This is a genomic window from Nitrosomonas europaea (assembly GCF_900167395.1).
Classification (GTDB): Bacteria; Pseudomonadota; Gammaproteobacteria; order Burkholderiales; family Nitrosomonadaceae; genus Nitrosomonas; species Nitrosomonas europaea.
In genome coordinates this window covers 1-43881 of the sequence record NZ_FUWK01000025.1, presented here as the reverse complement: position 1 = coordinate 43881, position 43881 = coordinate 1, and the positions used below count along the sequence as shown (strand labels likewise).

The window sequence follows — 43881 nt, the reverse complement described above, 5'->3', positions numbered from 1 at the left end:
GTTCTTGATATTGGGCTTACGTCGGTTTGCATCTATCAGAGCTTCAACACCTCCTGTTTCCACAGCTGCCTGATAGCGATAGAAAGTATCGCGAGAAAAACCCATCACCTTACAGGCACGGGATACATTGCCAAGCTCAGCTGCCAGATTAAGCAAGCCAATCTTGTGTTTAATGATTTTATGATGAACACTGCTCATGGGATTACTCCTTTACGCTTTCGCGTTTGGTTGATAAAGATTCGCACCTCTATCAAACCGGGTAATCCCACCTCTTGGCAAGACCTGCTGTCAGATCAAATCTGAACTACTACAACTTAACCTTACACGTGCCGTACAACTGTGCATTGATATTGGCAGCCATATTCTCAGCCATACCAATTGCCCGGCACCACAAACTATGGGTAGTGTATTTACCCTGCTTCAAGAAGCAAGCGTTATTTCATCAACCACCAGCCAACAGCTAAAAAAGGCAGTCGGCTTCAGAAATATTGCAGTACACCAGTACGAAGCAATCAACTGGGAAATTGTTTACACAATCAGCCAACACTCACCCCAGGATTTTTGTCGGTTCGCACAAGAAATCAGCCGCTATGCCGGGTTGTAATACTCACTGGAAACTACACCAGCCCAAATATCCCATATCGCGTTATTGCGACTGCAGACACAGTGAAGCAGGAAGCAATCCAGTCGCTATATCAGCAAACTATACAACGCGCCCTCCTTCCAATTGCAACTACTCTGGATCGCCACGGCCTGACGGCCTCGCGAAGATAAGCTTATTTGGACAACATACGAAAAAAACCATCTCGCGATGACGCCGTTTAGCAACGACGGCCATGACTGCTTCCCAGCAACAAAAGCACAAAAAGCTCTTATGACAAACTCGTAAAAACACCTTTATTCTTAATTTATTCGCAGTTATGCCGCTGCATAAGCAGGGAAAACACTCCCCTTTCTTATCCAAACTTGCGAATTAAACGAGGTGTTTTATGAATCAACCGCACACTCTTTCACCAGCGTTGGCTGGCGATAAAAGTCGTTTATCCAAACAGGCACGCAATGAAATTCAGGCACTCAGCGGCGCCCGGCCAAAAGAATTCCTGATACAGGCCGGTGGTGCCTGGGGAATCATCATTGCAGTCATTGCGCTAGCTATCCATATCGACAATATCTGGATGACTGCACTTGCCATACCGATCATTGCCACACGTTTCAATATTCTGGGGTTACTGGTGCATGAACAGGTACACCAGCTCGGTTTACGAGGGAGATACGGTGATACGCTGGCCAATATCCTGACTGCTTATCCGATAGGCATTACCGTGGAGGACTATGCCAAAGTCCATTTATCTCATCACAAGTATTATTTCACCGAAGATGATCCGGATTTTTTGCGCAAGGCCGGCCCGGACTGGACATTTCCAATGTCCACTAGACATCTGATCAAGTTGCTATTGAGCGATCTGAGTGGGCTGAGTTTTTACAGGATTCTGAAAGGAAAACGCCTGGAGAATAAGAATGTTTACAATCGCCCACACCCCATTCCGAAGTGGCTGCGGCCCGGATTCTACATCATCGTTGCAGTATTATTGACTTACTTAGAATTGTGGCCAGTATTTCTGGTTTACTGGCTATTGCCATTAATGACATTTACACCCTTAATCGTGCGCCTAGGTGCTGTTTGCGAACATGTCTATAACTTACCCAAAGCAAACATCATTGAATCTTCCTCATTAATTATATTAAGCTGGTGGGAAAAACTGATATTACCCAACCTCAATTTTACATTGCATGCGTATCACCATTTCTTTCCTGGAGTGGCTTGGTGCAATCTGCCAAAAATACATGAAATATTTAAGCGGGAAAATCTGGTCAATGAAACAGCAGTATTTTATGGCTATTGGGATTATCTAAAATATTTACAGACAACCCAGATAGAAAATGTAAATGAAATGAAATACCATCAATCCTGAGCCATCTTGGATAGCGAGTAATAGAAGGAGTTTACGTCAAATAAGCTTGTGAAAGATAGTAGTCAATTACTGGCCCAAGAAATTCATCTGAGCGGGGCATTTGAAGCCCCGCACTACTAAGAATTATATTTGTTTCGGTATTATCAAAGATTTGGTTTTTTGTATAGTTTAGAAAGATGGGTAATGCACTGACTGATCGCCTGATTTTTCTGGGAAGGAATGGAGTAACGCTGTTCACCAAAAACCTGAACTGGGCAACAGGTAAAACTCGTTTGTGTGGTACGGGCAAATTCATTTTCATAAACTTGGAGCGCGCAAGCTTTTCAGCATTTTCTAATGATGTGATATTTTCCAGCCCGGCACACAAGTGCAATATTTTGCCAATTGTCTCAGGATTTTTACTTGACCAGGAAATTGCTCGCGCAACATAGTCCACAGGAATCGCGTCCACATGCCGATCAGAAATATCAGGCATTACGCCCCAAGTGCGACGGCCCGTAATAAATTCAAGCAAATAGTAAAAAATCTGAAAGTTTAATATGCGTCCTGTTTGGCTATCTCCAACAATCATACTGGGACGATGAACAGTAATTGGCATTCCCTGATCAACTTCAGTTTTGAGTATGATTTCAGCTTCGGCTTTCGATTGCTCATAGGTATTGTGAAAATTTCTTGGTGTATTCAACCATTGTTCTGGTAAAGCGCCATAATATCTACCTCCTACACCGACCGTACTTACTGCCTCCATTTTCTGGAGTAATCCATTTTTACGACTTAATCGTGCCAGCTGCAATACATGCTCAGTTGCAGTCACTGCAGCAAGGCGCGCCCGCTCAAGTGAGTAGTTCATACGAACACTGGCTGCGCTATGAATGATATGTGTGACCTGATCTCCCAATTTTATAAAATTACCTGGATGCAAGCCAAATCGCTCAAGCTCTACATCACCCCGTATGAAATCCATTCTGTCACGAGTTTTCTCACCAACCCCAAGAAACGATAACAACTCTGTAATACGCTTTTGTAGCACCAATTCATTCTCGGCACGCACCAGAAGCACCAGGCGGTTCTCGGGGTTCGAAAGCAGTTCCTTAACAATCGCACTACCAAGAACCCCAGTAGCGCCTGTAATAAAATAGGTATTCATATAAAAAAAATGGTTGGCCCACTCATAACTACATGACCGTTTTCAGCCCGACCCTGATCAGATTTACATACAGTATTTTCGAAGTACGCTGAAAACCGCTGTGCAACAATACTGCGACGCACCTTCATATTGACAGTTAGCTCCCCTCCGCTTACCGTAAAAAACTTATCAGTCACAGCAACATAAACCGGTCGCTGATAAAGAGGCAGATCTTCCAATTCTGCATTGATATCTGTCTCCAGAATTTGATGAAGCTTATTCTTAGCCATATTTTCCATATGTAATGAAACTTCAGAATAGCGCACTGCACTGGTTTTCTGTGCACATTTCTCCAAATCAACGACAATGACAGCAACAATTTTGCCTGATTCATATTGAAATACGACACTTTGCTCAACATAAGCAATACGTCCCAGTCGTTCTTCAATTCTCACAGGAGCAATCCATTTTCCTGCAGATGTTTTGAAAACATCGCTCTTTCTCCCGACAATAGAAAGAAATCCTGCTGTATCTAGCTCTCCCAGATCACCAGTGTGCCAATAACCATCTGGTGAAAAACGCAAATTACTCTCTTCCTTTCTATCCTGATAACCCTTGAACACTCCTGGGCCTCGAACAAGGATCTCACCATCCATAGTGAGCTTTATCTCATTTGGCAATAATGGTTTACCCACAGCCCCCAATTTACGGCTGCCAGATGAATTTACCGCGACAGGGATAACATTCTCACTAATACCATAAACTTCATATACCGGTAATCCAATTGCGTCAAACCATCTCAATAGCCAAACCGGCATCGCAGCAGATCCACTGACGAGATAACGAACCCGCGAACCGAAAACCATTCGCAGGCGGCGTAAAAACATATTCTCGGCCTGTTTCCATAGCAGTTTATTCATCAGACCAAAAGAATCACCTCGATCACTCCTTGCCGCAGCCCGCTTGTAACCTATCCTAATTGCCCATCGCGCCAGCATACGCAATGGCCAAACCCGACCTTCAATATGGTCGACAACCCCCGAATGCACTCGCTCAAGTACCTTTGGCACACCGATCAGAACATCTGGATTCACCTGTTTGACGTACCGCATCAAATCACGCGGATCACTCAATATGTAACTCGATGCACCAATTTTTATTGCACAAAAATTGACAATACGCTGAAAAAGGTTCGATAACGGCAACCAGCACAAAAGTATCGTCTGGCTACTCAAATCATTAAATACCCGCATAATGGCCTCAACCGCCATAATAACCTGTTCATGGGTAAAGATAATTGCTTTGGGCATCCCGGTTGTACCAGAAGAAAATACGATCACTGCCTCATCCTGTGGCAACACATCCGGCAAACAAATAGAAGTATCAGTTTCTTGCTCTACCAGTAAATTGATCATGCTGAATTCATTTTTCTGCTGAGATTCACCCTCAAAGAAAATAAATACACTGATCTGCTGACGAAGTTCTAATGGAATTTTTGCGAAGACTGAACGATTCTGAACAAACAGGACTGACAACCCAAGATTCTCGATCACATGATTTAACTGGTCCGCCGGATACTCAGGGTCAATTCCAGCAACAACGGCTCCTGCAAACAATGCCCCCATTTGGGCATATTCCCAGTCAAGTGATGTTGCAGCCATGATACCAACATGATCACCTTTCCTGACCCCAAAATCTGTTAACCTTGCACCAACCCGCCCTGCGGCCTGTACAAACTGCTCCCAATTGGTCGGCTGCCAACTTTTATTCTGAACCAAAACCTGAAATGCAGTTGCAGCAGGTGTAGCTGCACTACGTACTCTCAGCAGATCAAGTATCGTCCCGATTCCAGCCTTACCTATCATTTCGTATCCCAGCGACTATCTCATGACTCAATATAATTTCCCTCTTCCCCCTCAACACACCCTGCCAAATTAATCAATTTCCGGATCGTAAGCACCACGCGGTCGAGTAATTTTCAAATCATCCTCTTGAAGACCAAGCTGCTGTAACTGGTCAACGGTATTACGGCCTATCAATAGCTTATTACGGATGATGAAATTGACAATCGGGGTCATAAACCACCAATAAGCACGACTTGCTTTACCCGCACGGATCAAAGCAGAAAACTCAGGTGCATAAGGGTTATAGCCAAAATGCTTCAGATCTGAATACATCAGCAGCCAATTGATCGGATAATTGCTGTAAATTGGGTTTCCGTGTGCTCGCCGTTTAACCAGCTCCAAATCATGCACTTTGCGGATCATCGCTTCCTGATCATAATCCCATGCATGGAAAGGAGCGAGATAACGTGGGAAACGGGTATCTGCCGGAAATCGTTTCGGATTCCAGAAACGCGCCAGTTCTTCTTCAGTAAATTCACCCGACTGACGTAACCCGGGAGGTGTCCAGTCTGTTTCAGTAATCAGCTTGCGCGAAAATTCAAACTCCATCCGCTCCGGCTCTGGCTGTCCTGGTGAATAACCCGCGAGCACCAGAGGAATGCCTTTTTCCATCGCTACTTGCAGTGCATCCCCTTCAAACAGCGGAGCATATACATAGGAAACTGTATAAACAGCACCGCGCTCTTCCTGATTCATGAGTAAATATCGAAAAAGTTTGCGGTAAAACTGAGCAGAAGGCCGATATACCAGATGATCAATATCCAGTTTCTGAATGGTTCGATGAATGTTATTCCAAGCGATATCGGGAATATTGACATCGGTAGTAAATGCCAATACATTCAGCTTATACTCAACCTTTAGCCGGTAAAGCAAATAAAGACTATCTTTCCCTCCGCTCAAACAAACCAGAACATCATAGGGCCCCTTGCCACGGCAATCCGCCAGCGCTTTTTCGAGATCAAGCTGACGCTGCTGATGTAACTGATCAGACAAGTTTTTATCATTAGGTACATAAGATCTGCAAAAGGCACATATTCCGCTTGAATCAACTGCAGCGCCGGGCGCACTATGGGGAAGTAGACAACGTTTACAACGAGACATAGATCAAAGAATGAAAAATACTTTAAAGTTACTTAATACGGATCATTATCTGCCTGCTTGAGAGCAACCAAAGAAGAATCAGCCCCAGATAATCCTGAAACGCCATACCGCCCTGGTGCTATCAGATCTTGCGGGTCAATAACACCTTTGATCATCTTCAGAAAATCTCTTGCTATCGGATTCTGATCCAGTGATCCAGACATACTCATCGTAGTAGTTCGATATGGAGGGTAACCATTTTGCAAGAATAGCTCACGTACATCCTTATACCAGGCTTGGGCACGCGCTATTTCATTAGCATTATTCCGTTCATAAAATACTCCCACCAGCAAGATAATCGTCCGTGGACTTTCAATAATCAGCTCTACAAAAAAATCAAACTCATGTCGGGTATATACTTCCTTAACCAGAGTCAGAGCATGCAAAATATGCTTGGCAGTAAACGGTACTATTGGCCCTATCCATAACAGGCCACACTGGTCGCGTGCCGGATCGACATCATCTGCAGGTTTCTGTGGATGTGATTTGAAATAAACCTGACGAACAAAATAATCTGTAGGAATACCTCGGAACAAATTAATTCCGGGAATCAATGCTTCCATAAAAGCATCGGACTTACCCATCAACCGGTTTACTACTGGCGCAACTTGACGCAGTAAACGCCCATACCAATTATCTTCAACAGCCGCACCCAAAAACTGGACCCGACCATAACGGCCAAGTACGCGCTTAATTGCCTGTTTCTGAAACCGTACTTCCGCCTGGCTACCATACAAACCACAACCAAATGTCCAACGTGCAACACCATGCTGACGGCGCCAGCTTTCCAGTGCAGCCTCACTCAAATATTTCTTACCATCAAGCAATTCATACGGATACTGTGAAATGATACACATCATGGCAAAATCATTGGCAAGATGTGGGCGTGAGCGCAAAACGCCCTGCGAAACAAGCTGCCTCAACTCATCAATAAAATCACCGAATTTTTCATCAGAAGCGGTATATTCAAAAGCGGCCCAGTCAAAACACTCAGGCTTGGGCATCAACCAGATACCCGCCTTGACAACAATGCCAAAATTGGACTGAGTAAACAAACCATCGAGATAAGGCCCCACCCCCCATTTGTATACATATTTTGCATGATTATTACCTTGCGGTCCGCCACCGGTCTCAAGCAGCCTGCCATCAGGCAAAACAACATCCATACCACATAAGCTCCCAAAATGATCCGCATAAGGGGTTAACCCACGGCCTTTATCCAGCGCATTACCCAAAACGCTGGCAAATTGTGTAGTCCCCGCCGAATCTGACCAGAGATCAGGATAATTAGCCTTTAAAAATTCGTTAAGCTGCTTATAGGTCACACCAGGTTCAATTACCGCATAGCCTAGAGCCTCATCAACCTCATGAATCCGATTCATGCGTTCCAGCACCACTGTAATGCCACCGGGATAACATGCTGTTTTTTCGCCGTACCCCCAGTTCTTCCCAGTACTGACCGGCCATACCGGTACGTTAAACTTTGCTGCGAGTCGAACGATAGCCTGCACCTCCTCTACACTCTCCGGATAAACAATAGCTCCCGGTAATTCCCGGTAAGGAATACAAGTTCGTGTGGTAACTTCCAGCGCATCCTGCTCCAGAACGACCTTGTCTTTTCCAAGCTGAGCTTGGAGCTCTGCAATTAGCGCGGCGGGTAATGGTAATGATTGATATTCCATTCGCTTCAAAAATTAAATATGACTAAAGTCAAATACCACCGGCAAAGCCGGTGATTTGGGTGGTGAGCGCCTCAAAGGCGCCCATGAAACCGTGAGCCGCCCCTGGCGGCTACCCTATATTTCCAGCTTCATCTGGTCGTAGCGCTCGTCCTCATCTTCCTGGTTGCGGATGTACGTTCGAACAATGTTATCGTCCAATCCAACCGTCGAAACAAAATAGCCTCTCGCCCAAAAATGCTCGCCGGTAAAGTTCTTCTGTCGCCCGCCAAACTTGCGCGCAATCTGGATCGCGCTCTTCCCCTTCAAGTACCCAACCACGTTCGACACCGCGTACTTCGGGGGAATGCTGATGCACATATGAACGTGATCGTCCATCAGGTGACCTTCGACAATTTTCGATTCCTTGTGGGAGGCCAGTTCGTGGAATAGCTCGCCCAAGTGCCAACGCAGCATACCGAATATTCGCTTCTTGCGCCTCTTCGGTATGAACACCACATGATACTTGCAGTCCCATCTCGTGTGACTCAGACTCTGATACTCTTTCGTCGTAAAGGTCAAACCTTGGTGAGCCCCCCCGGCAAAACCGGGAGCTTACCTCTATGAGTTAGCCAAGTTTACGATGGATTGACTCAATTTCCCTACTTTATTTCCGTAGCATACGGTTCCATTAGTCCAGCTATACTGTTTAATTACCTGAGAATATCCTTGTTCTTTCTGCCAAGAAAATAGACGAAACACTCCAAATAAGAAGGTGCGGATCAAACATATATAAAAAAAGCCCCCTGAAACAGGGGGCTTTTTTCTGACTACCTAAAAACAATAAAAACTATGCATTTTTACTCGCAACAAGTGCTCGTCTTGCACCAAAGCCAAGCAACCCAATACCCAAAAGCGCTAACGTAGCTGGTTCAGGAACTTCAGTTGGCGTGCTATTAAAATCGATAACACCAGTAGCACTCCCAACAGCTAACATATTATTAGTGAATGCCCAATTTCCACCCGTACTGTTAAAACCAGCCTTCAAGATGTTATAAAAAGGATCGGGGTCAAAGAAATATTCTCCTCCTCCAGGCTGTAAATTAAAAGTAGTTTCCACATTAATCGCTGCTCCACTAGCAGCTTGTATGTTAGCACTACCAACTATTAACTCACCAGACGCTATATAGTCATCTACACCTACTGCAGTGACAGAAGCGTGAGTGGAACTACTTGCATCTGCTACAGTAAAAGTATTGTCGTTACCCAAATCTTTGTAAAGATCAAATGTAAAACTAGTAACCTTGTACTCACTACCACTAGCACCTATAGTCCCATCCACCAATTCTGTAGTTATTTTGAAAGTAGCATAAAGTAGTACCTCAGAATACTTGTAGTCTTGATCAACTGTACTAAGAAGAAACGTATTGAACTTAACCCACCCCTGTCCATCAAGAGTTTTGCCGTCCGCCAGCAAGCTGAGAGATTCATTGGCAACCCCCTGTATAGCGTCCGCTATAACAGTTTCTCCACTTCCTCCTTGTCCATCCAAGTCATACTGAAATATTCCAGCCGCTGTCGCTTGAGCTGTTACTCCTAATGCAAAGACACCTCCAATAGCAACAGCCACTAACTGCTTTTTCAAGTTTGTTTGTTTCATCACGATCTCCTTAAAGATAAACCTGAGAATTTTTTCCTGCTAAAAATTATGCTAGATAAACTACGATTACCTAAACATTCTTTTGCTTATAAACGAGCACGATATGTGCCAGAATATTTATCACTTAATAATCAACACTTTATTAAATTTTATTTTTATATTTCACCAAGAGTGTAAAGAAAGTCGACGGAATAATGGTATGTTAACAACTCATCATCTGACAAAAATAAGCCATAAAACAATTGATATAAACTAAAGCTAACTTACAGCATGTGGAAAATAATTTCTTTTAATTGCTATTTAATTTGGCGCAATATGCTGCGCCAGAAACGCCGAAGCACCATTTCTATCGGCTCCATAACATTGGGAATGGTTGCACTGATTCTGGCCAGCGGCTTCATCGAATGGATTTATCAGGATATGCGTGAATCCACTATCCATTCCCAGTTAGGCCATTTACAGATCATTAAACCGGGTTATTTTGAAGCCGGCAAGGCTGATCCCTACCGTTTTCTATTCTCAGATGATCTGGAACAGGATTTATTGGAAAATCCTACGCTTCAAAACAGCAATCATCTGATCAAAACGATTGTGCCGCGTTTGAGCTTCAGCGGGTTGATTAGTCACGGTGATGCCACGCTTTCATTCATTGGCGAAGGAGTGGATCCGCAAGAGCAAGTTTACTTCGGTAACGCGCTCAAGATCTCGACTGGAAGCAATTTATCGGCCGACCACCCTGATCATCTCATCATGGGAGAAGGGTTAGCTCGTAATCTGGGCGTTACGGTAGGCGACCAGGTGGTGTTACTGGTGAACACGGCAACAGGTGGAATCAATGCCGTTGAAATGACTATCGACGGCCTGTTTTCTACCGTTACCAAATCGTATGATGACAATGCATTGCGCCTGCCGATCAGCACCGCACAGCAGTTATTGCGTACCCAGGGAGCTCACAGTTGGGTAGTACTGTTGAACGACACCCACCAAACCGATGCAGCACTGGCGGCGTTACGTAACACATTATCGCAAGATCGCTTTGAAATCGTTCCCTGGTATCAACTGGCTGATTTCTACAATAAAACAACCGTTCTGTTTACAAAGCAGGTGCAAGCCATCAAGCTGATCATTGCACTCATCATTCTGCTCGGCATCTCCAATACCATGACGATGAACGTGGTGGAACGTACCGGCGAAATCGGAACAGCAATGGCATTGGGTGTAAAGAAATTCGACATTCTGCGCCAGTTTCTATGCGAAGGCGCTCTGATCGGCGGGATAGGCGGCGCGCTAGGTATACTAATCGGATGGTTGCTCGCTGCAATTATTTCCAGTATCGGCATTCCGATGCCTCCTCCCCCCGGCATGGCCCGTGGTTATACCGGGGAGATACTACTCACCTCGAACATGGTGCTGGAAGCATTGGCGCTTGCTATTCTCACCACACTCATCGCCAGCGTTTACCCCGCCTGGAAAGCCTCACGCATGCAGATTGTAGATGCGTTAAGGCATAATCGATAAAGTAGCAGGCGAGCAAAGACGACAGTTGGATGCCGAATCGCTGCATCATGTTGTCCGGTGCTGGTACTTATGGAGTACTTGTTATTTAATATTGCATTGATTCTTAATGGAAACATATGGGAGAATGGGTTGCTATCCGGGTAAGCTAGTGGATGTTTGTCTCATTCCCTGATCTGTCTGTATACGAACATATTGAACCAGTCGAATTAAAAACAGTTTAAAGCATATATTCAGAGAATTTTATTCGAGATGATCAAAATCCTGTTATTACTTACCAGCGTATTGGTCGCCATGCCTGTTGCCGCCGTAGACGTCGCACCACGTATCAGTGATCGAGAAATTATCGAGTCACTGGCAGAACTCAAAGCCGGGCAAAAAGCTTTGGAAGAAAAGATGGATCTGCGTTTCAATGCTATGCAGGAACAGATAGATCAGCGTTTTACGGCGATAGATCAGCGTTTTACTGCTATGCAGGAGCAGATGGATCAACGTTTTACGGCGGTAGATCAACGTTTTACGGCGGTAGATCAACATTTTACTGCTATGCAGAAGCAGATAGATCAGCGTTTTATTGCGGTAGATCAACGTTTTGAAGCTATCGACCGGCGGTTGGATTTTATACAACAGCTGATGCTGGTAACGATCGCTGGCATATTCGGTTTGATCGGCTTCATCATATGGGACCGCTATTCGACACTCCGGCCCATGGATATGCGATTACAGCGGTTGGAGGAAGATCTCGAACGTGATCTGGAGCTTCAGTCACCTGAAGGATCGAAGCTTACGCGATTGATCCATGCCCTGCGTGAACTTGCCAAGGAGGATAAGAAAGTCGAAGCCATTCTGCGCAGTTTCTCGTTATTGTAAACAGGTTTATCGTTTCATTCTTCATCGGGTATAGAACATAACTGCTTGCCCATATCCCCCGGAGAATCATGTTCAAACTCGCGTTACGCAATATCCTCCGTCAAAAAACCCATACGCTGATGACGCTGGCAGCAGTTATCGCCGGAGTAACCGGTATCATTCTGGCGGGTGGATGGGTACAGGATATCTATGTTCAACTGGGTGAAGCGCTCATCCACTCGCAAAGTGGACATCTGCAAATCTATCGCCAAGGGTACTATGAAGCCGGCTCACGTTCTCCGGAAAAATATCTGATAGATACGCCCGATACTATCAGGCAACAAATTGCTGGTGAAACTGAAGTTGCGCAGGTCATGGCACGGCTCAATTTCTCCGGATTGCTCAACAATGGTAAAAGTGATCTGCCGATCATTGGTGAGGGTGTGGAACCGTCACACGAAGTGAAACTGGGTAGCTCTGTACAGATTACCGCAGGACGACAGCTAAGTGACGAAGATACATTCGGCATTTTGCTGGGTAAAGGTGTCGCTCAGGCACTGCAATTAAAACCGGGTGACCCGGTGACATTACTGGTCAACACGCTTGATGGTGCGCTCAATAGTCTGGATTTTCAAGTAACGGGTATTTTCCAGAGTTTTTCCAACGATTTTGATGCACGCGCTGTCAGAATCCCGTTAGCTGCCGCACAGGAGCTGCTCGGCACTCAAGGAGTCAACGCACTCGTCATTTCACTGAAACATACAGAAGAAACCGATCAGATTGCAGCACAGTTAAAGCAATCATTAGGACCATCAGACCTGGAAGTCAAAACCTGGGTGGAACTGAATGATTTTTACGAAAAAACGGTGGAAATGTATAAAGGGCAATTTGGTGTGCTGCAGATCATTATCCTGATCATGGTACTGCTCAGCGTTGCCAACAGCGTCAATATGAGTATTTTCGAGCGCGTGGGTGAATTCGGCACGATGATGGCCCTGGGTAATGACAGCCATCAGGTATTCCGGCTGATTATCAGTGAAAACCTTTTACTGGGATTGATTGGGGGAGGATTAGGAATCGGGATAGGGGTACTGCTGGCCACGGCCATTTCCGCCATAGGTATCCCCATGCCCCCCCCTCCCAATGCTGATCTTGGCTATATCGCCCGAATCCAGATCGCACCGTCTGTTTTACTACTCGCATTAGGCATCGGCTTTACTGCTACTGTACTAGCGGCAATACTGCCGGCCAGGCATGTTTCACGTATACCAGTTGTTGATGCCTTACGACAAAATATATAAATGTAAAATTTTCCGACATTTTTTGAGAACGACCAACTAAAAAGAAAAACGCAGCTCGGTATATACTCTATCGCTGCTGTCAAACCGGCCGAACAGTCCAGTGGGAGGGCCATTGAAAATATCTGCACCTGCCGCCAGTTTCCAGTTTCTGGCGAAGTTCCAGGTAAGGCGCGGACGCAGCATCCATTCATTACGATTGAAACTGTGGATCAACAATATCTGCCCCTGAAAATCGCGCCATAAGTCTCCCTGCAGAAAAATGCTGCCCCCGTTTTCCAGCCGATCCTGAAAAATATCCCGATCATAATTCAGATACGCGCGCTGAAAGAACTGCAAATTCAGCCGGATATCCGATGGTAGTGTGAAATCCAGCCCCAGTGCATAATCAATAGTATCCTGCCGTACCAGACCATCCGCTGCAGTCGGGCGGGTCACGTTGAAGCGACGTCCATGCGTGTAAACGAATTCTCCCTTGAGTACCGCCGATCCCAAGTCTTTAGTCACTGTCCCGCCCGCCTGGTCGATTTCTCCATGGCGTGCCTGAAACAGCAGCGGTTCCCAGGGCTGGCTGATCCGGTGGAAAGTAGGGGTGGCATCGAGACTGTGATAATAAAATGCAGAGACATCCCAGCCATTCGTCAGCTGGGATAGCCGGATTCCATAATTCGAGTGAGCGACGTTGCGCCCGGAGCGATCTTCTTTCAAAAAACTGACTGGTGCAGCAACGGGGAGCTTGAATGGGTAAAAATCAGCCCCTGGCCGACCAATCTCATCCAGACTGGCAAATGGAATCCAGATCAGATCAGCATGAAAGTCATTTTTGGAATACTCAGTACGGACAGCCCATTGCGGAATACGCAGAATATCGAAATCAGGCAGCACAAACTCACGCATGTCCTTGGCGGAAACGACATCTGCGAAGAACAGCCCAACCATTTCTCCCCAGACGATATGCTGGCGACCTACACGGACATCGAAATCAGCAATCGAAAAATCCAGATAATTTTCCCGCAGAAATAGCTCAAACCGCTGATCCCGGCGTACCTGACGCGAATAAAAATCAGACAGATCGTAGATTGCATCGTAATCGATGCGGGCACTCAGCTTCCATTTTACGTTTGGGCTCAACTGGCCAAGATTCGATAGTTCAGAACGCAAACGCAGTTTTGATGCATGTTTGGGGCTGGCAATCGTTTCAGCAAATTCCAGTTGCGAAAATCCGCGCCAGGAAGAAGTTTGCCGGAATACACGTTGTGGTAGATCGGAACTGGGGCCATCCTCTTTGAATAAATCATCGAAGGTAAACGCTTGCACCATCTGCCCGACGTTCGCTCTGTTTGCAGAAAGTGGTGTAATGTCTGAGGAATTGCAGAGATTCGCGCTCCACAACACCATCAGCAACAGGAACAGAACCCCGATTTTTCCGACTGACTGCCCTGTGATCTGTGAAAAACTGGCTGGCGCCACCACACCCCGTCTTTGCGAAGACGCCGTGCCGAAGCAATCCAGTACAGCGCTACGGGGGTATAGAATCATCGTCGCATCGGTCAGGTATGAACGGCATCTTCCCCGACAAGCTGTCCGTCTTCGATGCGTATCAAACGCTCCGCCATGGCCATTACTTTGGCATCATGCGTTGAAAAAATGAAAGTCGTACCACTGTTGCGATTGATGTCCTTCATCAATTGCAGAATACCTTCGCCTGTCTTGTGATCGAGATTGGCGGTTGGTTCATCCGCCAGGATGATTTTGGGATGGGTGGCGAGAGCGCGGGCGATTGCGACACGCTGGCGCTGGCCACCACTTAACTGATTAGGTCGATGATCGGCAAACTCGGCCAGCCCGACAATGTCGAGAAATTTTACAATCCGCTCACGGCGTTCAGCAGCACGCAATTCCTTGAATTGCAGCAAAGGGTATTCAATATTCTCCTCTGCTGACAAGACTGAAAAAAGATTAAATGTCTGAAAAATAAAGCCGATAGTTCTAGCTCTGAGTTCTGATAGCTGATCTGGCGTTTGCCCGCTAGTATCCCGGTCATCGATATAAATCTTTCCGGAAGACGGAATATCGATACAACCGATTAGATTAAGCAATGTTGATTTTCCACTACCTGAAGGACCGGCAATGGCTAGAAACTCCCCATTTCCGATTTGCAGATTGATATCCTTGAGTGCATGAACCCGGCTTGTGCCGAGCGTATATTCCTTGAATACATTTTCAATGCGGACGATGCTGCTCACTTGTCTGGCCCCGAACGAACGATTTCAGGGTAGTCTAACCCGGACAGTTTACTCATGGAGATTGAATATGAACTTATATTCCTTATTACTTTCATTGATAACAGGTTGTTTTCTACTGGCTCAGGGAGGCACATCGTTTTCATCCCCGGTGGAAACTGAAAAATCTGCCGTAACCGCCCAAAGTATACTGGAAAAAGCGGATGAAATTCGCTTCCCGCAGGACAGCTTTCAGGTCAATGTCGCTATTCGCACAGCTGCTCCTGATCACGCAGAAGATCTGTATCGTTACCAAGTACTTTCCAAGGGTAACGAAAACAGCATCGTCATGATTACCGAGCCTGCATCCGAGCGTGGTCAGGCAATTCTCATGAAAGGGCGTGATTTATGGGTTTTCATGCCCAGTGTTTCGCAGCCGATACGGCTATCACTTTCCCAGCGGCTGACCGGCCAGGTTGCCAACGGTGATATTGCTCGCGCCAACTTTACTGGTGACTATCATCCGCAACTGCTGCGTAATGAATCAATCGATGATGAAGACTACTATGTCCTTGAACTTACTGGTATAGATCGCTCAGTCACTTACCAGAAAGTGTTGTTATGGGTAAATCAATCCAATTTCAGGCCGTATAAAGCAGAGTTCTACTCTGTTTCGGGTCGATTGCTAAAGACCAGCCGTTACGAGAATTTTGACAACATTCTCGGCGAGATGCGCCCAACCCGCATCATCATGGAAGATGCGCTGAAGTCAGGTGAAGTTTCAGTACTTGATTACTCGGATATGAAACTGCGTGATCTGCCGGACAAAATATTCACCAAGGATTATCTGAAGAGACTTGAATGAACCGGCAGACTGATCGAGCCAAAGCATCAAGCCATGGGCAGCTTAAACAGGAGGTGCTTCCTCTACTTGACTGTCTTAACTGTTAAATTTCTAAAAATTCTTTAATCATTAGACGAACGCGATCGTGTTTACCCAGGAAAATAGCCATTTGGGCACTTCTTTCAGGCAGTACTTCAAAATCGTGCCAGCATTGACCGAAGAGTTGAAGCGTGAGGCTTATCGCGTCCGTCACTCCGTTTATTGCGAAGATTTGCAGTTTGAATCTTCACGATCTGACGGATTTGAGATAGATGAATATGATGCCCACTCACTACATCTTCTAATTCGCAGTATCAATAACGATACATTCATCGGCTGTACCCGTATCATCCGTCCGTCATCAAACAGTAACGACAGGCGCTTGCCCTTTGAGAAAACCTGTGCTCAGACGCTCGACCGCTCCATCATAGATCCGTCCAGACTACCGGCAGATAAAATTGGTGAAGTTTCCCGTCTTGCTGTTATCGCCGCCTTTCGCCGGCGAAAAGGTGAAAAGAATCATCCTATCAATATTTCTGAAGAAGATTTTAGTACAGGCCCAATGATGCGCTTTCCCTACATTCCGCTGAGTCTTTATATCGGCACAATCGAACTGGCACGCATACACGATATCAGAGTACTTTTCATGCTAACCGAAGAACGGCTGGCCAGTCACTTCAGCAGACTAGGTGCGCAACTGGAACCCATCGGCGCACCCGTCGAGCATCGTGGTCTGCGTTTCCCATCCATGGTAGAAATCAACAGTATTATCAGCAATATGCGCCCGATTTTTCGCCCGCTTTACCAAGCTATCGCAGAAGATATCAAAGCGGAGTTAGAAAAGAAAAATCACTAGGAAACAAGTATATACACCCCAGAACCAGCTGCATCATCTGACATACTGCCAAATAAAGACCTTCATTTTAACCACGATCTCCAACCACACTCTTTTTCAGAACACCCCTTCTTTCTGATCCGGTCAGTCCGGTATCTGCCATGTAATAAGAGTGTCATAAGCAATTGAAATAATGCCTCCCGTTTCAACTGATTTATTCCAGTAAACGGATTGCTAAAAAGGGAGGCAGGTAATAATGATAAAAAGATTCAACTTAACAATATGTGGCTTGGGATTAATTCTCGTTACATCCCATTTCTTTCCAGCCGGTGCACAAGAATTAATCCTGTATGTAGACACAGCTACCAAACAGGTTTACACCGAACCCGGCAAAAACAGGATCAAACTGGGTACTTTCCAGCAAGTAAAAGAGTCACCCGTTCAATCTCAAAGCAAGCCAGATACCGAGTCAAGCCAGCCTGTCAGCAATACAACAACCGGCCTGGCGCAAGGTGAAGCAAAATTTCAGGAAAATTCGGGCCAATCCGGAGCAGAATCTGATATCCGGAGAAAATCAGAGGAAATCGCTGCACACAGCAATGAGCCTTCGGCTGAAAAACCCAAAGAAGAAAAAAAGTGGTACGACAGAATCGGCATTCGGGGCTATACACAATTCCGCTACAGTAGTACGGTGAGTGGCGATAAGGATGCAGTATCTTACTGGCCTGACAAATCGGTAGGTGAGGATGGTTCCTTCCTGATCAGACGGGCACGTTTGGTCATTTTCGGAGATATCAACGATCATCTCTCTCTGTATATACAACCCGACTTTGCCAGCACTCCGTCTGGCTCCAGTACAGGCCATTTCGCTCAGTTAAGGGATGCCTACGCCGATATCCACTTCGATAAGAACAAGGAATTCCGGGTCAGGGTCGGGCAATCAAAAATCCCTTATAGTTTTGAGAACCTGCAATCCAGCCAAAATCGCCTTGCACTTGACCGTAATGATGCCATGAACAGTTGCTGTCGGGATGAGCGTGACATCGGTGCATTCTTCTACTGGGCTCCGACTCATATACGCGACCGGTTCAAAGAAGTCATGGCGAAGAATCTGAAAGGATCCGGTGATTATGGCATGTTCGCCTTTGGTATCTACAATGGACAGGGTGCCAACCGCCTCGAAGGAAATAACGGTGTGCACATGGTCACCCGCTTCACCTACCCACACCAATTCAGCAACGGTCAAATTCTTGAAGCAGGTATACAAGCTCTACGTGGACGCTTCGTTCCATCAACAGGCCCTGCAGGCGGATTTACTCCGGTCATGGATGCACCCGAGAAAGGTTTCAAAGATGAGCGTGTCGGGGTGCATGCCGTACTTTATCCGCAACCCTTCGGGCTGCAGGCAGAATGGAACTGGGGGCGGGGGCCTCAGTTAAATGACGGCCAGACGATGCTTACTGAATCCTCGCTCAATGGTGGTTATGTTCTGGCAACCTACAAAATCGATGGATTACGCTGGGGAACGCTGTTCCCGTTCGTTAAATGGCAACACTTCAAGGGTGGTCAGAAATTCGAGCGCAACGCCCCGAGAAATCACGTTAATGATCTGGAATTTGGACTGGAATGGCAGGTTATGAAAGAAATTGAGCTTACAGCGGTTTATCACATGATGAATCGTACCAATGTAGCAAGTGCCCCTTACGAACGATACAAGGCTGATGTCCTGAGATTCCAGTTACAGTGGAATTACTGATATAAACCGCTGATCACCCGGGCATCACCACAGTACAGGCGCTCAATTCACCGATTACTGTGAAGTTGCCCGGGATCATATCCTGAAATTGTTTTGATGGAACCCTCGTTCAATCCCGAAAGTTGCGAAACTGCAGCGGCAGCTCAGTGATGCTGCCTTTTACCAGTTGAATGGCCTCCTGCAGGATATCGCGCTTGGCGCCGGTTACCCGCACTACCTCACCCTGGATGCTCGCCTGGACTTTAAGTTTACTGTCCTTGACCAGTTTGATGATCTTTTTAGCGAGATCACTTTCCACCCCGGTCTTAACTGTTACCTTCTGCTTCACCTTATTGCCACTGATTTTTTCGGTCTGGCCCTTTTCCAGGCAGCGAACATCAATCTCGCGTTTAGTAAATTTAGTCATCAGAATATCCATGACCTGGCCAAGTTTGAACTCATCATCCGCGTAAAGATAAAGTTCATAATCAGTTTGCTCGGCACGGGCATCCGAACCCTTGAAATCAAACCGGGTGGAAACTTCCTTGTTCAGTTGATCGACCGCATTACGAATTTCCTGCTTATCCACTTCGGAAACAATATCGAATGAAGGCATGATTTTTCCTGATCAGATATAGAATTGAATGCTGCCATTATAAGCCCTGTAATCTGCTTCAGTAACGTTCCGGCATCGATGAAGCAGGTAAACAACAACAGAAGTCCGGGTCGACCGCATCTTCCCACCCTTACCTTAACCCCATTTGCATAAACAGGCGGGAAAAACCAATGTTTTCCTGCCGGCAGCATGCCTCGGATGGTTTACAATCCTGCTCATTGCTTTGTCAGGGAAAATCATGCAGAAAAAGGTCTATCTCATCGCCGGTGCACGACCTAATTTCATGAAAATTGCACCCATCGTCCGCGCTTTGCAGCAACAGGACAGGCTGACCTATAAAATCGTCCACACCGGTCAGCATTACGATCGGGAAATGAACGATGTTTTTTTCGAGGAACTGGGTATTCCGCAGCCGGATATTTTTATGGCGGCTGGAGGAGGCAGTCATTCACAACAGACCGCCAAAATCATGGTCGCCTTCGAAGAATACTGTCAAACGGAACCACCGGATGCGGTACTGGTCGTGGGCGATGTCAACTCGACGCTGGCCTGTTCTATCGTGGCCAAGAAGCTGCATATCCCGGTTGCTCATGTCGAAGCAGGGCTGCGCAGTGGCGATATGTGTATGCCGGAAGAAATCAACCGCTTGGTGACAGACAGCATCACCGATTGGTTTTTCGTAACCGAACCAAGTGGACAGCAGCATCTGCTGCAGGAAGGGAAACCGGCATCAGCCATTCACTACGTCGGCCATGTCATGGTGGACAACCTGCTTTACCAGGTAGAGCAACTTGCGCGAGCGGATACATCCAACTTCGAAACCAGTCAGCTCAAAACATCACTGGGTAATCAATCGTATGGTGTGGTCACGCTGCACCGGCCCAGCAACGTGGATAGTCCTGACGCCCTGGAGCGTATCAGCCTGACACTGAAACAGATTGCCAAACGTCTGCCACTCGTTTTCCCGGCTCATCCGCGCACACAGAACAACCTGAAGAAATTCAATATCGATCTCGGACCAAATATCCTCCTGATGGGCCCGCAGGCTTATATGCCATTTCTTCATCTATGGAAAGATGCCACGCTCGTTCTGACTGACAGCGGCGGTTTGCAGGAAGAAACCACTGCTCTGGGAGTTCCCTGCATCACCATCCGCGAAAATACCGAACGGCCGATCACAGTGAATGAAGGCACGAACATACTGGCTGGCACCCGCCCTGAACGAATACTGGCTGCGGTTGATGACATTCTGGGAGGACGTGGTAAGCAAGGGCGCCGGCCGCATTTGTGGGATGGCAACGCCGCACGCCGCATCGTGGAGATACTTACCAGAGAGCTGCATCCCTGAAATCAGGATGCCAGATGATCCGGCAGAAAATTGCCATTTTCCTTCTGATCAAACCAATACATACATGAAACACACGCTCATTCCCGTCATTCTCTCCGGCGGCTCGGGTACACGCCTGTGGCCACTTTCACGCCAGCAGTACCCCAAACAATTACTGCCGCTGGTCAACCGGTATTCCCTGCTGCAGGAAACCGTACGTCGCCTGGATGGGCTGGAGGACATTGCTGTTCAATCCTCCATCATCGTCAGTAACGAAGAATATCGTTTTGTGATTGCGGAGCAGCTGCGGGTTCTGGGTAAAATCGGCAAGATCATTCTCGAACCTTACGGACGCAACACCGCTCCCGCGCTGACGATAGCCGCACTGGCAGCCATGCAGGACAGTGATGATCCGGTTCTGCTGGTCATGCCATCCGACCATGTCATAACGGATATTTCAGTTTTTCAGGCAATCATTCACAAAGGAATGACACTCGCTGAAAGTGGCATGCTGGTCACTTTCGGCATCACACCGAACGCTCCGGAAACCGGCTACGGCTATATCCAGTACGGTACGGCACTGCATGAACCGGGCACTTTCCGGATCGCCCGTTTTGTCGAGAAACCGGATCTGGCCACTGCACAGAATTATCTGGAAGAAGGCTCCTACCTGTGGAATAGCGGCATGTTCATGATGCGTGCATCGATCTGGCTTACCGCCATTGATACTTGCCGTCGGGATATTCTGGAAGCCTGTCGCGCTGCCTGGCAATCAGGCTCGATCGATGGTGATTTTTACCGTATCGACAAGACCGCGTTTGCCGCTTGTCCAAGTGATTCGATCGATTATGCGGTCATGGAAACGCTTTCCGCACGTCCGGACATGCTACCGCCAGGCGCCATCATCCCGCTTTCTGCCGGATGGTCGGATATTGGCGCATGGGATGCGTTGTGGCGCACGTTACAGAAGGATGAATCAGGCAACGTGGTGCGCGGCGATGTGCTGCTGCACGCATGTCACGACACTCTGGCGTTTTCCGAGCATCGGCTGGTTGCCTGTATCGGAGTGGAAAATGTAGTGATCGTGGAAACATCCGATGCAGTTCTGGTAGCACATCAGGACAAAACACAGGAAGTCAAACACATCGTCGACATACTGAAACAACGGAATCGCCCGGAAATCCGCTCACACCGCAAAATATACCGTCCATGGGGCTGGTACGATTCAGTCGACAGAGGTGAGCGTTTTCAGGTCAAACGGATTGTCGTCAACCCCGGCGCAGCGCTGTCATTGCAAATGCACCACCACCGCGCCGAGCACTGGATCGTAGTACGGGGAACGGCACAGGTTACCCGGGCAGACAAAACCTTTCTGGTCAGCGAAAACGAATCCACCTTCATCCCGCTGGGAACGCCACATCGGCTGGAAAACCCGGGGCGTGTGCCACTGGAAATGATTGAAGTTCAGTCCGGTTCCTATCTGGGAGAGGATGATATCGTCCGGTTCGAGGATAAATACGGCAGAAAGGAAAATTAGCCAGAAGATCGTTTCTTAAACCAAAGCTCAGAACTGCATCCGGGAAATTACCCCTGTAGTCAAGTATAATGCGGGTTTTCAAGATTTTATTCCAAGGAGGAAAACATGCCGATCTATGAGTATGCCTGCCATGCATGTGGATTGGAGAAAGAGCATCTGCAGAAAATGAGTGATGCCCCGATCGCAAATTGCCCTGCCTGCGGTAGCAGTGATTATGTCAAGAAGGTATCCGCTGCGGGTTTCCAGCTGAAGGGGACCGGCTGGTATGTAACAGATTTCAGAAATAAAAATACCCGATCCGATTCGAAACCCAAAGAAGAATCCGGCAAGGAGGCGGCCGACACTGATAAAGCAGCTGCAACCACGACGACTGACAGCACGACTGCGACCGCGACGACAGCATCGACATCAACCACTGCTCCCACTGTTTCCTCTGTGGATTAGTACAAACATGCCCTGGCAGCATTTTTACAGGGCGAAATAACCGAACAATCGACTTTCTCATTCAATCAACATCAACGTCACTTATGCGTACTGACTATTGCGGCGCCATCAACACACGCCATCTGGATAAAACGATTACATTATGCGGCTGGGTACATCGCCGGCGTGATCACGGTGGAGTCATTTTTATCGATCTGCGTGACCGTGAGGGGATTGTCCAGATCGTTTGTGATCCTGATAATGTTGCCGCCTTCCAGATTGCAGAAAAAATCCGCAGCGAGTTCGTGCTCGCAATCACCGGCACAGTACGCCACCGCCCGGAAGGAACGGTCAATCACGGAATTCTCAGTGGAGAAATAGAGGTGCTGGTCAACGCCATCGAAATTCTGAATCCTTCGCTCACTCCTCCTTTCCAGATGGATGATGACAATCTGAGCGAGGCAATACGACTGGAATATCGCTATCTGGACTTACGCCGTCCGGTGATGCAGCGCAACATTCGTCTGCGACACCAGGTCACCATGGCAGTACGCATTTTTCTCGATCAGCATGGCTTCATCGATGTAGAAACGCCGATGCTGACCAAATCCACTCCGGAAGGTGCGCGTGATTACCTGGTACCTTCACGCGTCAATGCCGGTCATTTCTTTGCGCTGCCGCAATCTCCGCAATTATTCAAACAACTGCTGATGGTATCCGGTTTCGACCGGTACTATCAGATTACCCGCTGTTTCCGGGACGAAGATTTGCGTGCCGACCGCCAACCGGAATTTACTCAGATCGACATCGAAACCTCTTTTCTCCCGGAAAACGAAATCATGGGCATGATGGAGGACATGATCCGCCGTCTGTTCGCAAGTGTGCTCGATATCAGCCTGCCCGATCCCTTCCCCCGGCTCAGCTATGCTGATGCCATGTTCCTTTACGGATCGGATAAACCTGATTTACGTGTACCACTAGTTCTGACGGAACTGACCGATCTGATGCAGGACGTACCTTTCCAGGTATTCCGCGACGCTGCGCAGAAAGCAGGAGGACGGGTGGCTGCTCTGCGTGTTCCTGGTGGTGGAGAACTGTCTCGCAAGGAAATCGACGAATACACCCAGTTTGTTGGCATTTACGGAGCAAAGGGTCTGGCCTATATCAAGATCAATGACCTGACCAAGGGAATAGAAGGTTTGCAATCCCCCATTCTGAAATTCCTGCCTGAATCTGTCGTACAGTCGATACTCGAGCGCACCCAGGCACAAAATGGCGATCTGGTATTCTTCGGTGCCGACAAAGCCAAAGTCGTCAATGATGCACTGGGCGCATTACGGGTCAAGATCGGGCATGAACGCAATCTGGCCACAGACTCCTGGCAACCTTTATGGGTTGTGGATTTTCCGATGTTCGAATGGGATGAAGAAGAAAAACGCTGGCAGGCCCTGCACCATCCCTTTACCTCTCCCAGTCAGGGACATGAGGATTTTCTGACGAGCGATCCTGGCAAAGCGCTTTCCAGAGCGTATGACATGGTTCTGAATGGTATGGAAATCGGTGGCGGTTCGATTCGTATTCACCGGCAGGATATACAAAGCAAGGTGTTTCAGGCACTGAACATATCGGATGATGAAGCAAAACTGAAATTTGGCTTTCTACTAGATGCGCTGCAATACGGTGCGCCACCACACGGAGGCATCGCTTTTGGCCTCGACCGTATCGTTGCCATGATGACCGGAGCAGACTCCATTCGCGATGTAATTGCCTTCCCCAAGACACAACGTGCTCAATGTCTACTGACACAAGCACCCGGCGCAGTCGAGGAAAAACAGTTGCGAGAGCTGCATATCCGGCTACGCCGGACCGAAAACACGAACAATTGACCGGATTGTCTGTTGCAACGCTATAAATTGCCCGTATCCGTTCTGGTGGTGATCTACACGGCCGATCTCCAGGTGCTGCTGCTGGAACGTGCCGACCACCCCGGTTACTGGCAGTCTGTTACAGGCAGTCAGGATCCCGGGGAAACACTGCTGCAGACGGCAGTCCGTGAGGTTAGAGAAGAAACCGGTCTGAATACCGACGATTACGTGCTATCTGACTGGCAAATACAAAACCGCTACGAAATCTTTGAGGAATGGAACTGGCGCTACCCGCCGGGCACTACTCACAACACCGAACATGTGTTTGGTTTGGAATTACCCAAAACGATACCGGCCGTAGTCTCATCCCGTGAGCATCTCGGGTATGTCTGGCTGCCATGGCGGGAAGCAGCAGAAAAAGTATTTTCCTCCAGCAATGCATGCGCTATTCGTATGCTCGCAAGTAAACGAAAATCAGAAAATTCCCGATAAGCGGGAAACAAGACAAAATATAGAAAAGATATGACTGAAGCCGGAATGGTGGTGACAGATACCAGAACCTGCCTGTTGTCTTCTGGTAGGCGCGATTGGACTCGAACCAACGACCCCCACCATGTCAAGGTGGTGCTCTAACCAGCTGAGCTACGCGCCTGAAGAAGACGGAATTCTAACCGAAACGACGATCCGCTTCAAATTTATTCATGAGTCCTCGTCATCTACGATAATCCCGGGCGTTTTCCGGTATTTCCCTGTTAAAATACGCCACGATTTCAATAGAATGAAACATTATGAGTTGTCTGTTCGTAATCAGTGCACCCTCCGGTGCCGGTAAAACCAGTGTGATCCGTACTCTGCTACAGACGGATATCAATCTGACTCTCTCGATTTCCTATACCACGCGTCCACCCAGACGAGACGAAAAAAATGGTCATGATTATTTTTTCGTTGATCATGCAACGTTCAAAGACATGCAGGCACGTGGCGAATTTCTGGAAAGCGCCGAGGTGCACGGCAATCTCTACGGCACATCGCGCAAATGGATAGAAGAAACCATGGCAGCAGAACAGGATGTTTTGCTGGAAATAGACTGTCAGGGCGCACAGCAGATACGCACGGTCTATCCACAAGCAGCCTCCATATTTATTCTGCCTCCATCCATGGAAGCATTGAAACAGCGTCTGGAACAACGCGGTCAGGATGAAAATAAAGTCATCGAACGCCGGCTGGCTGCTGCTCGCAGTGAAATCAGCCATGTGAACAGATTTGATTACGTGGTGGTCAATCACGAACTGGAAACAGCAGCACGAGATGTTGCCTCCATCGTTCAGGCTGAACGATTGAAAACGATACGTCAGCTCGTCAGGCAGCGTTCCCTGATTGCTGAATTCTCCTGATTTTTTACAGATTTTTATTACAAATTCTTACTGGAGTTACTCTGTATGGCACGTATTACGGTAGAAGATTGTCTGGAAGTAATCCCGAATCGTTTCGACATGACCCTGGCAGCCACTGTGCGGGCAAGGCAGGTCTCAGTCGGTTCCACACCGATGATCGATTCCGAGCGCGATAAACCGATCGTCATCGCTTTACGTGAACTGGCACAAAAAAAATACGGCGAAGAAATACTCAATACGCTCCGCTGATCAGACAGTGCACCATCCTGATGCGGGTATTACTCTACCCGCATCATCCTTCCAACCATCATACCCAAACCGGTAAAACCGGCCTTTTTCAGTTTTCTACATCCGTTTACAAGTGCTTTTCGCACCATAATTTACAACCAGAGCTGCGCAGCTTCTTGTATTAGCCCAATGTAACAACAGATTTATGTCACGTTACGCATCGAGACTACCGACATCGGCCGCTCGGGTACACGGAAACCTCTGTCAAGAAAAAACTTCTCTGTGCCCTGAAACGGGGTGGCATATACCGGCACACCGCGGCACTTCTCAACGATCATGGCTAACAGGGCAGAACCTATTCCTCGCTGCTGATATGTCGGCCGAACGACAAGCTCTCCCACAAAGGTTGAAAACGCACCGTCTGTGAACGCACTGATATACCCGACAAGCAGCCCGTCAGAATCTCGGCAATAGGCAATCATCGGATAAGCTGACAGCGACTTTTCAATGGCTGTAGCATCATAATCCCCTTCCGTACCCCAGCCTGCGGAGGCCATCAGGTTTGCAAGCTCCCCGGCTACAATATTTTTATCAGCAAACATTTCGTAACTGGACATATCAATCTCCTGTGTGAATCTACTAAATTTTTTCCGCGACAATTGCGTATCGGCCCTTATCTCTTCCCCCATCCGGCAAATTCATATATTCGCCAATTACCATACGACAAGATAATCGCTGGAGGAACGTCTCTGTTTCTTGTGGCGTATTGGAATCATAATAAAATTCCTCTCCATACATGAAATCTGTAAATTCCGGGTGAGCAGATCCACCAACAGTCAACATAAGCCTGCCTCCTGACGGAAGTCCGCGTACCACCTTACTTACGATGAGTTCATGTTCTGTACGCCGAATATGGAAAAGCGAATCCCAGAGCAGAGCGCCGTGATACCCCTCTACTGGCTCATACGACTCTATCGAAGACAGAACCCATTGCTCGTGCGGAAGCTTCTGGCGGGCAAGCCGCAGCATCTCCTCTGACTGATCTACTCCGAGAACACAACGCCCTCTGGAAACGATATATTCAGCCATCGGACGGCCGGTGCCGCACCCCAGATCCAGAATCGTCGAGCCTATGGGCGCAACCGAAAGAATCGCATCGAGATATTCGCGCTCGCGTCCAAAGAACCCGTTACGAGCGACATTCCATAAATGCGCAATCTTGTTGTATGAATTACGGTTCATAAGAAATCTAACCGACAGATTGGCAAGACACTGGCTCAAGATAAGGCGCATTGTTCTTATTTCATCAAATTGCCATTACGAGAAACAGCATCGACCTGAATGAACGATTAGCCTTCGTCCCATTGAGTCAGATGCAGCAGAACACCTGATGGATCCCAGACATAAGTAACCAATGCACCATAAGATTCCCGCTTCGGCGGAGCCACACGGACAGAAGGAAAACGGCCAGATTCTATGAGCCCCGTAATGTCAGTAAAACAATTGGCCGCATCCTGCACCGATATGTGAAGCATGCTGTTCTCAGCCCATTCTTTTACATAGTAACGCTGCAGGTAAAATCTTGACCCTGCAAGGTTGAACAGCGCCAGATTGTCATCTGACCACTCCAGCTCACAACCCAATGCCGAGTAAAAATCCCTGGATAACACAAAATCCCGGGATGGAATAAAGGTACGAAGATCACTTGCATGAAGGTTAATCACCGAATTCTCCCGCACAAGAACCTGATGTTTGAATAAACCATGCCGCGAATTGGCATTACCTGAGTAAATGCCGGAGCTCATTCTTGAGAGCCTTTATCAGCAAATCAGCGACAGCCCCACCAGAAGCCGGATTCTGCCCAGTGATAAGTCTGTTATCTTCAACGGCAAAGGAGACCCACGGCTCATCAGCTTTTTTATAGATAGCGCCACGCGCAAGTAACTCTGTTTCAGTCAGAAAAGGCACAAATTTATCCAGCTCAGCAAGTTTTTCTTCCTCATTGGAAAAACCGGTTAGTTCCTTGCCTTTCACCAGCAGGCTGCCATTCGAAAGCTTTATGTTCAGCAGGCCGGCTGCGCCATGACAAACTGAAGAGACAATCCCTCCATTTTCGTAGATCTTCCGGCTGATAGATTGCAATTCTTCATTGTCGGGAAAATCCCAGATAACACCATGGCCACCAGCATAGTAGATTGCAATATAGTCATCTGGATTGACTTCACTTGCCTTCATAGTCTTGCCAAGGCGATTCATGAATTCCTTCTTCTGGTACCACTCCCAGTCAATTGGCTCAGCCATTGCCAGGCTGTGCGGATCAATCGGTGTATAGCCGCCTTGAGGGCTGACATAGTCGACTTCATACCCGGCTGCTTCGACTTTCCTGACAAAATGAACAGCCTCTCCCAGCCACAAACCTGTGGCACGATCCATCTCCGGATATTTTTCAACACTGGTTAAGACAACAAGTATCTTCTTACTCATAACGTTTCTCCATGATTAAGACGGATTACAGGTTTCACTGAAATACGAGAACGGCTAACGATTAAGCTAACAAGCAGCGTTGAGCTCATTGTGAAGGGATCAGCCATCACTGCCTCACTCACCCTTGCATTCCATCCGCAAAACACGGTGTGCGGGCCATATGGGACTTAATCAGAGGTTCCTTAAGTTCAGCGAATAAGCAAAAGTGCCACACGGGTTCGGTGTCATGTCTGATCCCTGGGAACACGATCTCCTTCTGCTATATATGCCCAACGAGCTGCAGATGTTTTCCACACGTTTGTATTATGGTTATGAATATATTCCCCTGGTTTCATGATAAACGCCACCTAAAAACTGCGGATATCTGAAAGTGTAAAATCGTAGTACGTAAAGAAAAACAGAAGATGTCAGTCGGCCAACCCGTCACCTGAATCCTATTGCAAAACGGCGCTATAATCAGGGTTTTCGTTGTAAATACAAAATATGACCACGATAGTATCAGTCCGACGCGGACGACAGGTAGCATTGGGCGGTGATGGCCAGGTAACACTCGGCGCTGTCGTCGCCAAGGCCAGCGCACGCAAAGTACGCAGGCTTTATCACAACAAGGTGCTGGCTGGATTTGCGGGCGGCACGGCGGATGCCTTCACACTGTTTGAGCGCTTCGAAGCCAAGCTGGAAAAACATCAGGGACATCTCATGCGATCCGCGGTCGAACTTGCCAAAGACTGGCGCACCGATCGTATCCTGCGCCGTCTGGAAGCCATGCTGGTGGTAGCCGATCATGAAGCCACACTGATCATCACGGGCGCAGGAGATGTGATCGAACCGGAACAGGGAATTGCAGCCATCGGCAGCGGCGGAGCCTATGCTCAGGCGGCGGCACGTGCCCTGCTGGAAAATACCGATCTGAGCCCCAAGGAGATCGTTACCAAGGCACTTACGATCGCCGGGGATATCTGCATCTATACCAATCAGGTGCATGTCATCGAACAGCTCGATTAAACAGAAATCATTCCATACCAGGAAAATCCCATCATGTCGTATATGACCCCGCAGGAAATTGTCCACGAACTGGACAAACACATCATCGGACAGGACACAGCCAAACGCGCTGTCGCAATCGCACTGAGAAACCGCTGGCGCCGGCAGCAAGTAGATGAGCCTCTGCGCCATGAAATCACTCCCAAGAATATTCTGATGATCGGCCCGACGGGCGTGGGCAAGACTGAAATCGCCAGGCGACTGGCCAGGCTGGCCAATGCTCCCTTCATCAAGATCGAGGCAACCAAATTTACCGAAGTGGGCTATGTCGGACGGGATGTCGATTCCATTATCCGTGATCTGGTGGAATCGGCCATCAAGCAGGCACGCGAGCGTGAAATCAGAAAAAATCAACCACTGGCTGAAGACCGTGCAGAGGAACGGATACTCGACGCATTGCTGCCACCTGCCCGCGACCTGGGTTTTGAGGCCAGCCCCAGCGAAGAAAGCAACGCGACCCGCCAGAAATTCCGCAAAAAATTACGTGAGGGTGAACTGGACGACAAGGAAATCGAAATCGAAGTCGCCATGGCACAAACCAGCATGGAAATTTTCGCCCCTCCTGGAATGGAAGAGCTGACTTCCCAGATTCAGGGTATGTTCCAGAACATGGGTTCTGGTAAAAGAAAGATGCGCAAGCTGCGTATCCGTGAAGCCAGAAAACTGCTGACCGAAGAAGAAGCCGCTCGCCTGGTCAACGATGAAGAATTGAAGCTGGGTGCAGTGCAGAATGTCGAACAAAATGGCATCGTATTTCTCGATGAAATCGACAAAATCACCAGCCGTTCGGAAGTCTCCGGTTCCGATGTTTCACGCCAGGGCGTTCAGCGGGATTTGCTACCATTGGTGGAAGGAACAACAATATCTACAAAATACGGCATGATCCGCACTGATCATATCCTGTTCATCGCCAGTGGCGCTTTTCACCTGGCCAAGCCATCGGATCTGATTCCCGAACTGCAGGGCCGCTTTCCCATCCGGGTGGAGCTGGAAAGTCTCAGTGCCGAAGATTTCAAACAAATACTCACCAACACGGATGCCTGCCTCATCCGCCAATATCAGGCATTACTGAAAACAGAAGGTATCGAACTGAATTTTTCAGAAGATGCCATCGGACGGCTGGCTGAAATTGCCTTCTCAGTCAATGAAAGAACCGAGAATATCGGTGCCAGAAGATTGCACACCGTGATGGAAAAATTGCTGGAAGATATTTCATTCAATGCCACCCGCTACGGCGGAAGCACGCATGTCATCGATGCCGTGTATGTCGATGAACGTCTTGGCAAGCTTTCACAAAGCGAAGATCTGGCTCGCTACGTGCTGTAACCGCATCTGAATGAGAAATGTCGTCGTTCTCAGTGGCGCAAGAACCGCGATCGGTGATTACGGTGGCGCGCTGAAGGATCTGGCGCCTGCCACGCTGGCAGCCATAACGGTCAGGGAAGCAATCACTCGCGCCAGCGTCGATTCTGACAAGATTGGGCACCTCGTCGCCGGGCACGTTATCCCCACTGAAGCGCAGGATATGTATCTGGCGCGCGTGGCGGCGCTGGAAGCCGGCCTGCCGCAGAGTGTAGCGGCGCTTACCCTGAATCGTGTTTGCGGCAGTGGATTGCAGGCCATCATTTCAGCTGCGCAGGCCGTGATGCTGGGAGATACGGAAGTGGCTATCGCTGCTGGAGCCGAGTCGATGAGTCGAGGAGGATATCTTCTTCCCGCACTGCGCTGGGGACAACGTATGCAAGACAGTACCGCAGTCGATATGATGGTGGGCGCACTGACCGATCCGTTTGACCGGGTACACATGGGAATCACTGCAGAAAACATTGCTGAAAGATGGAGCATTACCCGCGAGCAGCAGGATCGATTCGCACTGGAAAGTCATCGGCGCGCCATTCACGCTGTTCACAACGGCTATTTCCGCGAGCAGATCGTACCGGTTGAAGTTTCCACCCGCGAAGGTGTAGCGATGTTCGATACAGACCAGCACCCGCGCGACAACATCAGTATGGAAACGCTGGGTAAACTGCGCCCTGTTTTCCGGGAAGACGGCACAGTCACGGCCGGTAACGCATCCGGCATCAATGATGGTGCTGCCGCACTGGTGCTGATGGAGGAACGCGCAGCCGAACGGAATCATCATCAACCGATGGCACGTCTGGTCGCTTATGGCCACGCCGGAGTCAATCCGCGCTACATGGGAATCGGCCCCGTGCCCGCAGTCAAACAGGCACTGAACCGGGCCGGGCTCGATCTGGCTGAGATGGATGTCATCGAATCCAATGAGGCGTTTGCTGTCCAGGCGTGCGCAGTCGCCCGGGAACTGAATTTCGACCCGGACAAAGTCAATCCAAACGGGGGCGCCGTGGCACTGGGGCATCCCATTGGTGCATCCGGTTGTATACTGGCAATCAAAGCCATTTACGAGCTGCAGCGTATAAACGGCCGCTATGCACTGGTCACTTTGTGCATCGGTGGCGGACAGGGAATCGCCGCAATTTTTGAAAAACTCTGATCCGGCTGCCTACCCTATGGAGAACAGATATGTCCACACTGACCCGATCCCCTGCCTGGCTGGCTCTGAGTGCACATCAGACGGAAATTGCCAACCGCCCTCTGCGCACGCTGTTTGATGAAGATCCGCAACGATTCGACAAATTCTCACTGCAATTCAAAGATCTGCTGCTCGACTACAGCAAGCAACCTGTCGATGCAACGACCATCCGTCTTCTGCTGGCACTGGCGGAACAGCAAAAGCTGGTAGACTGGCTTGGCCGCATGGCTAATGGTGAAAAAATCAATTTCACCGAGAGCCGGGCGGCACTGCACATTGCCTTGCGTGCCAATTCACCGGTTTTCATGGATGGCGTGGATGTCACTCAGGAGGTCAGACGGGTATTGCGGCAAATCGAACAGTTTGTCCAGAAAATCCACAACCAGTCGCACCGGGGTTACTCCGGCCTGCCGATTACCGATGTCGTCAATATCGGGATAGGAGGCTCTGATCTGGGGCCGGTCATGGTGACCGAAGCACTCAAGCCGTACCACTTGCCGCAGCTTCGGACTCATTTCGTTTCCAACCTCGACGGCGCTCATCTTTCTGACACGCTGCAACACATCAATCCTGCCACCACTCTGTTCGTCATCGCTTCCAAAACGTTTACTACCCAGGAAACCCTGGCCAATGCCCATTCCGCCCGGAAATGGTTTCTGGCAGGAGGAGGCAGTAAACAGGATATTGCAGCACACTTCGTCGCCGTTTCTACCAACCGTGAGGCAGTCAGCCAGTTCGGGATCGATCCGGACAATATGTTTGAATTCTGGGATTGGGTAGGCGGGCGCTATTCGTTATGGTCAGCCATCGGCCTGCCGATTGCGCTGGCAGTGGGAATGGAACATTTCCACTCACTGCTGGCTGGTGCGCAAGCAATGGATGATCATTTTCTGACTGCTCCCTTCGAGCAGAATCTGCCAGTCATATTGGGCCTGATTGGTATCTGGCAGATCAATTTCTTTCATATCACCAGCCAGGCCATCCTGCCTTACGATCAGTCCATGCATCGTTTTCCGGCTTATCTGCAACAACTGGAGATGGAAAGCAACGGCAAGCGTGTCACCCGGAACGGAGAAGCTGTCGATTACAGTACAGGCATAATCATCTGGGGCGAGCCCGGCACCAATGGCCAGCATGCCTTTTATCAACTGCTGCATCAGGGTACACAAAAGTTCACTGCCGATTTTCTGGCACCGTGCCGCTGCCATCACCCGTTATCCGAGCATCATCCCATGCTGCTGGCGAATTTTTTCGCACAAACCGAAGCACTCATGCGCGGAAAAACTGAACAGGAAGTCCGGTCCGAGCTGGCAAACCAGAATTTATCCGCTGATCTTGTGGAACACCTGCTTCCTCACCGTGTTTTCCCGGGCAACCACGCCACGACCTCGATCCTGTTCAAAAAACTCGATCCGGCAACGCTGGGTATGCTGATCGCACTGTACGAACACAAAGTATTTGTACAAAGTGTCATCTGGGAAATCAATCCGTTCGATCAGTGGGGAGTAGAGCTCGGCAAACAACTGGCCGGCAAGATTCTGGCTGAATTGGCCCTGGATAAACCGGTAACCGGACACGATGCGTCCACCAACGGCCTGATCAATTTTTACAGAGCACAGCAATAAAGAAACGGGACCAATCTGAAAACCATGTCTTCATCTCCTTCCCGCAAAAATCCACGGGTGTTGTTTGTCACTTCCGAAGTATTTCCGTTATGCAAAACCGGAGGGCTGGGTGATGTCAGTGCCGCATTACCTGCCGCGCTGCGTGAACTGAAGGCAGATGTACGCTTACTCGTACCCGGCTACCCGTCAGTACTATCCGGGCTCAAATACAAACGTAAGCTGGCAGAATTCGATCTCCTGCCGCACTTCCCTCCAACCACATTATTTTCCTCCCGGTTACAGATCAATGAATCCGTCAGTCTGCCCTTATATGTGATCCACTGCCCGGAACTCTATCAGCGACCAGGCGGCATCTATCTGGATGACGACGGGCAGGACTGGCCGGATAACGCACAACGCTTCGGCCTGCTGTCAAAAATGGGTGCACTCCTCGCCAGTGATGCCAGCCCGCTCTCCTGGATACCGGATATCATCCATTGCAATGACTGGCAAAGCGGGCTCACACCTGCTTATCTCCACTACCACTCCGGGAAGAAAGCAGCCAGCCTGATGACACTGCACAACCTTGCTTTTCAGGGCTGCTTTCCACCCGATGAAGTAGCCAGGCTGGGATTGCCACCCGAAAGCTTCAGCGTGCATGGCGTCGAATACTACGGCAATCTATCGTTCCTCAAGGCGGGAATCTACTATGCAACCCGGATTACTACGGTCAGCCCTACTTACGCCCGGGAAATCCAGCATGAGCCGCTGGGATTCGGTTTACAGGGATTACTGGCCGAACGCAGCAACGCCATCACCGGAATCATCAACGGGATCGATAACACCGTCTGGAATCCGGCAACCGATCCGCACATCGTAAAAAAATATTCAAGCCGCAACCTGGCAGCAAAAAAAATTAACAAGCTCGCTCTGCAACGGGAGATGGGGCTGGAAGAAAACGAAACGATTCCGCTGTTTGCCGGAATCAGCCGTCTCAGTTACCAGAAAGGCTACGATATTCTGTTGCAGGTCGCACCCATGCTGGCAGATCTCCCTGCTCAACTGGTATTGCTGGGAAAGGGAGATCAATCTCTGGAAAAACAACTCGTTATGCTTGCACAAACCAACCCTGCCAGAATTGCCGTCCGCATCGACTACGACGAAGCGCTCTCGCATCGGATCAATGCCAGTGCGGACTGCTTTCTGATGCCTTCCCGCTTTGAACCGTGCGGACTGAACCAGATGTACAGCCAGCGCTACGGCACTCCGCCCATCGTCCATACAACCGGCGGACTGATCGATACAGTGACTGATCTGGCCCCTGATACTCCAGCCGGCGAATCTGCAAGCGGATTCCATTTTCACGAAATGACCGCAGATGCATTCATGAATGGAATCGGACGGGCAATTGATGCCTATTACAACACCAGGTTATGGAAAACCCTGCAGCACAATGGCATGCGTAAGGATTTCAGCTGGCGATCCAGTGCTTTGGCATACCTGTCCATTTACTCGCTGTTGATGCAGCGATAAGTATTTTCCAGGCAACCGGAACTCTGACTGCAACCCAAGAGCCGGCACAAGGTGTCCATAAAATTTACTTTATGGTATAAAGCATTAGCTACATTCCCTGAAAGTATATTGTCATATACTCCATGCAATTATCATCCAAATATGGAGGAAAGGCCGAGTGTAGCCACCTATCATCAGAAACGGTCATTCATCATTCAGGAGACTACAAGAGATGGACTTTAAATCCGGGATCAAACATGGTGTTGCGATAACAGGAATCATTTTAGGACTATCAATAACACCCGCCCAGGCTGGTGTAGCTGGCTCGATGGTACTGGACATAACTGGTGGTTGTTTTTCCTATGGTGCCAATGGTGCGACAGGTTGTGGAATAAGCGATGGCTCACCAGATGCTGCCGGGGCCAAAGAATACGCCACTGGGTCATTTACATTTAGCAATACCCTTTCCGGGATCAGCAACCCGGCAGCCTATGCCTATCAGGCCTCTGTTTCCCTGTATGCAGAAGCCCCCCCTGACAATCCAGTTATTTCATTTTATGACACACGATCAAAGTCATTTGCCACACTGGCTGATCTGCAATCCGACCCGTTATGGAATACAGCTTATGCATTTGTCACCGCTGTACTGGCCAATACAAATGGTTCCTTCACAGCAACAATACCAACGCCACCAGCACCACCAGGAACAACGGTTGAAGCTTCATGGAATTACACACTAAGCAATCTTACGCCTGGCCCCGGGTCTACACCCGCCTATGCTACTGGCGAATTCGAAGCCTGGTCAAAAGATGATCTAAATGGGCTCGCACTAATTTTGTTTGGCCCAGAACAGCCACTTCCCACCAGTCCTGTCAACTTTTCACTCACCGTAGCACTCAGTGCGATACCAGAGCCAGCTACGATTGCGTTGATCGGTCTGGGGATTTTAGGGATGGGCGCAGCACAAAGGCGCAAAACCCCTGCAGCCTTGCCTGTCTGAATCACAGGCGAACTGGCTTTTCAGTGCAAAGTAATTCAGCCTGAAGAGCCATGCCAGCTTTCAGGTACCTGAACACAAACTCAGGACTGTCCTGATGGTGATGGTTCCGGGCGATTCAATATTTCCTCGATCGCCCGCAGATATTTATCGATCACGATCCGCTCATCAAATTCTCGCTCCATCTTTTCTCTGCCGTGCAATCCCATAGCTGTACGCTCAATGCAGGATAACGCAACTATTCTGGAAATTTTATCAGCAAGATCAGTAGCATCCCGCGGTCTGCACAAATAACCATTGATACTGTCATCAACGACATCACGGCAACCGACAGCATCCGCTGCTACAATGGGACGCGCCATCGCTGCTGCTTCGAGCAGAGTACGGGGAATACCCTCCCGATAGGAAGGCAAGACAACGCAATCAGCCAGCGCAATTTCTTCCGCCACGTTATCACTCACTCCCAGATAGCGAATGACTCCCTCTGCTATCCATTCATCCATCTGCTGGCGTGAAATGGCTGTCGGGTTTTGTACATCCAGAAAACCCAGCAGGCAAAATTCCGCATTCACCCCCTGTTTTTTCAGAATACGCGCTGCCTCAACAAATTCACCCACCCCCTTATCCCACAACATGCGCGCAATCAGCAGAAAGCGTAAAGGGGTCTTATCGGGCAGAGGTACGGGTACAAAACGGTTGAGATCGATACCTGAACCCGGCAAGCGATCAGTAACTACATCCGATACCAGATTTTTTGAAACAAACAGGGCTCTGTCCACATTATTCTGAAAAAATACCTTTGCTGAGCGTGATAAAGCCACACGATACAATCTTTGTACCAGACGGGTCAGCCACCCTTCCTGGATAAATACCGCCCCCAGCCCGGCAATGTTGTTGATTACCGGTACACCCAGCAAATGAGCTGCCAGTGAACCATAAATATTCGGTTTGACTGTATACCCCAGATAGACTGCCGGTTTTTCTTTACGCAACAGTTGCAGAAAACGCCAGAAAAGCAGTAGATCCCGCCCTGGGTGCGTCCCCTTATTATCCATCGATAGCGGTACATAGCGGCAGCCCAACTCCGCCAATCGTGGCGCATACTCATCCGGCGGCGCAATTGCCACCACCTCATATCCCGCAGCGGCCAAACCACGAATCAGATTCGCACGAAAATTCACCAGATTCCATGCAGCATTGAGTGCGATGATGACTTTTTTATCCAAGCTACAATTTATTTTGCCAGACAAGATGATAATTTTCGACCATGCGCTCCAGACTGAAATGATCTTCCACCCGCTGCCGTACAGCAGTACAGCGCACCTGCCAGGCCGCCTCATCATGCATGGCTACATACGCCTGCAACAGAGCATCAGCAAGCATTCCCGGATTTCTGGCTGGGACTACCCAACCGGTCTCACCAACAATCAGAGCAGCATCACCTACATTCGTCGTTACTACTGATGTTCCACAGGCCATGGCTTCAGCTACTACATTGGGAAATGCTTCACTGGAACTGGATAGCACATGCACATCCAGCGCATTCATCACATCAGGTATATCCATGCGCTGCCCCAATAGCTTCACTTCACCAGCCAGATCCAGCTCTGTCAGCCAGGCCATCAACTGCGCATTATTCTGATCCAGGCCACGGCCAGCCAACACACAGCAAAAATCCACGCCACGGTACTTAACAATCGCCAATGCATCCAGCAGATTTTTATGGTCTTTCAGTGGATCAAACCGCCCTACCATACCGATCAGCCAGCGGCTACCTGTATTCCATTCTGTACGCAACCGTACACGCGCATCTTCATCGACACGAAAACGAACCAGATCGTAACCATTGGGAATCACTCGTAATTTTTCTGCTGCATAACCCAGCTCACGATGTGCTTCCAGGGCTTTCTGCGCGCAGCAGATGATGGCTGAAGGCAGGCAGGAACTGATACGAGCACATAATCTGGCGACCCAAATTGTAGAACGTCTAGATTGCCCAGCATGCAGCGTGGTATGGTGGATTCCCCAAAACACTTGTTTTACTCCAGCCAGACGGGCAATCAATCCACCAACCAGATCAGCGTGATACATCCACGTCTGCACTGCTTGCGGACGAATCTGACGCAGCAATCGCCACAATCGCCACAGGCCACCTAACGTGACTCTGCCCCGTGGCATGCTCAGACAAGATACCTGCACCCCGGCCTCACGCAACAAAGCACCATATTTACCCTCATCCATCAATGAAATGACATAATGTTCTGCTGCTTTATCACTGCTGCACAAACGGTACAGAACCGCCTCCGCACCGCCATCGTTAAGGCCAGAGATAATATGAACAGTTTCCATTAACCACTCAATATGCGGAGCCAATACAACCATTGAAACACAGCATAGACAATAAACAGGACTAAAATCATTATTTTTATTACGCCGTGCAAACTTAAAACTGCAGAAACAAGACCTGGAAATGCAGCAGCCAGAAATCTTGTTGAATATCCGCCATGAAATACATTCACGAAAACGATAGAAACGATTACCAGCGCATAACGTGCATAATCTAATGTCACTAAATATCGACGACCTAAATAAAAGGGAATAAGCAAAGCTATCCAGAACAAGGAGTACAACAAAGAGCTGGACATATCGTGGTATTCAGCACGGCGATCCTCTATCGCCGATAGCAGAGCCTCACGTAACGGACCAATCAAAAGTGATATGAAGGCACCAACAGCAAAGAGTATGGCAAACACTGTCGAACAGCCTATCCGGAAACGTATAGAAAGCCATTGAGCCAACCAGACCGCTGCATATATCAGAATGAACAATGTTGTTCCAGAATGTATGAATAAAGAAGTCAGCACCAAAGCAAAAGGAATTGCTCTGTATCGCCCATGCAACAGATAGGCCGCGCCCAGAATCGATATCGCCAGCGCAAGCCGGTACTGCGAAAAAGCAAAATCAATGACTAGTGGATTTACAAGCAAGGGAAGTGCGTAAATACTCTGCCATTTTGCCAATAACAACCCAAAAATCAGCAACGTAATAAAAGAAATTGCCAGAAACACATGATCGATCAGGATGCCGGTATTGTTGACCAACCAACCTATTGCGTAATGCCACAGAAATTCATTCGAAACATAGCTCAAAACCCCACTAAATTCTTTATAGTCAAGAACACTGGTTTTATAAAGAAAATATTCTGAATAAACTCCCTTATCAACAAATCCATAGCCATTGACAGCGCGAAAAATTTCCTCCCATGGCACTGAAATAATAACTGTAACGAACCCCAGAACTGCAATGGCATTAAATGTTGCTCTGTCTATTGTGGTTTTCACTTTATTTCTGCTTAATACTCTCAGAAAACCATCCGCCAGTACCCCAACAACTAGATATCAGCGCATACTCCTCAGTATTTTTAGGTAAGCATCTACGGCCAGTTCCGGTCTAAAACCACCAGCACGCTGACGTACATCAGACAATTGATTTTCTGGCATTCCCAGTAAGGTAACCATTGCCTCTGCCAATGCCTCTTCATCCCCCACCGGTACCAACCTTCCCCACTTCCCCCCTTCCAGAATCTCATCCGGTCCACTCGGGCAATCAGTACTCACAACAGCAGTACCACAAGCCATTGCCTGAATCAGTACATTTGGCAACCCCTCCCATCTGGAAGACAGCACAAACAACCGCACACGGCTCATCCATGCGAAAGGGTTATCAGCAAACCCCGGAAGCTGGACGCTATCCTGTACTCCAAGGGACGCTACCAGCTGTTCCAGCTCCGCACGCAACTCTCCTTCTCCCAGGATTACAAGACGGCAGTCACGCACAGTACGTACTTGGGCAAAAGCATGGATCAGAGTAGAAAAATCTTTTTGTGGTGTAAGCCTTCCTACGCCCAGAATAACAGGGGGTTTACCCTCTCCCAGCCAAGGATGTTCCAGCGGCATCCTGGATTTTTCGATCAATTCTGGTGTTACCACCGGGTTGAAAATTACAGATATCCGATCACGCGGCAGGTTGATGGCATTTGCCAGATCATCCGCTACACCTCCGGATACTGCCGTCACCCCATCTGTTTTACGATAGGCCCATCGCATCATGTGTAACACCACACGCGAACGCAAATTTTTTGAAGAGCTGCCGGATAATGAAACATTGTTACGTTCGCTCACTACCAGACGGGCAGGCACTCCAGCCAGCATTCTCGCCACGACAGCAATCACATTGGCATGATTGAGCGCGGATAGCATCGCTTGAGGTCGCTCCCGGCGCAAGTATCGTACCAAGCCAGGCAAACTAGTCAGTACCCGATTGGACTGCAAATCCACGATACGCACGCCGGGTGAAACTTCAGAAAGATAAGGGCCCTCAGCACGGACCAGTACCAGATCCACCTTCAACCCTCGATCGGCAAAACCATTGGCCAGTGTAGCCATAGCCCGCTCAGCGCCACCACCACGCAGAGATGGAAGGTATATGGCGATATGCATCAGCTCCTCTCTACCGAAGACACGATCAGATCATCCACCATGAAATCTTCAGGATGGAAACTTCCCTCTACCCACGTCATGTCATTTCTCCAGTAACCGGGACAGGATAAATAACCGTGAGATGCAAATGCATAACTCATCTCTACAACCAACGGGCTACCATCAGAAAAAATAAAGTCCAGAACAAGAGATTGCGATCTGGTTTTTTTTGCCAGATCAAATGTCATCCTGATACAAGCTTCGGGAATCAATTCCGGGTCATACAGAATTTTTCCACTTCCGGATGCTCTGAAATCCCCTTCACGTACCATCCTTTTGATACCAAATGCCCTTTTTCCTATGGCTATTACACGAATATCGGAATCGTTATCAGGAACAAAATCCTGGAAATAGGCATAATTTCTTTGAACTGGCAAACGTTCAAGGGTAGGGTTCTTAATCAGTGCACGAAAGATCCCTCTGGAGATATTGAAAAAAGAAATAAAAGTCTTGTCTCTTTTAAACTGCCACCAGCGCTCACTCAGGGCATTCCAGCGTGAAACCGGTGGAAAACCGGTTGAAAAAGCTTTATTAATAAGCCTTTCTGCTTTGTTTATATCGTTCACCAGAAAAACATTGCTGCTTCCAGCCCCCCCTCTCAATTTAAAAACCTTTGGATATTCCGTTTTCCTGGCCCACTCCAGCGCCCTGGCTCGATCAAGAAAAACATAACTCTTAACCATGGGAACCCCTAAAGCTTCCATCAGGTATTTCTGTGCTACCTTGTCGTCAAAATGCCAACAGGTTTCAGAATTCGGGAAAACCCGGATTCCCATCGACTCCACAGCTTTGATCAAACCGCGTGCGATCAACATATCTTCGGCATAGGTCTGGCTCCAGTTCCACATCAGAAACGAACAATCAGCCAGTTCTTCAATGATATCGGATGAATGGCAATCAACTGTTTTGTATGGAATATTTCTTTGCTGGCAATACGCTATCCAGCGATCGCTGAAGCTCCCTGATCGGTTATGTATGGCTGCTTTAGGGCTCATATTTACCCCTAAATTAAAAATTTTTCACTTTTATTTCCCACGAAAAATACCCTACTTATTTATAACTCTCGACGGGGAGATTCTGCCTGAATAACTGATATAAGCACCTCTCGATGTGATTGACACCTAATCAAATTCAATTTTGCAAGAGAATTTTTTCTATTAAAAAATAATTTTATTATTGGAATATTTCTGGCTAATCTTCCTGCTCCAGGAAAAATAAAAGGGAAAAACTGTCTTAGAAGGTAATTATGTGTTCGCTGCTTTACAAAAGAATTCCATTCATTTAGCCACACCTCATTTTCTTGCACGGCATTTCTTAATGCTTCAATTTTGGAAACAGCTTTATCACGCTCATCTCCTCTCAACAACTCAACACCCTCAACTGTGATCGATTGTCTATAGGGAATAATTTCTATCGCCTCAAACGTACAATCCACTTCATTGAACTTAAGTTTTGCCATGTATCCGACATCCCATTCATGAACCATAGATAACGTGTCAAAAACAAAATTACCCAAAGAATAGACAATAGGTCTCCCGTTATATATTTCATAAGCACCTGGTACGTGTGGATGATGGCAGATAACCGCATTTACGCCTAAGTCAATGTAATGCTTGCACAGTTTTCTTAAACCAGGTCTTGGATAGTGAAAATGCTCATTGCCGCCATGTATTGTGACAATAACAATATCTGCCTTGGCTTGAGCTTCTCGTATTTGATAATAATTATCAACAGGATCTAGTGGTGCACTACCTGGGCCATTATTCTCGGATTGGTTAAACTCATGCTCAGCAACAGCAATGACGGCAAGTTTCTTTCCCTTAACCTTAGATATATGGATTTTCTGTGCTTCAGCAAGATTAATTCCTGCACCAACCGTCGACACTCCAACAGATCGGCATGCGGTGATAGTATCAATCAACCCTTGAACCCCATAATCCAAACTATGGTTATTGGCAAGGCCTGCAACAGTGAAATCTGCAATCCCACTCGCACATTGAGGGCCTGCTCTTAGTGCCGGGCCGGATTTATTGATAGCTACCTGATGATCAGTCAGGGGGCACTCGAGATTGACAAATGAGAAATCTGCTGTCTTTATTTCAATCGCAGCATTTCCAAGTATGGCACTACCTCTTTCAAGTACGATTGCCTCAAATCTTCGACAAGGCGCGTAATCTCCACAAAAAATTAAGCTGATCATCTTTTATTATCTAAAGCTTGAACGTAATACCAGTAGGTCAGCACAGCCATTATGAATGATGAGCCAACTACTACAGATATCGCTCCATAGGCTTGGTATTTTTGAATTAAATAAACTCCTACCACCGCAGATGTGACCGAAGTATAGAGAACGATATTTTTGTAAATATGCTCTCTCCCAACCAACATCAGGTAATTAGCCCCGGTTGCATTTCTGATAAAAATGAAGATTATCCACAAGGATAAAATCCGCATATACGTGGATATCTCGTCCGAATTACCAGAAAAAAGAATACTGGAAATCGCGTCAGAGAAAATAGCTATCCCCAGAGTCAGCATAAGTCCAGAAATCATCATTATTTTCATATAAACAGGATGATCTTCCAGATTTCTGGATAAATGTGGCAAGAAAACATTACTTAGAATTGTTCCTAGGACAAATCGACATTTACGGATTCTCAACATCTATAATTTTTGCTTTACTGAAAGAGGTCTAACATTTTCAGTGAGGAATGTATGAAACGCTATGAATTGAACAGGGAGCAATGGTGTCGAATAGAGCCGTTTATACCGGGGAAAATTGGGGATCGTGGCCGACATGGTGCTGATAATCTATTGTTCATAAATGGTGTTTTATGGGTTTTACGCTCCGGCGCGCACTGGCATGACCTGCCGGAGCGGTATGGCAAATGGAAAACTGCTCACAAACGCTTTACGCGGTGGGCACAGGCCGGTATTTGGGAAAAGATATTCGATGTTTT

At 48.1% G+C, this 43881-nt stretch carries 43 protein-coding genes and 1 tRNA gene; 22 read left to right on the top strand and 22 right to left on the bottom strand.

Going from position 1 to position 43881, the window contains the following annotated elements; genetic code table 11:
- The coding region (locus B5D58_RS08800; protein WP_143779562.1) for a helix-turn-helix domain-containing protein at positions 1-198 on the bottom strand (198 nt) is incomplete at its 3' end.
- Between the two features lie 64 nt (positions 199-262).
- Here B5D58_RS08800 and hepT point away from each other — a divergent pair.
- Positions 263-604 carry a type VII toxin-antitoxin system HepT family RNase toxin gene (hepT, locus tag B5D58_RS08795; protein ID WP_078737670.1) on the top strand — a complete coding sequence of 114 codons (342 nt, stop codon included), beginning with the start codon at positions 263-265 and terminating at the stop codon, positions 602-604.
- Between the two features lie 385 nt (positions 605-989).
- Complete coding sequence (locus B5D58_RS08790) at positions 990-1973, top strand: fatty acid desaturase (protein ID WP_011112724.1); 984 nt, start codon at positions 990-992, stop codon at positions 1971-1973.
- 31 nt (positions 1974-2004) lie between these two features.
- Here the strand turns inward: B5D58_RS08790 and B5D58_RS08785 are convergent, their stop codons facing one another.
- The 6 genes from B5D58_RS08785 to pepA all read right to left on the bottom strand — a co-directional run bounded on the left by B5D58_RS08785 (position 2005) and on the right by pepA (position 9461).
- The gene (locus B5D58_RS08785; protein WP_011112725.1) at positions 2005-3120 is read right to left on the bottom strand and encodes an SDR family oxidoreductase; all 1116 of its coding nucleotides are present in this window, start codon (positions 3118-3120) and stop codon (positions 2005-2007) included.
- On the bottom strand, positions 3117-4964 hold the full coding sequence (locus tag B5D58_RS08780) for an AMP-dependent synthetase/ligase (RefSeq protein ID WP_011112726.1): 1848 nt from the start codon (positions 4962-4964) through the stop codon (positions 3117-3119). The genes B5D58_RS08785 and B5D58_RS08780 overlap by 4 nt, the downstream gene beginning before the upstream one ends.
- 69 nt (positions 4965-5033) lie before the next feature.
- Complete coding sequence (locus tag B5D58_RS08775; protein WP_198407848.1) at positions 5034-5996, bottom strand: adenine nucleotide alpha hydrolase family protein; 963 nt, start codon at positions 5994-5996, stop codon at positions 5034-5036.
- 140 nt (positions 5997-6136) lie between these two features.
- Positions 6137-7825: an FAD-binding oxidoreductase gene (locus tag B5D58_RS08770; protein WP_011112728.1), complete on the bottom strand. Its 1689-nt coding sequence runs from the start codon at positions 7823-7825 to the stop codon at positions 6137-6139.
- A 114-nt stretch (positions 7826-7939) separates the two neighbouring features.
- The gene (tnpA, locus tag B5D58_RS08765) at positions 7940-8383 is read right to left on the bottom strand and encodes an IS200/IS605 family transposase (protein WP_011112729.1); all 444 of its coding nucleotides are present in this window, start codon (positions 8381-8383) and stop codon (positions 7940-7942) included.
- Between the two features lie 268 nt (positions 8384-8651).
- Complete coding sequence (pepA, locus tag B5D58_RS13670; RefSeq protein WP_011112730.1) at positions 8652-9461, bottom strand: flocculation-associated PEP-CTERM protein PepA; 810 nt, start codon at positions 9459-9461, stop codon at positions 8652-8654.
- 270 nt (positions 9462-9731) lie between these two features.
- Between pepA and B5D58_RS08755 the strand changes: the two genes are divergently transcribed.
- From B5D58_RS08755 to B5D58_RS08745, 3 genes are all read left to right on the top strand, one after another.
- Positions 9732-10979: an ABC transporter permease gene (locus tag B5D58_RS08755; RefSeq protein WP_011112731.1), complete on the top strand. Its 1248-nt coding sequence runs from the start codon at positions 9732-9734 to the stop codon at positions 10977-10979.
- A 249-nt stretch (positions 10980-11228) separates the two neighbouring features.
- Positions 11229-11846 (top strand): hypothetical protein, encoded by a 618-nt coding sequence (locus B5D58_RS08750; RefSeq protein ID WP_011112732.1) that lies wholly within the window; start codon positions 11229-11231, stop codon positions 11844-11846.
- A gap of 68 nt (positions 11847-11914) precedes the next feature.
- Entirely contained in the window at positions 11915-13126 is a 1212-nt protein-coding gene (locus B5D58_RS08745; protein WP_011112733.1) for an ABC transporter permease, read from the top strand.
- A gap of 36 nt (positions 13127-13162) precedes the next feature.
- On the opposite strand, the gene B5D58_RS08740 is transcribed toward B5D58_RS08745, so the two are convergent.
- Together B5D58_RS08740 and B5D58_RS08735 are read right to left on the bottom strand one after the other, a co-directional pair.
- Positions 13163-14662, bottom strand: coding sequence for a DUF1302 family protein (locus B5D58_RS08740; RefSeq protein ID WP_234989046.1), 1500 nt, complete (start codon positions 14660-14662; stop codon positions 13163-13165).
- Between the two features lie 11 nt (positions 14663-14673).
- The gene (locus tag B5D58_RS08735; protein WP_011112735.1) at positions 14674-15369 is read right to left on the bottom strand and encodes an ABC transporter ATP-binding protein; all 696 of its coding nucleotides are present in this window, start codon (positions 15367-15369) and stop codon (positions 14674-14676) included.
- Between the two features lie 67 nt (positions 15370-15436).
- Here B5D58_RS08735 and B5D58_RS08730 point away from each other — a divergent pair, with 67 nt between their 5' ends.
- The 3 genes from B5D58_RS08730 to B5D58_RS08720 all read left to right on the top strand — a co-directional run bounded on the left by B5D58_RS08730 (position 15437) and on the right by B5D58_RS08720 (position 18819).
- Positions 15437-16210: an outer membrane lipoprotein-sorting protein gene (locus tag B5D58_RS08730; RefSeq protein ID WP_011112736.1), complete on the top strand. Its 774-nt coding sequence runs from the start codon at positions 15437-15439 to the stop codon at positions 16208-16210.
- Between the two features lie 148 nt (positions 16211-16358).
- The gene (locus B5D58_RS08725; protein ID WP_011112737.1) at positions 16359-17084 is read left to right on the top strand and encodes a PEP-CTERM/exosortase system-associated acyltransferase; all 726 of its coding nucleotides are present in this window, start codon (positions 16359-16361) and stop codon (positions 17082-17084) included.
- A gap of 268 nt (positions 17085-17352) precedes the next feature.
- The gene (locus B5D58_RS08720) at positions 17353-18819 is read left to right on the top strand and encodes a porin (protein WP_234989045.1); all 1467 of its coding nucleotides are present in this window, start codon (positions 17353-17355) and stop codon (positions 18817-18819) included.
- Between the two features lie 109 nt (positions 18820-18928).
- On the opposite strand, the gene B5D58_RS08715 is transcribed toward B5D58_RS08720, so the two are convergent.
- Positions 18929-19414: a YajQ family cyclic di-GMP-binding protein gene (locus tag B5D58_RS08715; protein ID WP_011112739.1), complete on the bottom strand. Its 486-nt coding sequence runs from the start codon at positions 19412-19414 to the stop codon at positions 18929-18931.
- A gap of 238 nt (positions 19415-19652) precedes the next feature.
- Between B5D58_RS08715 and wecB the strand changes: the two genes are divergently transcribed.
- From wecB to nudB, 5 genes are all read left to right on the top strand, one after another.
- Positions 19653-20762, top strand: coding sequence for a non-hydrolyzing UDP-N-acetylglucosamine 2-epimerase (gene wecB / locus B5D58_RS08710; protein WP_011112740.1), 1110 nt, complete (start codon positions 19653-19655; stop codon positions 20760-20762).
- A 64-nt stretch (positions 20763-20826) separates the two neighbouring features.
- Positions 20827-22278, top strand: a complete 1452-nt coding sequence (locus tag B5D58_RS08705) for a mannose-1-phosphate guanylyltransferase/mannose-6-phosphate isomerase (protein WP_041357308.1) — start codon at positions 20827-20829, stop codon at positions 22276-22278.
- 105 nt (positions 22279-22383) lie between these two features.
- On the top strand, positions 22384-22722 hold the full coding sequence (locus B5D58_RS08700) for an FmdB family zinc ribbon protein (protein ID WP_011112742.1): 339 nt from the start codon (positions 22384-22386) through the stop codon (positions 22720-22722).
- Positions 22723-22805: 83 nt separating this feature from the next.
- Positions 22806-24587 (top strand): aspartate--tRNA ligase, encoded by a 1782-nt coding sequence (gene aspS, locus B5D58_RS08695; RefSeq protein WP_011112743.1) that lies wholly within the window; start codon positions 22806-22808, stop codon positions 24585-24587.
- A 12-nt stretch (positions 24588-24599) separates the two neighbouring features.
- Positions 24600-25058 carry a dihydroneopterin triphosphate diphosphatase gene (nudB, locus tag B5D58_RS08690; RefSeq protein ID WP_011112744.1) on the top strand — a complete coding sequence of 153 codons (459 nt, stop codon included), beginning with the start codon at positions 24600-24602 and terminating at the stop codon, positions 25056-25058.
- A gap of 83 nt (positions 25059-25141) precedes the next feature.
- Here nudB and B5D58_RS08685 read toward each other — a convergent pair.
- Positions 25142-25218: transfer RNA gene (locus B5D58_RS08685), tRNA-Val, on the bottom strand.
- A gap of 136 nt (positions 25219-25354) precedes the next feature.
- On the opposite strand from B5D58_RS08685, the gene gmk reads away from it, so the two are divergent.
- Positions 25355-25960, top strand: coding sequence for a guanylate kinase (gmk, locus tag B5D58_RS08680; protein WP_011112745.1), 606 nt, complete (start codon positions 25355-25357; stop codon positions 25958-25960).
- A 45-nt stretch (positions 25961-26005) separates the two neighbouring features.
- Complete coding sequence (gene rpoZ / locus B5D58_RS08675) at positions 26006-26209, top strand: DNA-directed RNA polymerase subunit omega (protein ID WP_011112746.1); 204 nt, start codon at positions 26006-26008, stop codon at positions 26207-26209.
- Between the two features lie 182 nt (positions 26210-26391).
- Here the strand turns inward: rpoZ and B5D58_RS08670 are convergent, their stop codons facing one another.
- From B5D58_RS08670 to B5D58_RS08655, 4 genes are all read right to left on the bottom strand, one after another.
- Positions 26392-26805 carry a GNAT family N-acetyltransferase gene (locus B5D58_RS08670; RefSeq protein WP_011112747.1) on the bottom strand — a complete coding sequence of 138 codons (414 nt, stop codon included), beginning with the start codon at positions 26803-26805 and terminating at the stop codon, positions 26392-26394.
- Between the two features lie 22 nt (positions 26806-26827).
- The gene (locus B5D58_RS08665; RefSeq protein ID WP_041357312.1) at positions 26828-27430 is read right to left on the bottom strand and encodes a class I SAM-dependent methyltransferase; all 603 of its coding nucleotides are present in this window, start codon (positions 27428-27430) and stop codon (positions 26828-26830) included.
- Between the two features lie 107 nt (positions 27431-27537).
- Positions 27538-27912 carry a VOC family protein gene (locus B5D58_RS08660; RefSeq protein ID WP_041357313.1) on the bottom strand — a complete coding sequence of 125 codons (375 nt, stop codon included), beginning with the start codon at positions 27910-27912 and terminating at the stop codon, positions 27538-27540.
- Positions 27913-27967: 55 nt separating this feature from the next.
- The gene (locus B5D58_RS08655; RefSeq protein WP_011112750.1) at positions 27968-28672 is read right to left on the bottom strand and encodes a type 1 glutamine amidotransferase domain-containing protein; all 705 of its coding nucleotides are present in this window, start codon (positions 28670-28672) and stop codon (positions 27968-27970) included.
- Between the two features lie 483 nt (positions 28673-29155).
- Here B5D58_RS08655 and hslV point away from each other — a divergent pair, with 483 nt between their 5' ends.
- The 6 genes from hslV to B5D58_RS08625 all read left to right on the top strand — a co-directional run bounded on the left by hslV (position 29156) and on the right by B5D58_RS08625 (position 36386).
- Positions 29156-29677, top strand: coding sequence for an ATP-dependent protease subunit HslV (gene hslV / locus B5D58_RS08650; RefSeq protein WP_011112751.1), 522 nt, complete (start codon positions 29156-29158; stop codon positions 29675-29677).
- A gap of 33 nt (positions 29678-29710) precedes the next feature.
- On the top strand, positions 29711-31042 hold the full coding sequence (hslU, locus tag B5D58_RS08645) for an ATP-dependent protease ATPase subunit HslU (RefSeq protein WP_011112752.1): 1332 nt from the start codon (positions 29711-29713) through the stop codon (positions 31040-31042).
- A gap of 10 nt (positions 31043-31052) precedes the next feature.
- The gene (locus tag B5D58_RS08640; RefSeq protein ID WP_011112753.1) at positions 31053-32231 is read left to right on the top strand and encodes an acetyl-CoA C-acyltransferase family protein; all 1179 of its coding nucleotides are present in this window, start codon (positions 31053-31055) and stop codon (positions 32229-32231) included.
- A 29-nt stretch (positions 32232-32260) separates the two neighbouring features.
- Positions 32261-33895, top strand: coding sequence for a glucose-6-phosphate isomerase (gene pgi / locus B5D58_RS08635; protein WP_011112754.1), 1635 nt, complete (start codon positions 32261-32263; stop codon positions 33893-33895).
- Positions 33896-33919: 24 nt separating this feature from the next.
- On the top strand, positions 33920-35407 hold the full coding sequence (glgA, locus tag B5D58_RS08630) for a glycogen synthase GlgA (protein ID WP_011112755.1): 1488 nt from the start codon (positions 33920-33922) through the stop codon (positions 35405-35407).
- A 211-nt stretch (positions 35408-35618) separates the two neighbouring features.
- Positions 35619-36386: a PEP-CTERM sorting domain-containing protein gene (locus tag B5D58_RS08625; protein ID WP_011112756.1), complete on the top strand. Its 768-nt coding sequence runs from the start codon at positions 35619-35621 to the stop codon at positions 36384-36386.
- Positions 36387-36466: 80 nt separating this feature from the next.
- On the opposite strand, the gene B5D58_RS08620 is transcribed toward B5D58_RS08625, so the two are convergent.
- The 7 genes from B5D58_RS08620 to B5D58_RS08590 are packed head-to-tail and all read right to left on the bottom strand — an operon-like array spanning position 36467 to position 43585.
- Positions 36467-37609 carry a glycosyltransferase family 4 protein gene (locus B5D58_RS08620; protein WP_011112757.1) on the bottom strand — a complete coding sequence of 381 codons (1143 nt, stop codon included), beginning with the start codon at positions 37607-37609 and terminating at the stop codon, positions 36467-36469.
- A 1-nt stretch (position 37610) separates the two neighbouring features.
- Complete coding sequence (locus tag B5D58_RS08615) at positions 37611-38732, bottom strand: glycosyltransferase family 4 protein (RefSeq protein WP_050731281.1); 1122 nt, start codon at positions 38730-38732, stop codon at positions 37611-37613.
- Positions 38732-39724 (bottom strand): hypothetical protein, encoded by a 993-nt coding sequence (locus tag B5D58_RS08610; protein WP_011112759.1) that lies wholly within the window; start codon positions 39722-39724, stop codon positions 38732-38734. The genes B5D58_RS08615 and B5D58_RS08610 overlap by 1 nt, the downstream gene beginning before the upstream one ends.
- Before the next feature lie 57 nt (positions 39725-39781).
- The gene (locus B5D58_RS08605) at positions 39782-40882 is read right to left on the bottom strand and encodes a glycosyltransferase (RefSeq protein WP_011112760.1); all 1101 of its coding nucleotides are present in this window, start codon (positions 40880-40882) and stop codon (positions 39782-39784) included.
- Complete coding sequence (locus B5D58_RS08600) at positions 40882-41916, bottom strand: ATP-grasp domain-containing protein (RefSeq protein WP_011112761.1); 1035 nt, start codon at positions 41914-41916, stop codon at positions 40882-40884. The genes B5D58_RS08605 and B5D58_RS08600 overlap by 1 nt, the downstream gene beginning before the upstream one ends.
- A 59-nt stretch (positions 41917-41975) precedes the next feature.
- Positions 41976-43121, bottom strand: coding sequence for a CapA family protein (locus B5D58_RS08595; RefSeq protein WP_011112762.1), 1146 nt, complete (start codon positions 43119-43121; stop codon positions 41976-41978).
- Complete coding sequence (locus B5D58_RS08590) at positions 43118-43585, bottom strand: MATE family efflux transporter (RefSeq protein WP_143023739.1); 468 nt, start codon at positions 43583-43585, stop codon at positions 43118-43120. Before B5D58_RS08590 ends, B5D58_RS08595 begins: the two co-directional genes overlap by 4 nt.
- A 51-nt stretch (positions 43586-43636) precedes the next feature.
- On the opposite strand from B5D58_RS08590, the gene B5D58_RS08585 reads away from it, so the two are divergent.
- Positions 43637-43881 (top strand): transposase (locus B5D58_RS08585; protein WP_143779561.1); only part of this gene is annotated, 245 nt, incomplete at its 3' end.

Bases quoted from the DNA above. Each gene is read 5' to 3' on its own strand.
- B5D58_RS08790 (WP_011112724.1), top strand. From the start codon at position 990: ATGAATCAACCGCACACTCTTTCACCAGCGTTGGCTGGCGATAAAAGT.
- B5D58_RS08785 (WP_011112725.1), bottom strand. From the start codon at position 3,120: ATGAATACCTATTTTATTACAGGCGCTACTGGGGTTCTTGGTAGTGCG.
- B5D58_RS08780 (WP_011112726.1), bottom strand. From the start codon at position 4,964: ATGATAGGTAAGGCTGGAATCGGGACGATACTTGATCTGCTGAGAGTA.
- B5D58_RS08770 (WP_011112728.1), bottom strand. From the start codon at position 7,825: ATGGAATATCAATCATTACCATTACCCGCCGCGCTAATTGCAGAGCTC.
- pepA (WP_011112730.1), bottom strand. From the start codon at position 9,461: ATGAAACAAACAAACTTGAAAAAGCAGTTAGTGGCTGTTGCTATTGGA.
- B5D58_RS08755 (WP_011112731.1), top strand. From the start codon at position 9,732: ATGTGGAAAATAATTTCTTTTAATTGCTATTTAATTTGGCGCAATATG.
- B5D58_RS08750 (WP_011112732.1), top strand. From the start codon at position 11,229: ATGATCAAAATCCTGTTATTACTTACCAGCGTATTGGTCGCCATGCCT.
- B5D58_RS08745 (WP_011112733.1), top strand. From the start codon at position 11,915: ATGTTCAAACTCGCGTTACGCAATATCCTCCGTCAAAAAACCCATACG.
- B5D58_RS08740 (WP_234989046.1), bottom strand. From the start codon at position 14,662: ATGATTCTATACCCCCGTAGCGCTGTACTGGATTGCTTCGGCACGGCG.
- B5D58_RS08730 (WP_011112736.1), top strand. From the start codon at position 15,437: ATGAACTTATATTCCTTATTACTTTCATTGATAACAGGTTGTTTTCTA.
- B5D58_RS08715 (WP_011112739.1), bottom strand. From the start codon at position 19,414: ATGCCTTCATTCGATATTGTTTCCGAAGTGGATAAGCAGGAAATTCGT.
- wecB (WP_011112740.1), top strand. From the start codon at position 19,653: ATGCAGAAAAAGGTCTATCTCATCGCCGGTGCACGACCTAATTTCATG.
- B5D58_RS08705 (WP_041357308.1), top strand. From the start codon at position 20,827: ATGAAACACACGCTCATTCCCGTCATTCTCTCCGGCGGCTCGGGTACA.
- B5D58_RS08700 (WP_011112742.1), top strand. From the start codon at position 22,384: ATGCCGATCTATGAGTATGCCTGCCATGCATGTGGATTGGAGAAAGAG.
- aspS (WP_011112743.1), top strand. From the start codon at position 22,806: ATGCGTACTGACTATTGCGGCGCCATCAACACACGCCATCTGGATAAA.
- gmk (WP_011112745.1), top strand. From the start codon at position 25,355: ATGAGTTGTCTGTTCGTAATCAGTGCACCCTCCGGTGCCGGTAAAACC.
- rpoZ (WP_011112746.1), top strand. From the start codon at position 26,006: ATGGCACGTATTACGGTAGAAGATTGTCTGGAAGTAATCCCGAATCGT.
- B5D58_RS08670 (WP_011112747.1), bottom strand. From the start codon at position 26,805: ATGTCCAGTTACGAAATGTTTGCTGATAAAAATATTGTAGCCGGGGAG.
- B5D58_RS08665 (WP_041357312.1), bottom strand. From the start codon at position 27,430: ATGAACCGTAATTCATACAACAAGATTGCGCATTTATGGAATGTCGCT.
- B5D58_RS08655 (WP_011112750.1), bottom strand. From the start codon at position 28,672: ATGAGTAAGAAGATACTTGTTGTCTTAACCAGTGTTGAAAAATATCCG.
- hslV (WP_011112751.1), top strand. From the start codon at position 29,156: ATGACCACGATAGTATCAGTCCGACGCGGACGACAGGTAGCATTGGGC.
- hslU (WP_011112752.1), top strand. From the start codon at position 29,711: ATGTCGTATATGACCCCGCAGGAAATTGTCCACGAACTGGACAAACAC.
- B5D58_RS08640 (WP_011112753.1), top strand. From the start codon at position 31,053: ATGAGAAATGTCGTCGTTCTCAGTGGCGCAAGAACCGCGATCGGTGAT.
- pgi (WP_011112754.1), top strand. From the start codon at position 32,261: ATGTCCACACTGACCCGATCCCCTGCCTGGCTGGCTCTGAGTGCACAT.
- glgA (WP_011112755.1), top strand. From the start codon at position 33,920: ATGTCTTCATCTCCTTCCCGCAAAAATCCACGGGTGTTGTTTGTCACT.
- B5D58_RS08625 (WP_011112756.1), top strand. From the start codon at position 35,619: ATGGACTTTAAATCCGGGATCAAACATGGTGTTGCGATAACAGGAATC.
- B5D58_RS08615 (WP_050731281.1), bottom strand. From the start codon at position 38,732: ATGGAAACTGTTCATATTATCTCTGGCCTTAACGATGGCGGTGCGGAG.
- B5D58_RS08605 (WP_011112760.1), bottom strand. From the start codon at position 40,882: ATGCATATCGCCATATACCTTCCATCTCTGCGTGGTGGTGGCGCTGAG.
- B5D58_RS08600 (WP_011112761.1), bottom strand. From the start codon at position 41,916: ATGAGCCCTAAAGCAGCCATACATAACCGATCAGGGAGCTTCAGCGAT.
- B5D58_RS08595 (WP_011112762.1), bottom strand. From the start codon at position 43,121: ATGATCAGCTTAATTTTTTGTGGAGATTACGCGCCTTGTCGAAGATTT.
- B5D58_RS08590 (WP_143023739.1), bottom strand. From the start codon at position 43,585: ATGTTGAGAATCCGTAAATGTCGATTTGTCCTAGGAACAATTCTAAGT.